Origin of the sequence: Chryseobacterium sp. RR2-3-20 (genome assembly GCF_017808115.1) — a bacterium.
Taxonomy (GTDB): domain Bacteria; phylum Bacteroidota; class Bacteroidia; order Flavobacteriales; family Weeksellaceae; genus Chryseobacterium; species Chryseobacterium oryzae.
In genome coordinates this window covers 1-57671 of the sequence record NZ_JADQBD010000011.1, presented here as the reverse complement: position 1 = coordinate 57671, position 57671 = coordinate 1, and the positions used below count along the sequence as shown (strand labels likewise).

The window sequence follows — 57671 nt, the reverse complement described above, 5'->3', positions numbered from 1 at the left end:
TGGTAAAAGAATATCTTGCAGAAAGAAAATATTTTTTCAGAATTCCAAGCTTCATGTAAAGTCGGTCGTTCGGGTTCGGGTTTAAGTTGATATTACCTCTGTAAAAAATTCCGTCATTATTGGGAATAAGAAAAGGATTAAACTCAGAATACCAAGGTCTCCATAGAGATCGGTTGTACGTTAGGCTAAGATCATAATCTTTGGAGAAAGAATATTTCAGCAATAAGTTGGGAAGAAGCTTTCCGTAAGATTCTTTTCTTTTGCTTCCTGCAACATCCTGTTCAGCAGTATAATTTATGTATTCGTAGCGCAAACCTATTCTGGTTTCTAATTTCTCGAAGAATGTCTTGCTGAAATTAGCATACAAGGAATTGATATTATCTTTATATCTGAAATTATCAAAAGTAGAAAGATTACTCAGATTATTCCCATACAGATTGTATGGTATTACATTGTTATTAATGTCTATTTTACCTCCCACTTCTATATTTCCGCCAGATTTTCCTATAGGTTGGGTATAATCTACTTTCAGATAATAATTTCGGGCTTCCTGGTCAGAAAGAATACCTGTAATATTCGTATTGCTAAGAGAAGATATGGTTTTTACGAACAAATTATCCTCATCGGAACTATCATAATTGGCTCCCAAATTAATATCTAAAATTTTATTTTTCTCTTTATCATAATATTTATAGAAAAGATTGGTTCCTAAGTTTCTGCTCAATACAGATGCGTTTTGGCTTTGGCTGAAAGAATTATTGAGTTCCCCATCTAAATATCTCGTACCATCTGACTGAGAATTGCTGAAGCGTTTCCCTTGATATGCCTCAAGAATTAATCCTATTGAATTTTTGCTGTTAATTTCGTATTCTGAAGTAGAAGACAGGGAAGGATTTTTGCCTTTATAAACATTTTCGGAGGTAATCTGCGTAACATCATTATTCTCGTATAGTGTATTTAAAATCGAGTTTTTCTGTACATAAGTATTGTCGCTGTAACTTCCTACTATTGTCTGGGTAAATTTATCTTTATGATAATTAAGATTAAAATTGGTGTACTGAGAATTTTTGGTATTCTGTCTGTTGTTAAAAGTTACACTTCCTTTAATTCCTTCATCATCGCGCTTTTTCAGAACAATATTAATGACAGAACCAGACGTTTCGTATCTCGAGGACGGACTGGTTATGACTTCAATTTTCAATAAATTATCCGCAGGAATAGTTTGCAAATAATCTTTAAGCTCTTTACCGGTAAATACAGACTTTCTGTCGTTAATGTAAACGGTAACCATTTCACCTTCGGCACGAAGCGCATCGTTATTGTCTATACTTACCAGAGGCGTCATTCTAAGAACATCCCAAGTTGTATTTCCTGCAAGAATGGAACTGTTGGCTACATTAAAAACGGTGCGGTCAACCTTAGATTCAACCGTAGGTTTTTTAGCTACAAATGTAACGGCTTCAATTTCCTTTTCGTTAGTCTTTATGGTATCGGTTTTTGTCTGTGCTATTGATAGCGTACTTGCTAATAATGCAATGGGCACTAATATGTTTCTCATGAAAACTTCATTTTAACATAAGACACTTTAAAGGGAATATTTGTTACACTCTGTAAATCATAAAATTTTGTTAAAATTATTTACTGCTAAGAAATAGAGGATATTTAAATTTAATAATTAATTCACATTATAAAGAACTATATTGAAAATATTGTTATAAAATAAATGTTTTAATGAAATTTAAATATAATAAAGAGTAAAAGTGAGAAGATTTAGCTTTAGGATTTAATATAATTTTTTAAATAGACTCTAAATTCTCTTTTGTAAATGTACTTTTTACATCGCCGGTATTGAGTGTTTCTTTGGGTTCAAAAAGCATTACCCAAACTTCTTCATCTGCAACGGGTTTGTGTTCTATACCTTTTGGAACAACAATAAATTCATTTTCGTGGATAGTTTCTGTTCTATCTCTATATTCTATTTTGAGCACTCCTTTTATTACCAAAAACATTTCATCTTCATGATCATGTTTGTGCCAGACAAATTCTCCTTTCAGTTTTACCAATTTTACATATTGACCGTTCAGTTCGCCAACTATTTTTGGAGACCAAAACTCTGAAAATAAGGAAAACTTTTCCTGAATATTAATAGTATTCATAAGATTTTTTTTAGAAAGCCTAAAATTAAAATTTTATTTGTGGAAATTAAGTTTTAATTGGATTAAAATATCATCAATAAAATTATTTTCGAAATAAATTTCACTGAATTTAATTTATATGAACCAAGAATAAAATAAACAATTACGATCGGTTTTTCTTGTCATATATTTTATATTATTTTTTTTAAAATATGAGTTCAAAATGAAAAACTATTAAATTAAATTGATATATTTGTCCAATTCAAAAATATGTATATATAGTAGATATTCTGAAAATGATATTTAATCTTTAGGTCGATTTTTGGAAATAAATTGAATAATTAAACATATTTCATAAACTATTGCAAACTATGAAGAAACTTTTTATGCTTTTTTGGGCTGCTTTTTTATTAATCGGATGTAGTTCAGACGACGAAACAATTTATGATTACATCGGAACATGGTCCGGAACTTATGTAGGAACCGATAAAGGCGTTTGGAACTTTGTAGTAGCCAGCGACGGAAAAGTTACAGGAACTATGCATTCTGAAACGAATAATGAGAATTATAATATATCTGGCTTCTTAAATAAATCTGGTCAGCTTACTGCAGATTTGGTTTTACCGGAAGATGGGCAATTTTCAGGAAATTTAACTCTTGATAAAAAAGCAAACGGAACTTGGAACAACGATTCTCCTACGCCAAAAAGATCCGGAACCTGGACTGGGTTGAAAGACAGCAAAAAATAATATAAATTATAAACTAAATATAAAGCCTGCAAATTTATTTGCGGGCTTTTTTATGCAAATCCCATTCTTATAACTTTACCTTCTTTTCTGAAACAGATAAAATAAATAAGCTCTTTTCCTTCAAACTGATTTTGAAAGTTAATTTCCAGCTGATGATCAAACTTTATTTTTTCTTCAAAATATTGTGATGAGTAGTTATCATAATCAATATCAATACTTACAATGTCAACTTGGTCGGCATCCGTTTCTTTTCCAAAAACCAAACTCTTATCCCACAATCCTAGAAAAATATGAGTGTTTTGCGTAAGAGAAGAAATACTTCCAAATTGAAACGCTCTTAAAATATTTTTTCCTTTAACAGTTTCTAAACCCGATTTTACAGTTCTTTTTCCTTTTTCGGAAGATGTGTCGCAATCTTTAATATTCGTCATCGCTTTGGCAAATTTCTGATAGAGTAGAGGATCGTTTGCATGTGCTATATAGTCTGTAATGCAGGATCTTATTAATTTTCCAATTTTCGAGCAGTGTCCGAATTCTGAACTGTTTTGCCTTACTTTTTCATAAGTGGGACTTTTCTTATATGCTGCTTTATTAAAACCACTTTTTTTCCGGACAATATTTTTCCCGTTGAGATTATAGAAGACCAAATCTCCTATCGTTCCGTTAAGTTTTATAAAGCTTTCGTAAGTCGCCATAAGATCATTAATTCTGCAAATATAGAAATTTATATCATTTAAAATAACTATTAAAGCATAATTAAAGTATAGTTGTAGTATAGTTATTGCATAATTTAAAAATAAAATTTATATTTGTTGAATGAAAATAATTTATTGATAATCAGTATATTCAAGATTTTGTAAATTTGAATCATTTCGATATTCTATAAGAATGAAATAAATTGTTTTTTGAATGATAATGAAACAGCCGACATGGAACATAGAACTTTTCATATTAAATCTTTAAAATACATAGTCTTAAGTATTGTATTTTCTTCGTTAATGAACTCGTGCGGAAGCAGTAAAAATGTATCTGCAGTAAAAACCGATAACAAGAATAATAATGTGAAGTTTGAAAGTTCTAGGCACTTAGTTTCAGAATTCGACGGAAAAATCTCAGGATCGCTGAAAAAGCTTTTAAAGGATGCAGAAAAGTATTTGGGTGCTCCCTATAAATTTGGCGGAAATACTTCAGAAGGTTTCGATTGCTCTGGGTTTGCTGCGAAAGTTTTTATTGAAAACAATTTTCAGCTTCCAAGAAGATCATCAGATCAGGCTTTGGCAGGAAAACCTATAGATATAGAAATCGTAAAACCAGGCGATTTACTTTTTTTCGCAACATCTGGCGGTTCTCGGGTTTCGCATGTAGGAATTGTTCATACCATAGAAAAAGATGGAGAAGTGAAGTTTATTCACGCATCAACTTCTAAAGGTGTTATTATATCTTCTTTAAATGAAAAGTATTGGAACAAAGCGTATCTTCATGCTCAGAGGGTTTTGTAATCTGTTTTCAAAATTCTTTTCACACTTTAAAAAATCATTTTTACAACCTTAAAAAAGCTCGTCTTATTTCTCTATAAAATTTCGACCAAAATCCTATCTTATACTAAAGTTTTGTATCTTTGACAGCATTTTTTAACACAATTTAAACATTATCATGTCACTACAACAAACGATTGAGAACATTTGGGAAAACAGAGAATTATTGCAGAATGAAGACAGCCAAAAAGCTATAAGAGAAGTTATTTCTTTGGTAGATAAAGGAGAACTTCGTACAGCAGAGCCTACCGAAAACGGATGGCAGGTAAATGAATGGGTGAAAAAAGCAGTGGTAATGTATTTTCCTATTCAAAAAATGGAAACCATTGAAGTAGGACCATTTGAGTTTCATGATAAAATGCCTTTAAAAAGAAACTATGCTGAAAAAGGCGTGAGAGTGGTTCCACACGCAATTGCAAGAGAAGGTGCTTATATTGCTCCGGGAGTAATTATGATGCCGTCTTACGTTAATATCGGTGCTTATGTAGATTCTGGAACAATGGTAGATACTTGGGCAACTGTTGGAAGTTGTGCCCAAATTGGTAAAAATGTTCACTTAAGTGGTGGTGTTGGTATCGGTGGTGTGCTAGAACCGCTTCAGGCTGCTCCGGTAATTATTGAAGACGACTGTTTCATCGGATCAAGATGTATCGTAGTGGAAGGAGTTCACGTAGAAAAAGAAGCCGTTTTAGGAGCTAATGTTGTATTAACAGCTTCAACAAAAATCATCGACGTTACAGGTCCGGAACCTATTGAAATCAAAGGAAGAGTTCCTGCACGTTCAGTAGTAATTCCCGGAAGTTATACAAAACAATATCCTGCGGGAGAATATCAGGTTCCTTGTGCTTTGATCATTGGACAGAGAAAAGAATCTACAGATAAAAAAACATCTCTTAACGATGCATTGAGAGATAACAATGTAGCAGTTTAAATTCACAGTAAAACTATGGCCATTCCTAAACAGATCTTTCAGACTTTTAAAACCGATAAGCTGCCTTGGCTTACGAGGTTTCATATTAAAAGAATGCTTAAGAAAAATCCTGAATATCAATATCATTTCTATGATGATAAACGGATAACCGAATTCTTTAAAGATGAATTTCCGCCTGAATATCTGAAAGCTTACAACAGGTTGACTATAGGAGCGGCTAAAGCAGATTTTTTCAGATATGCCATCCTGTACAAAAAAGGAGGAGTATATCTTGATATCGACAGCGGAATCAATATTCCATTACGAAAACTGATTCGCGAAGATGATACTGCATTAGTGACGGATGAAGATCCGCCAACATATTATGTACAATGGGGTCTGGTGTATGAAGCCGGACACCCATTTCTACAAAGAACATTGGAGAACATCATGGAAAACATTAAAAACAATCCATATCCTCACAATGTTCATAAAACCACAGGTCCAACAGTTTATACAGACTCAATTAAAGAATGTCTTAAAGAAAATCCAAATATTCCGCACCGGTTTTTGGGGCCTCACTATGACAACAAAATGCAGTTCAAGTATAAACTTGGTAAATTCTTCCTTTATAAAGACAAATCCGAACACTGGAAAAAGAAACAATTGACTCAAAACATCATAAGACCGGAGAATGAAGATAGCTTATGATGCAAAGCGTTTTTTCCATAACAAATCAGGATTAGGAAACTATTCCCGCGATCTGATCCGTATTTTATCAAAATATTTTCCGGAAAACGAATATATTTTATTGCATAAAAACAAATCAGATAGAGGCAAAGAAATTTTAGAAAATCCCAATGTTCATTTTGTTGAAACCTCCAAAGGAAATATGTCCCGACAGTTTAAAATGGGGAAGGATGCACAAAAACAAAATGCAGACATTTTCCATGGATTATCGGGTGAGTTACCCTTAAAATGGGATAAAAACCCGATCAAAAAAATCGTAACGATTCATGACTTGATTTTCGTTCGATATCCTCAATATTATTCTTTTTTTGATCGGAAAATTCATTTTTGGAAGTTTAAAAAAGCAGCGAATTCTGCCGATAAAATCATTGCAATCTCAGAACAGACCAAAAGAGATATTGTCCAGTTTTTGAAAGTTCCCGAAAGCAAAATTGAAGTGATTTATCAGGGATGTCACAAGGCTTTCAAAGAAGAACAATCCAAGGAATTTATTCAGGCTACCAAAGAAAAATTTAGCCTTCCTGAAAGATTTATTTTAAATGTCGGAACCATCGAAGATCGGAAGAATCTTTTAAACATTGTCAAAGGAATCAACGGAACCCATATTCCTTTGGTTGTAGTCGGAAAAAAAACAAAATACTTTCAGAAAATTGCTGGTTTTATTCAAAAGAACAAATTGGAAAAGCAGATTCATTTTTTAGAAGGCGTTTCTATGGATGAACTGGCCGTTATTTATAAATTAGCAGATATTTTCGTTTATCCAAGTTTTTTTGAAGGTTTCGGAATTCCTGTGATAGAAGCGCTTTTCTCAAAAACGGTTACCATTACAAGCAATACAAGCTGTCTTCCGGAAGCAGGTGGGCCAGATTCTTTATATATTGATCCTCAAAATGTTCAGGACATTCGTTCTAAAGTAAAATTTTTATGGGAAAATGAATCGGAGCGTAAAAGACGTGCAGATAAAGGCTTTGAATTTGTGCAAAAATTTAATGACGAGCCTATTGCCAACGTAATGATGAATCTTTACAAAGATGTTTTATCATAACAATTTCAAATTTTCCACAATCAAATTTTCATTATAAAAAAAACTTCAAAAAGATTTAATCTAATCAATTGAATTTTGCTTCAGAATTATTATCAATAAACCTTTCTGTAAGGAACTGAAAATTCTTCCTAATTCTTTATCTTTGGGAAAATTTTACAAAATGATCGACTGGAAAACCGTTAAGGAATACGAAGATATTACCTATAAAAAATGCAATGGTGTTGCAAGAATTGCCTTTAACAGACCGGAAGTAAGAAATGCTTTCCGACCAAAAACAACTTCAGAATTGTATGATGCTTTTTATGATGCTTCTGAAGACCCTTCTATTGGTGTTGTTTTGTTATCTGGTGAAGGGCCAAGTCCAAAAGATGGAGGTTGGGCATTTTGCAGCGGTGGCGACCAAAAAGCGAGAGGACAACAGGGATATGTGGGTGAAGATGGAAGACACCGTCTTAATATTTTGGAAGTTCAGCGACTAATCCGTTTTATGCCTAAAGCTGTCATTGCGGTTGTTCCGGGATGGGCGGTTGGTGGAGGTCATTCTCTGCATGTTGTTTGCGACTTAACTTTAGCAAGTAAAGAACACGCTATTTTTAAACAAACTGACGCAGATGTTACTAGTTTTGATGGTGGTTACGGTTCGGCTTATTTAGCAAAAATGGTTGGACAGAAAAAAGCGCGTGAGATTTTCTTTTTGGGAAGAAATTATTCAGCACAGGAAGCTTTCGAAATGGGAATGGTGAATGCTGTAATTCCTCATGATGAATTAGAAGATACTGCTTACGAATGGGCTCAGGAAATTTTAGCAAAATCTCCAACTTCCATCAGAATGCTGAAATTTGCAATGAATCTTACCGATGACGGAATGGTCGGTCAACAGGTTTTTGCAGGCGAAGCTACACGATTGGCTTATATGACCGAAGAAGCAAAAGAAGGAAGAAATGCTTTCCTTGAAAAAAGAAAGCCAGACTTCGGAAAAGATAAGTGGATTTCTTAATATAAATAATAAGTGATAGGTAATGAGTAATTTCATTGCCTATTATTTTGTAATTTTATGGAAGTTCTAAAAATTAAGTGAATATTCATTTTTAATTAAAGATGACATCAACGTGGCTTTGTCATTCCGAAGGAATCTAAACTTATTTTTTTCCGGCGTATTGAGATTCCTTCTGAATGACAAACAGAGCGTTAAAAATAATTTATTCTTCAAGATAATTTGTAGATATAATGAAAAAATCTGCGTCATCTGCAGAGCTCGTTAATATGAATCAAAACTTTCAAAATCCTCAGATTTTCGACCTTAAGATTCCCGATTTCAATGATTTGAAACTGACGGCTGTTTCACCAAAATATCTCAAGATTATTTTATTAAATCTTGCATTATTTTCTATTTTTTTAGTTGGAGCAGTTAGTGTTGCTTTTTATTTCTTTTATTTCAATTTAAGTCTGCTTCAGGTTTGGACAATTATTATCGGAATTTTTCTGATGATTGTCTTTCTTTTTCTAAATGCTATAATTGGTTTTAAATTCCGAAAATATGCAGTTCGTGAAAAAGATTTGCTGTATCAATACGGTTGGTTAAAAAGAAGCATTATTATCGTTCCTTTTAACAGAATTCAACATGTAAAAGTTGAGCAAGGTTGGTTTTCAAGAATATTAAACCTAAAATCAATTGCCGTTTTTACAGCTGGAGTAAGTGGTGGAGACATTACAATCAACGGCTTACCTGAAGAGATTGCAGAAGGAATTAATCATCACATTCGCGGAACTATTTCAGTAGAAAAAACAGAAGATGGAGGAGATGCGTAATTCTTTTTTTCAGCCTCAAAGACAGTCGAAAACGGGCATCGTTTTGCTTTTCTTGTACAATATTGGAATAGTGATTAAAAACTTATGGGTTTTAATTGTTCTTTTCTTCGTTAAAAAAGAAAAAGTAGAATCATGGATGATTATTGTTGCAATTATTGCAGCAATTTTAATTCTAATTGTTTCAGCAATTTTACAGTACTTTCATTTTAAATATTATATCGATGATGAGAATGAAGAATTCGTTATTCACGAAGGAATCATCAATACTTCGGTGACCAAGATCAAAAAGAAAAATATTCAGGAGGTTAATATCTCACAACCATTTATTCATCGGTTTTTTAACATCTATAAACTTGAAATTGACACTCCGGGAAGTTCTGAAATGGAAGTCAAGATTTCCGCATTAACGAAACAGAATGCAATCGACCTCAAGAAATATCTTTTAACGGAAATTGCTGTTGAACCTTTAGAAAAAGCAGATGATGTTTTAGTGAATGAAGAAATTAAACAACCTCGTTCTATTAAAATTTCAACGGCAAGTATTTTAAAATACGGAATAACGGCAAATTATGTACGCAGTTTTTTAGCAATGGTCAGTTTACTGATTTATGGGTTTTCTGAACTTAGTAATGTGCTAAAAAAGGTGGAATTTGAAAAACAGCTGGATTACGACACTGTTGAAGCTAAGTTTTTAGCGTTTTCTATTCCCGTTATTTTAGGAATTGTTTTGGTCGTTATTCTTGTTGGAATCATTGTAAATGCAGTTCGTACCATGATTAAATTTTTCAATTTTAAAATCACAGAAAACAATCAGAGCTTTTCTTTTGAATATGGTTTGTTTAATACAAGAAATTCAATTGTCAACAAATCGAAAGTTCAGGTCATTACCGAAACTCAGAATTGGATTCAGAAGAAAATGAAAATTTCTTACGTGAAATTCTTGCAAATCGGAAAAAATGAAGAGGAAGATGAGAAAAATGTCGCTGCTGTTCCCGGAATCAACAATCTCGAAAAAGAAAAACTGATTTCTACAATATGGAAAGAAAATCCTGTTTTTGAAAATGCACTAAAACCGAATTTTAGATTAATTATCGTCCATACTTTTCAGTGGATTGTTTTACCATTGATTTTAATTTTCACAATTGAGAAAGAATTATTTATAAAATACTGGTTTTTAGCGGTAACTTATATCGTTTTAACAGAATTATTTATTCTGATTTCTTTCAGAAACTTAAGATTATTTTACAACGAAAGATTTATCAGACTGAAATATGGAATCTGGGATGTTGATAACCGAACTTTTGAGGTCGAAAAACTTCAGACTGTGAAAATTTCTCAGTATTTTTGGCAAAGAAAAACAAACTTGGGAAGTATCACTTTTTATACCTCTGCAGGGCGCTTTAAAATGATCGCTTTAAATTTTGTGAAGCTTAAGAAGCTGCTCAATTACTGCATTTATAAAATTGAAACAAATTAATATCAGTAATGAGCAATAAGTAATCGTAATCTTCAGATTTTATATTACCTATTGCCCATTATTCATTACTCATAAATTATGACTGACTGGATAAAAGCCGCAAGGCTTAGAACGTTACCGTTATCGTTAAGCGGAATTATCATGGGATCTTTCATTGCAAAATGGAGACTCAAAGAAGATGGAGGAATCTGGGATTGGAAAATTTTTGCTTTGGCATTATTGGTTACGCTTCTTTATCAGATTTTATCCAATTATGCTAATGATTATGGTGATGGTGTAAAAGGAACAGATAAAGACAGAATAGGAGAAGCAGAAGCACGAGCTGTGGCTTCAGGTAGAATTACGGCTAAACAGATGAAAAATGCAGTTATTCTCTTTTCAGCTCTTTCTTTTGTGGCGACTATTGCGCTTTTGTATATTGCTTTCATTCCTGATTATTTAAATGAATTTTACATTTTTATAGGACTTGGAGTGGCAAGTATTTTGGCAGCAATAGGATATACTGTTGGAAAAAAACCTTATGGATACATGGGTTTAGGAGATTTATTTGTTTTTATTTTCTTCGGATTGGTTTCTGTTGGTGGAAGTTACTTCTTATTTACAAAATCTTTTTCATGGGATATTTTGCTTCCGGCAACTGCAGTGGGAATGATGAGTATGGCTGTTTTGAATCTTAATAATATGCGCGATATCGAAAGCGACAGATTATCAGGTAAAAAAAGTTTGGCTTTAAGGATAGGATTCAAAAATGCTATGATTTATGAAATTGTTCTTCTTCAGCTCCCTTTAATATTGATTTTGGTATTTTTAGGAAACAATGGTTTTATTGAATCTCAAAAATATTACGTATTCATAGTAATGATTTTATTTCTTCCTATGATGAAGGTTCGTCGCGAAATCATGAAGATTAAAGAACCCAAAAAACTAGATCCCTTTCTTAAGCAGGTTGGAATCATGACCTTAATGATGGCAATACTTACAGCTGTCGGTTTAAATTATTTCGGCTAAAATTTAAAATAATATTATGAAAATACAATTTTTAGGACAGAACTGTTTTTTGTTCAATTACAAAGACAAAACAATTCTTTCTGATCCTTTTTACAATTATAAAAAATCTGAATCTGGTTTCGATATTTCGGCTCAGAAAATAGATTATATCTTGTTAACCCATGCTCATGGAGATCATATTGCCGATGTCGGCGAAGTTTTACATCATTATCCGGAAGCAACCATCATTGGCCAACCGGAAATTTGTGCTTACTTTAAAAATGCAGAAAATAAAAATGATATTAACTTAGGAGGTTCTGCAAAAATAGATGATCTTAAAATTTCTATGGTTCCGGCTCATCATACGAGTTTTTTTCCAGACGGAACGTATGGTGGAGTGCCTGTAGGATATATTTTCAGACTTCCGGAAGGGAAGAATATTTATTTGGCAGGAGATACAGGAGTAATGGCAGACATGCAGATATTTCCCACTCTCTATGGCAACCTGGATCTTTCTATATTGCCGATTGGAGGTCATTATACCATGTGTGCCAGAAAAGCAGCATTTGCGGCCTCAGAATTATTAAAAACACCTAAAGTAATTGGATGTCATTTTGATACCTTTCCACCGATAGAAATTAATCATGAGAATGCAAAGAGGCATTTTGCAGATAAAAATGTAGAACTTATCTTACCAAAATTAGGAGAAACGTTCGAACTTTAATCAATATTGAAAGGTAATTTGAAAATTTGAAAGTAAATGTTGAAGTTTATAAAAACAAAAAAAGATAATTTTCAAATTACCTCTCTTCAATTAAAACCAAAAAAAATGGCAAGCTACCTAAATCACACCGCTACGACCAATTACCTTTGCTGCGTTCCCACCCTGGAGGATTCTCAGGAGCTGGTTGTTTAGGACTTGCCGTTGCAAAGATAGCAATTAATTATAAACTTAAAAATAATATTAAAGAAAAATCACTAGAAAATGCCTTTAAAACAGCTAAAATGCTGAATTTTAGAGTACTATTTTTTTAAAGTTTTTCTTAAAACTGAAATTATGACGAAGAGTCCGGTAACCTTAGGAATTTTACTTTATGCAGCTACAATGATTGTTTTTTTTGTAGTCTATTTTTTCTTTTCAGGAGTTAACTATTTTGATATATCATTGAAAGCCAATGCTTTTGTTCTTCCTGTTATTTATGCCGTAACTGCATTTTGGTCGGTAAAATCGCGTTGGAATACTCATAGAATGGGATTCCGAGAAGCCTTTAAACGAGCATTTATTCCTATGTTTTTAGGCGGATTGCTTTCTGTAGCAAGTATTTTTGTTTTTCTGAATTATGTAGATACCGATGCAAAACAATTGCTTAATTATCAATACGTAACCAGACAGAAAGCCGAGTTGGATAAAGAATACGATTCTGCGAAAAAAATCTTAAAACATCAAAAAGATATCGATGAATTAGAGGAAAAATACAAAGAAGGACTTCAAAGATTCGATCCGAAAATCATTAAAGGAAAAGATATGCTTACGGCAAGTCATTTCTCCGGATATTTTGCGGCAATTCTGATATTTTACGTAGTTTTGTCTTTGTTTTTCGGAGCTTTTTTCAGAACAAAAAAAACGTACACCGAAGAACCTAATCAAGAATAAATTTTTACCAAAATTAAATGAATTTATCTATCGTTATTCCGTTGCTGAACGAGGAAGCATCTCTTGAAGAGTTATTTTCAAGGATTGATAATACCTGCAAAACCAACCACTTATCTTACGAAGTATGGTTTGTGGACGACGGAAGTACAGATCTTTCGTGGAGCATCATAGAAAACATGAAAGTTCAATATCCTCAAATTCATGCCATAAAATTTTCCAGAAATTACGGGAAATCTCAGGCGTTGCATGCAGCTTTTGCAAGAACAAACGGCGATGTAATTATTACTATGGATGCGGATCTTCAGGATTTTCCGGAAGAAATTCCCGAATTATACAGAATGGTAATAGAAGATAATTACGATATTGTTTCCGGCTGGAAAAAGAAGCGTTTCGATAATGTAATGACTAAAAATATTCCTTCAAAACTATTCAATGCGGCGGCAAGAAAGGTTTCTGGGGTTTATTTACATGATTTTAACTGTGGTTTAAAAGCATATAAAAGACAAGTTGTAAAATCTATAGATGTGTATGGAGATATGCACAGATATATTCCTGTTTTGGCTGCCAATGCTGGTTTCAGAAGAATTACAGAAAAAGAAGTACCGCATCAGGCAAGACCTTACGGAACATCTAAATTTGGAACGGAGAGATTTATCCGTGGCTTTTTGGATCTTGTAACACTTTGGTTTGTAAGTCGTTTCGGAGGAAGACCAATGCATTTTTTTGGTGCGGTAGGAACATTTATGTTTATCGTAGGATTTTTATCTGCTTTTTGGCTTGGAATTTCCAAACTAATTGATGTTGCAAGAGGTATTTATGGTCATTTAATTACCAATAACCCTTGGTTTTATATTGCGTTAACGATGATGTTGATGGGAACTTTACTATTTATTGCAGGATTTTTAGGAGAAATGATTATTAGAACCAACCGAGAACATAAGAATTATAATATTGATGAAATTATTTAATAATGATTAAAAAAATAATTCTGATATTCATAAATATTCTGGTTATCTTCTTTTTTTTGATGATTATCTGGCAAAATTTTAAGATAATAGAATCTTTTACAAAAGTTGTAGAAAGAAAATTTTATTTGTTTCTTATTCCACTTTTACTCTTTGTTTTTAATTATTATTTTGATAAAAAAGTAATAAAAAATCAGAGATTGGTTTTAAGCAAGATTCTCTTAGCATCAGATTTAATTATTATTTTATTATTTATTGGATATCCTCTGTTTTCAGAAATTTCCAAATAAAAAAATCATATAATCTTTTTATTGATTAATAAATTACTTCGTTTACATGAAAAAAATACTTTTTACAATCCTATTAATTTCTGTAGTTTCTTGCGGTAAAATTTCTCCTAAAGGAAATTTAGATAAAAAGGATATTAATGTAGAAGAATTCGTCAATCTAAATCTGGATGGTAAGTTTCGTGTGTTTTACGCCAGAGGCCCCAAAAATTTTGTAGAAGTTGAAACTTATCCCAATATTGCAGACAATCTTGATATTAATGTTGAGGATAAAACACTTTTCATAAAAGAAAAAAGAAAAGTTGCTGGTGTAGATTTTTATAATGTTACTATTTATTCAAAATATAATCCGGAGATCGTTTCTCTTTCAGATTCGGTGGAGATGAATGTTTCCAGTGAAATTAAAAATGACAATTTTAAGCTTAATTTAAAAAATTACGCTACTTTTATGGGTTCTGTCAATACAAGAAAAGCAGAAGTAGAAATGCTTAACAGAAGCCGGGCGAATTTTTTGGGCGAAACAAAATATGCGGTTATTAAAATATCCGATACGGCAAGTCTTATTGCTCCTTACTGGAAAATAACCAACTTGAATCTGGATTCTAAAAACGGAAATTATGCTGAAGTTAATGTAAAAGATTCGTTGAAGGGAAATGTAAAAAATACAGCTAAATTTGTGTATTATAATGACCCTATTAGAGTGTTTAAGGCAGATAAAACAGCTAGAGTAGAAAATAAAAAACTGAATTAAAGAATTGTTTTGAATGCTTTAAATTGATTTTAGTATATAAAATATAACAAAGCTTTAAAATTAATACAAATATAAAACCGGAAGTAAAACCATTAGGTTCTAATTTCCCAATTCAAGCTAAAGAAAAAATATATCAATATGACAACATTAGAAAAGGCTAAGCTATGGCTTTCCGAAACTTTCGATAAAGAAACAAGAGATGCTGTTCAACTTTTAATAGAAAGCAATTCTCCAGATTTAGAAGATTCATTTTACAGAGAATTAGAATTCGGAACTGGTGGAATGAGAGGAATAATGGGTGTTGGAACTAATCGTTTAAATAAATACACCTTAGGGCAAGCAACACAGGGACTTGCGAATTATATATTAAAGCAATTTCCAGGTGAAGAAATTAAAGTTGCCATTGCTTATGATGTAAGAAATAACTCTAAAGAATTCGGAAAATTGGTTGCTGATGTTTTAACAGCAAACGGAATTAAAGTCTTGCTTTTTAAAGATCACAGACCAACTCCTGAATTGTCTTTTACCGTGAGAAATAAAAAATGTAATGCCGGTATTGTTTTAACAGCTTCTCATAATCCGCCAGAATATAATGGTTATAAAGTTTACTGGAATGACGGGGCACAGATTGTTCCTCCAAATGATGAAGCGATTATCAACGAAGTATATTCCGTGAAATTTGAGGAAATTAAGTTTAACGGAAATGATGATCTTATAGAATGGGTGGGAGAAGAGCAGGACGATGTTTATATTGATGCTTGTATTGAAAATTCAACCTACCAAAATGTAGGAAAAGGAAATCTGAATATTGTTTTTACTTCTATCCACGGAACCACTTACACCACAGTTCCAAAAGCCTTAGAAAAAGCAGGTTTCAAGAAAATTGATCTGGTAAAAGAACAAATGATTCCAAGTGGAAATTTCCCAACCGTAGATTCTCCAAATCCTGAAGAACCGGCTGCTTTAGAAATGGCTATGGATCTTGCAAAAATCACCAATGCGGATATTGTTATCGGGACCGATCCCGATGGAGATAGATTGGGAATTGCCGTGAGAAATTTGGATGGAGAAATTCAGTTATTAAATGGTAATCAGTGCAATACAATTTTAACGTATTATATTTTAGACCAATGGAAAAAACAGGGTAAAATTACCGGAAAAGAATTTATTGGTTCTACAATCGTAACTTCAGATATATTTTTCGATCTTGCCAATCAGTTTGGTGTAGACTGTAAAGTAGGTTTAACGGGATTTAAATGGATCGGGAAAATGATTCGCGATTTTGAAGGAAAAGAAAAATTTATCTGTGGTGGTGAAGAAAGTTTCGGATTTATGACGGGAGATTTCGTTCGGGATAAAGATTCTTGCGGAAGTATCCTTTTAGCGTGTGAAATTGCTGCATGGTGTAAAGCGAACGGTAAAACGATGTATCAATATCTCATAGAAATTTATCAGGAAGTAGGAATGTACTATGAAGGTTTGATTAACCTGGTGAGAAAAGGAAGAGATGGAGCTGAAGAAATTCAGAATATGATGAAAAACTTCCGAGAAAATCCGCCTAAAGAATTAGCAGGTTCTCCGGTAGAAGAAATAAAAGATTTCAAGGAACAGACAAGTTTTACCGTTTCTAAGAACGAAAAACAGGTAATGAACGACATTCCGAAATCGAATGTTCTTATTTTCTATACTCAAGACGGAACAAAGGTTTGTGTAAGACCTTCGGGAACAGAACCCAAAATTAAATTCTATCTGTCTGTAAAAGATTCTGTTACTTCTGAAGCAGATTTTATTGAAAAATTAAAGTCTTTGGAAGCGAAAATTGAAGAAGTAAGAAAAGATTTAAAATTAGATTAATTTTCCTAATTAAATTAATGATAAAGAAAAGTATTGTAGCTTTTATTTTACTGATTTCTGTTTTTTCCTGTAAAAAACAGAAATCGGTAATCTCAGACAATAAATCTGAAAAAGATACAATTTCCAAAATAAAAGAGAAAGAAAACTCTTTTATACCAATTGATACTGTATGTTCTTCTAAAAATAAAACTGAAGATTATATTGTTGCACTACAATGGTATCAACAGAAAACCGAGAAAGAAATTACTCAAAATTCACCCGAACAAAATGATAAATTATACGAAGATTATATCAAGATTCGTGAAAAATATACTGCTTGTTTAAGCGAAAGTCTGAGTAAGGTCTTGGAAGAGTATGTGAATTATTATGACTCCGAAAGTAATAGTTACAAGTTTCCTGAAAATATAAAGAAACTGAGTGCCGAACTGAAGAAAGGTGGTCTTGAATTTACAGAAGTAGGAGAAGGATATACCGAAATATGGTCTGTTCCTGATCATTATTTTTCCATATTCAAAAATAAAGTAACTCCGGATTATAATGCTTATATTGGTCAACTTGCCAAAGAAAGCGAAGGGCTTTATCAAGCAGATGCAGGTATTGTTATTCCTTGGAATGAATTAGGGGAAAGAACAATATTTTGGGAAAATTTCATTAAGAAATATCCTCAATCTTCTTTAATCCCGAAAGTAAAGGAAATCTACAATAATTACCTGTACGATTATCTTTTCGGAATGGATAATACTCCGACTTTTGAGCGGGCAGATGGAAAATTGTATGATGAAAACAGACAGGAATTCAACAGAATAATTAAAAAATATCCGAATTCTAATGTTGCCAGAAAATCCAGAGAAATTATAAATCTTTTCGATGCAAACCTTCCCGAAGCAGAGATTTATAAAAGAATAAATATCGAAAGAAAATAGTAAATAAATTTAAATAAAAGTAAAGTGAAAGTTTCAAAATTAGCGGCGAACCTCATTGGTTCAGAAATTGTAAAAATAGGAAATGAAGTAAACGATTTAAAGGCAAAAGGAGCGGAGATTGCTAATCTTACGATTGGTGATTTGAATTCTAATATTTATCCGATTCCTTTAAAGTTGAAAGAAGAAATTCAGAAAGCTTATCAGAACAACCTTACCAATTATCCGCCCGCAAACGGACTTTTATCTTTAAGAACAGAAGTTTCCAAAGATTTAAAGAAAAGATGGGATTTAGATTATTCTCCCAATGATATTTTAATTACAGCAGGCTCTAGACCATTAATTTATGCTGTGTACAAAACAATTGTAGACGAAGGTGACAAAGTAGTGTACCCAATTCCTTCCTGGAATAATAATCACTACGCTTATCTAACTTCGGCTGATGCTGTAGAAGTAAAAACGACTACCGAAAATAACTTTCTTCCCACTGCAGACGATTTAAGACCACATTTGAAAGGAGCTGTACTTTTATCGCTTTGCTCACCTCTTAATCCTACGGGAACAATGTTCACTAAAGAGCAGCTTTCTGAAATCTGCGAATTGATTTTAGAAGAAAATAAAAATAGAGGTGAAGATGAAAAACCTTTGTACTTAATGTACGATCAGATATATTCTAATCTTACTTTTGGGGCAGAACACGTTAATCCTGTTTCTCTTTTCCCTGAAATGAAAGAATATACAATCTATATTGATGGAATTTCCAAATGTCTTGCAGCTACGGGAGTACGAGTGGGTTGGGGATTTGGACCATCACATATTATTGATAAAATGAAAGCGCTTCTAACGCACGTTGGAGCTTGGGCACCAAAGCCAGAGCAGGAAGCTACAGCAAAATATTATCAAAATCCAGATGAAGTAAATGCTTTTGTAAATGAGTTTAAAGGTAGACTGGAAGCAAGTTTGAAGGTTCTTCATAAAGGAATTCAGGATTTGAAAGAAAAAGGACTTTCTGTTGACAGTATTCAACCTATGGGAGCTTTATATCTTACCATTAAATTAGATTATATTGGAAAGACAAAACCAGATGGAAGTACAATAGAAACTTCTTCTGATCTAGTTTTTTACTTAATTAATGATGCAGGTGTTGCGTTAGTTCCGTTTTCTGCATTTGGTGAGGCGAAATCTGAACCTTGGTTCAGAGCTTCAGTGGGTGGTTTAGATATTAAAGAAATTGAAGCCATGTTACCAAAACTGGAGAAAGCTTTAAATAATTTAAAATAAAGACCAAAGTTATTCAACAGTGTAACAGTTACATAATTGTTACACTGTTTGTACTTTAATATCTTACATTATAATCATGAAAATTATCGCTGTAATTCCCGCTCGTTACGAAGCAAGCCGTTTCCCGGCAAAGCTCATGCAGATTTTGGGTGAAAAAACAGTTATTACAACAACCTATCAAAACGTTTTGGAAACGGGTCTTTTTGATGAAGTTTTTGTAGCAACAGATTCTGAAATTATTTTTAATGAAATTGTAAATAACGGAGGAAAAGCAGTAATGACCGGTCAACATGAAACAGGAAGCGACCGTATTGCAGAAGCGGTACAGAATATCGACTGTGACATCGTTATCAATGTTCAGGGAGATGAACCGTTTTTAAAACTGGAACCACTTCAGCAACTTATTGAAGTTTTTAAAGCCGACGATAATCAGGAAATTTCTTTAGCTTCTTTAAAAATCAGGCTCCACGAAAAGGAAGAGATTGAAAATCCTAACAACGTAAAAGTGATTACCGATAATAATGGTTTTGCATTGTACTTTAGCCGTTCGGTTATCCCTTTTCACAGAGAAATTTCTTATGATGTTGCCTATTTTAAGCATATTGGTGTGTATGCGTTCAGAAAACATGCACTTCTACAGTTTTCTAAACTGGAAATGAAACCTTTGGAAATTTCAGAAAAAATAGAATGTATCCGTTATCTGGAGTATGGAATGAAAATTAAGCTTATTGAAACCAATTTTATTGGAGTGGGAATAGATACTCCCGAAGATTTGGAAAAAGCAAGAAAAATTATATCAGAATAATCTGTAAATTTTTAGATTGATACATGGGTAGATTATTTAAAGCCTTATATTTGAATTATAAATAAAATTAATGAAGAAATTACTTTTAGTTTTTGTCCTGATTATTTCACAATTAACTTTTGCACAGACTGCTAAAGATATTATAGATAAAAACATTGAATTATCGGGAGGGTTAACGAATTGGAAGTTATTAAATTCGGTATTATTACAGGGAAAAGTAGTTTTAGGAATTAAAGATGAATATCCAATAAAAATATTTCAGCAAAGACCAAATTTAACCAAAACCGTTATTACAATGGGCGGAAAAGATACGGCTATTGAAGGTTATGACGGAACAAAAGGGTATGCAATGAATTATGCGACCAATAAAGTTCAGGAATATAAACAATACGTTCCCGAAAGCTTCGATAACGATTTTATAGATTGGGAAAACAAAGGTTTTGAAGCCAAATATCTCGGAAAAGAAAAAGTAGGAGAGATTTACTGCCATAAAGTTGAGCTTACAAAAAACGTAAATAAAAATTATTATTATTTCGACACAAAATCTTTCATGCTTTTAAAGGAAATAAAAAAAGATGAAACTTTGTTGTATTCAGACTATAAAAAGGTAGGGAATTTGATGATGCCTTTCAGGATAGAATCTTCCAGTGCAAAAAAAGACGGCGATTATGTGATGCTACTCAATAAAGTAGAAATCAATAAAGTATTTCCTGCCAATAGCTTCAAATTTTAATAAAATAAATAATTTTCAATTATGAAAAAGCTTTTTATAGTAGTTATTTCACTTGCAGCATTTTTTAACAGCTGTGCTCAGAAAAAAAATGATGTTTCCAAAACAAAAACCCAAAAAGTGATGTCAAAATCAATATACGATTATACCGTAGATGCTCTTGAAGAAGGTAAAAAAATAAACTTTGCCGATTTTAAAGACAGAAAAATCTTAATTGTAAATACGGCTTCAAAGTGTGGTTTTACTCCTCAGTATGAAGATTTAGAAAAATTATCTAAAGAATTTGAAGGAAAACTGGTGGTTATAGGTTTTCCTGCCAATAATTTTGGCGGTCAGGAACCGGGAACGAATATAGAAATCGGAGCTTTTTGTCAGAAAAATTATGGTGTTACTTTTCCTTTGGCTTCTAAAGTTTCGGTAAAAGGTGAAGACATGGCTCCAATTTTTAAATTTCTTACCGAAAAAAGCCTTAATGGAGTAAAAGATACAAAAATAGAGTGGAACTTCACTAAATTTTTAATCGATGAGAATGGTAAACTTATCGACAGTTTCCCAAGTAAAGTGAAACCTACAGACGAAGAAATTTTGAAATATCTTAGATAAACAAAAAGTGGATTTTAAATAATCCGCTTTTTTTAATGTTTTACTAAAATTTTATCACTTGCTTTTTTGCTTAAAATTTCAGTTTTTCCTAATATTTCTATGGTGATAGATTGATCGAAATCTTCAATCTTTACAATTTTTATCTTGCTGTTCAAAAGTAGATTTCTTTCGGTAAGATAATTGAGAAAAGCATCGTCAGAAAGGGTGACGGAAGCGAAAATTACGGATTCTCCTACTTTGCAGTTGCTTAATTTTTGTAAATCCTGAGAAATAATATTTCCATCTTTGTCGGGAATAGGCTCTCCGTGAGGATCAAATTTCGGAAAATCTAAAATTTCATCCATTTTATCGAAGAAAATTTTAGAATGAACATGCTCTAATTGTTCGGCAATTTCATGTACATTTTCCCAACCAAAATTCATTTTTTTTACGAGAAACATTTCTGTTAAGCGGTGTTTTCTTACAACCAAAGCCGCTTCTCTTCTTCCTTTTTCTGTAACTTTAAGAGGTTTATAAGTTTCATAAATAACCCATTTTTTTTCTGCAAATTTTTTCATCATATTGTTCACGCTGGGCATTTTAACACTGAGAAATTTACTCAGTTCGTTAATGGTTACTTTTCCATCGCTGTCTACAACATGAAATAAGGCTTTAAGATAGTTTTCTTCTGTAAGTGTTGCTTTCAAAATGTTAGATACTTATAACTACAAATCTAACAAATTATTTTAAGATTTATGGAGAGTTGGTTGGTATTTCATAATTTTGCAATATGAAATTTTCTTTTAAAAACGATTATTCTGAGGGTTGTCATCCACAGATTTTAGAATCTCTTGTACAGAATAATTTGGATCAGCAGCCGGGTTACGGTGAAGATAAATACTCTCTGGAAGCTAAAAAAATGCTACGTGAAAAAATAGAAAATCCAGATTCTGAAATTTATTTTGTTTACGGCGGAACTCAAGCCAATTTAATTGTTATTTCCTCTATTTTAAGACCTTATCAATGTGTAATTTCTGCAAATGCTGGACATATTATGAATAATGAAACCGGTGCGATTGAATCAACTGGACATAAGATTTTAGGGATTGAAAATAATGAAGGAAAACTTTTCCCAAATGATATTATTCCAGTTTTAGAAAGTCATAAAAATATTCCGCATCAGGTGATGCCAAAATTGGTTTATATTTCTAATTCTACCGAGTTGGGAACCATTTACACGAAAGAAGAACTTACAAATCTTTCAAAATTTTGTAAAGAAAACAATCTTTATCTCTTTATGGACGGTGCGAGATTAGGTCGTATTCTAATTTCAGAATATCTAGATAATACTATGATTTTTGTGGAAGTTGAAGATACAGACAAATTTTGGAACGATTTAGTCTCCTTAAATTTAACAGAAAAGTATTCTGGTGTAAAATTAACTCCTGTTAGAATGATGGATTGGGGAAAAGAATGTTTTGTGCACGATCCTTCAGGTATTTTGTGGCATTTTGGTGAATTTTTTTCTTCTTAAATCATATTTTTATTCAGTGGAAAAAATAAAAGAGTCCGCTCTTTAGGAACGGGCTCAGTAGATAAAAACATCTCATTTTTTAGTTAGACAACAACAAAAAAGCACAGCCGAGGATGCTGTGCTTAAATTTTTATTTTAAACTTAATTGCAATTTCGTGTACGAAAAAAGCAAAAGTAAATTTCATTTGGATTTGTTTTGCAGAGTAAATGTAGACAATATTTTTTATACGGTTGATGAACTTAATGTTAAAATTCACAACTTATACACCATATTTTGTTGATAGAGCTACATGATATAAGCTTTACACATAATAATGACTATTTATAAGGTTTTTTACTTATAGTTTTTATTTATAAGTTATAATGATTATATTTGCAGAATGATTGCCGTTATTACCGGAGATATTATCAATTCACAGCATTCTGCTACAGAAGTATGGATTACCAGACTTAAAAATCTTCTTGAAAAATGGGGAAGTGCACCAAAAGTATGGGAAATTTACAGAGGAGACGAATTTCAGCTGAAATGCAAGATAGATGATGTTTTTTGGTGTTTTTTAGCCATAAAATCATTAATAAAAAGTCAGGAAAATTTAGACGTTAGAATTGCCATTGGTATCGGAGACGAAAATTTTTCTTCCGAAAAAATCACCGAATCTAACGGATCTGCTTATGTAAATTCAGGAAGATTACTCAATGACTTGAAAAGTGACGGACATACCGTTTCTATAAAAACATCCAACGATTCTGTAGACCGCGATCTGAATATCCTTCTGAAATGGGCCTCAAAAGACTTTGATAACTGGACAATGGCTACCTCAGAAATCATCCACGAAATGATTATGAATCCCAACAGTACACAGGAAGATTTGGCAAAAAAATTCAATATTTCGCAATCTTCTGTAAGCCAAAGGCTGAAACGTGCTAATTACGAACTTATCGTAGAAACCAATCAGTATTTTAAAAAGAAAATTTCAGAACTTTAAAAAATGATTTTCGCACAACTCATATCAGCACATTTAATTGGAGATTTTATTCTTCAGCCAAACGCTTGGGTTGCAGATAAAGAAAGTAAAATTCTGAAAAGCAAATATTTATACTTTCATGTACTCATTCACACTATTCTGAGTTTTATTTTCCTTTGGAATCTTGAACTTTGGTGGGTTGCTGTTGGAGTGGGAATTTCGCATTTCATTATAGATGTCTGTAAATTGAAATTTCAAACTGCTGAAACCAAAAAAAACTGGTTTTTTATCGATCAGGCATTACACCTTTTGGTGATTGCTTTGTTTTCTTTTTATTTTAAGGAATTTAATCTTGAAGTATTTAAAAATCAGAATTATTTAAAAATTTTGATGGCTGTTATATTTTTAACAACACCTGCATCAATTTTTATAAAGATATTATTATCATCCTGGACTCCCGTAACAGAAGAAGAGGGAAATAATCAGAATGAATCTCTCTCGAATGCAGGAAAATATATTGGAATCTTAGAGCGATTAATGGTTTTTACCTTCATAACTGTAAACCATTGGGAAGGAGTAGGTTTTATGATTGCTGCGAAATCTGTTTTCAGATTCAGCGACTTGGCACAGGCAAAACAGAGAAAACTTACAGAATATGTATTAATCGGGACTTTATTAAGTTTCGGAATGGCAATTTTAACTGGAATTTTAATTAAAATATAAATCTAACTAAAAAAGTAATTTTATAAAATGGAAAAGAAAGAAATGTTGTACGAAGGTAAAGCGAAACAAGTTTTTGCTACCGATAATCCTAATGAAGTTGTAGTACGTTTTAAAGATGATGCTACTGCATTTAATGCTCAGAAAAGAGGATCTGTAGATTTAAAAGGCGAAATGAACAACGCTATTACCACTCTTATTTTTGAATATTTGAATGAAAAAGGGATTAAGACTCATTTCATTAAACAATTGAACGAGAGAGAGCAATTGGTAAAGAAAGTTTCTATTATTCCTTTGGAAATGGTAGTAAGAAATTATTCTGCAGGAAGTATGGCACAGAGATTAGGAGTGGAAGAAGGAATTAAATCTCCTGTAACCATTTTCGATATCTGCTACAAAAAAGACGAATTGGGAGATCCGCTTATTAACGATCATCACGCAGTTTTTTTAGGAGCTGCAACGTATGAAGAACTCGATGAAATGTATGAATTAACTTCTGATATCAATGAAATCCTGATTGATCTTTTCGACAAAATGAACATCATCTTGGTTGACTTCAAAATTGAATTAGGAAAAACTGCTGACGGTGAAATTATCCTTGCAGACGAAATTTCTCCTGATACTTGCAGACTTTGGGATAAAGATACCATGAAGAAGCTGGATAAAGACAGATTCAGAAGAGATCTTGGCGAAGTTACTGAAGCTTATGTTGAGATATACAATAGATTGAAAGCTGTACTTAATAAGTAAGATTTCAAATGTCAGGCATCAGATGCTAGATTTTTAGCTCTGAAAATGATTTGTTATTTAACAAAATAAAACTGAAGTTAGTTTTTAGACTAAGATCTGATATCTGACTTCTAGCATCAATAGAAAAAATAGAAATGAAAAGTTTAGACATTCATAAAAGTGAATATTTAAAACAATTTGAAACCCAAACCTACGGAAGAAATCTTTTCAGAACGCAGGAGGAAGAAAGATTAGACGCACCTAACGAAGAATGCGGAATATTTGGTATGTATTCGGACGACGATTTGGATACGTTTTCTCTTTCTCAGTTCGGGCTTTTTGCATTGCAGCACAGAGGTCAAGAAGCATGTGGTATTTCCGTTCTTAAAAACGGTAAAATTACCAACATGAAAGATGAAGGTTTGGTTTTAGATGTTTACAAAGAGATCTCAGATCCGGAAACTTTTATGGGAAATTCTGCAATCGGACATACACGTTATACCACTGCAGGAGACAAAAAGAAGTATAATTTTCAGCCATTTTTCGCCAAAAATGAATACGACCAGATTATACTTTCCATTGCACATAATGGGAATCTTACCAATGCCAAAGAGCTGAAAAAAGAATTAGAAGCAGAAGGAGTGGTATTCCGGGCTACTTCCGATTCTGAAGTTATTTTAAGATTAATTCAAAAAAATCTTGATCTTGGCCTTCGTTCCGCAATTAAAGCAACAATGGAAAAAATTGAAGGTGCCTATTCTGTGGTAGGAATGACGAGAAACAAATTCTTCGCATTTCGGGATTTTAACGGAATCAGACCTTTGGTTTTAGGAGCAATTAATGAGAATTCTTATGTTGTTGCTTCAGAATCTGTGGCTTTAGATGCCGTGGGTGCACAATATGTTCGCGATATATTGCCGGGAGAAATTATTTACACCAATGAAAATGAACCGGGAAAACTTCATTCTTACATGGTAGATGAAGAAAAAGGTAAACAGAGAATATGCTCTTTTGAATATATTTATTTTGCAAGACCCGATTCTTCCTTAGAAAATATCAACGTGTATGAAATAAGAGAAAAATCTGGAGAGAAAATCTGGGAACAGGCTCCATTGGAAGCCGATGTGGTGATTGGTGTTCCCGATTCGGGAGTTCCGGCTGCTATTGGTTTTTCTAAAGCTTCGGGTATTCCGTTCCGTCCGGTTTTAATTAAGAACAGATACATAGGTAGAAGTTTTATTGTTCCAACCCAGGAAATGAGAGAAAGGGTAGTAAACCTGAAACTCAATCCAATTATTTCTGAAATTAAAGGTAAAAGAGTTGTTATTATTGATGATTCTATTGTGCGTGGTACAACTTCTAAACGATTGGTGAAAATTCTTAAAGATGCCGGCGTAAAAGAAATTCACTTCCGAAGTGTTTCTCCGCCAATTATTGCACCATGTTATTTAGGAATAGACACTCCTTCAAAAGATGATTTAATTTCTGCCAACATGTCTATTGAAGAGCTTAGAAATTATTTAGGAGTAGATTCTTTAGAATTTTTGAGCGTTGAAAGTCTAAAAGAAATTTTGGGTTCTTCTAACCACTGTTTTGGCTGTTTTACAGAAAAATATCCTGTAGAAAAAGGAGAAGAAGTAGAATTGTTTAATTAAATTCTCCCCATTTAAAATAAATGGTCAGGCTTCATTATAAAGCCTGACCTTTCTATTGAAATTAAGATTTGTTTAGAATTTATAGTTTAATCCTAACTGAAATACTCTGTTAGTATTGATGTTTTTCTGAGCATCGGTTACAGCATCAGAATTGTTGTAAATGTGCGTTAAGCTGTTTACATATCTTGCATTAATTCCTAAATTAGGAGTGAAATAATATCCAATACCTACTCCCAAACCTACATTAAATTTCTTGATATCATCTTTGTTGATGCTTTCTGAAGCAGATAAAGTTTGTGTAGTTGTTGTACCTGAAACGGTGGTTGATGTTGTAGTTTCACCTTTGTATTTTCCATCCAGAAAATAACTGAATTCTGGTCCAGCTTCAACATAAAAATTATGTGCTGGTTTCATCTGAAGCATTAAAGGTACAGAGATATAATTAAGAGTTGTTGTATAATCCCGTTTCGTTCTTACTGTAGTAGAGCCATTACTTACTTCATTATCTGAAACAACACTTTTAGCACCCATTTGGTTGTATAAAACCTCTGGTTGTAATGCAAATTTTTCTGATAATGGTACATTCACAAATATACCTGCATTAAAACCTATTTTCTGATTTTTGGCAGCTAATTTTTGTTCACTGAACTGTGAAGCGGTAGCCGCTCCTTTAATACCGAATCTTACCGGTTCTTTTACCTTCATTGGAGAAATAGGAGCTGGAGCTGGTTCTGGTTTTACTTCCTGTGCATATACCAACGATGTGGCAGCTAATGCCATTCCTAGAAATAACTTCTTCATAATTTTAAAATTAAATTTTACTTTTGTTTTAATACCTGATACTTCATACAGGTACTGTTATTTTGCAAAGTGCTTGCCAATAGGGGCATAACACGAATTATTTTAGATTAAAATCCGCTTTTTTATATGCTAAGCATGGGATTAAAAAAAGAAATAAAAGTAAAGGTCAGCTCCAGAAATAGAGCTGACCTTTTATTGAAATCAAAATTGTTTATTAGATTTTCAGTTTCTTAGAATTTGTATGCTAAACCAACTTGAAAGTTGTTGTTTCTAATAGCATCCGAACCGTTAGGTCTGTTTTTTGCCACATCTGTTACACCAGCAGTATATCTTGCAGTAATCCCAAGATTATCTGTGAAATAATAACCTGCACCAAGACCAATTCCGAAGTTGAAAGTACTTAAATTATCTTTGTTGATGTTTTCGGTATAACTTGCTGTACTTGTAGATACGTTCGTTCCGTTAGTAACAGTAGTTGTTCTGTCACCTTTGTTTTTTGCAGAAATCATGAATCCAAATTCCGGACCAGCTTCTACATAAAAATTAGGGACAAAATTATACTGGAACATTACTGGTACAGAGATATAATCAAATTTAGTTGAATAAGACTCAACATTTTTTGTTGTGATTCCTGCTAATGTATATTCATTTTTGCTATCCACTTTAGCACCTAACTGGTTATATAAAACTTCCGGTTGAATGCTGAAAGACTCAGCTACAGGAATTGTTGCAAAAACACCTGCATTAAATCCTATTTTAGATTTTTGATCTTCCAAACCAGCATCTTTAGATAAAGAAGAAACGTTCATACCAGCTTTTATACCAAATCTAACATCCGAAGATGACGATTTTGGAGTAGTTGTCTGAGCAAATGCCAAAGAAGTTGACAAAACTGCGATTCCTAAAATTAACTTTTTCATAACTTAAATTTTTAATATTTTACTAATTCTAATTTTAAATTTTACTACCCAACTTTTATTATTGGACGGGTGGTATCTTTCAAATTGTTTGCCAAAACGAAAAATTATTGGTTAAAATGAAAAATCATCAACTCTCAACGAATTGATGATTTTTTATTTATCTGAAAATCAAACTATTAATTTATTATGTATTAAATATTAATTTTAACAATTTTTATTTTTTTGAATTAATATTCACTCAATTTTCGGTAAAAATTAAGGGCTTTTGTAATATTTTCTGTACTGCATTGATAGTCGAATGCACAAGATCCAATATCAGTAATTAAAGAAAAGTTTATTTTTTCATCTACATTTTTTTTATCGTTCAGCAGCAAATCGAAAATTTTAGAATCTTCATAAGAACTCATATCTAAGAAGGAAAAATATCTCTGAATGTGATGAATTACTAATTCTGACGTTTTTTCATCAATAAGATTTTCCAGATAAGCAAGATGCGTTTCGCAAATCATTCCCAATGCTACTGCTTCACCATGGAGAATTGGCTTTCCGTCTTCAAGGCAAAGACTTTCTATTGCATGACCAATGGTATGTCCGAAGTTGAGCGTCTTTCTAATATTTTTTTCAAAACAATCGGCATTCACAATTTCCTGCTTTATATTCATAGAATTAGGAATAAATTTTTCAATTCCCAAAGCATCCAAGCTTTGAATTTGAATTAATTCTTCCCAATGCAATTTATCGGCAATTAAGCCATGCTTCAACATTTCTGCAAAACCACTTTTTAATTCTTTGACAGGAAGTGTTTCTAAAAATTTTGGATAGAAATAAATTTGCTCCGGAAAAGCAAAAGTTCCTACCATATTTTTATAATTCATGAGATCAATTCCTGTTTTACCGCCGATAGACGCATCGCACATCGACAAAAGAGTAGTGGGAATATTAATAAACTGAATTCCTCTTTTATAGGTAGACGCTACAAAACCTCCCATATCTGTAATAACTCCTCCTCCCAGATTAATGAGCAAAGCTTTTCTGTCTGCATGCATTTCGGTAAGAATTTCCCAAAGCTGGTTGGCTGTCTGGATATTTTTCATTTCTTCTCCCGGCTCAATTTCCAGGATCTCGAAACTGATTTCTGTTTCCAGATTTGCCAAAAATAGTGGAACGCAGTATTCATGGGTATTTTCGTCAACCAAAATAAAAATTTTACTGAAAGATTTTTCAGAAATAAACTGATTAAGCTGAGAAAAACTATGGTCTAATATGGTGATCATTATGATGATTATTTAGGTTTGTATTATAAAAGCAGTACAAAGTTATGATTCTAATTTTTAACTCGTTATTAAATATAGTATCTTTGCAGAAATATTTAGCATGAGCAGAGACAACAATTCAGGAAAACCCAAAAGACCAAGAAGTTCAACTAGAAATAATTCTGATGATTCTCGCGCTTCCAAATCCGGAAATTCCGGTTCAAAACCTTTCAAAAAACCTTTCCCGAAAGCAGGAGAACGTAATTCTGATTCTAGAAGAAGTGATACAAGCTATGAGGCGAGAATGGAAAAAAAATATTCGAAAATCGAAAAAGAGCCATATATTACCAATGCGGGAGAAGAAAAGAAATCTTTCAGCCCTAAAAGAGGTGGTGCCAAAAATTTCGATACAAGAAATAAATATGAAAGAGGTAGTCTGAAATATGGCAGAAGACCCAATGCAGCAGAAGAAAAAGATGGTGATAAAGCCAGATCATTTGTTCAGCAAAGAAGATTCAAAAAAGTTGAGAAAGATGTTCATAAAGATTCAATCCGTCTTAATAAGTATATTGCCAATTCAGGGATATGCAGCAGGAGAGAGGCAGATGAACTTATTACTCAGGGATTGGTAGAAGTTAACGGAAAAGTGGTAACAGAAATGGGTTATCAGGTTCAGAAAACTGATAAAGTGGTTTTCGACGGACAAAGCATTACGCCCGAAAAACCTGTTTATGTACTTCTTAACAAGCCTAAGGGTTATATTTCTACAACGAAAGATGACAAAGCAAGAAAAACGGTGATAGATCTTGTTGCCAATGCTTCACCTTACCGTCTTTTTCCCGTGGGAAGGCTAGATCGTTCTACAACTGGAGTTATCCTTTTAACGAATGACGGGCACATGACGAAAAAACTTACCCATCCGTCTTTTGATGCCAAGAAAATTTACCATGTAACTTTGGATAAAAAATTAACTCATGAAGATATGAAGTTAATTGCAGAAGGAATTCGTTTGGATGAAGGTGTTGCAGTGGTAGACCAGATTTCTTTCATTGAAGGAAAACCAAAAACTGAAATCGGTATTGAAATTCATATTGGTTGGAACCGTGTTATCCGAAGAATATTCCAAAGATTAGGCTATGAAGTTGAAGCATTAGACCGTGTAATGTTTGCTGGTCTTACCAAGAAAAATATTAAAAGAGGACATTGGAGAATTCTCACCGAACTTGAAGTAAATAATTTGAAAATGCTTTAATATTTTTAGATTTCAACAATTAAAAAAGCAGTTTTACCATTCGTAAAACTGCTTTTTTTGCTTTATATGAATCTTAATTTTATTTTAGCCCAAAACGGTTACACCTTTCTGAACCATTTCATAGATGGCGTCTTTACCATTATCAGGTTTTACGTTAACAGCTTTTGTTCCGTTAAAATGCACACAAGTAATATATCCGTTAGAAACAGCATCCAAAGCAGTAAATTTCACGCAATAATCTAAAGCTAGACCAACAATTTCCAACAGTTGAATTTCGTGGTATTTTAAGAAATCATCTAATCCTGTCTTCATAAAATGGTTATTGTCCTGAAAACCACTATAGCTGTCAATCTCCGTATTTTTACCTTTTTGAATGATGTGGGTAACTTTATCACGATTCAGATCCTTGTGGAATTCTGCACCAAAAGTACCTTCAACACAATGATCTGGCCACATAAACTGAGGAACACCATTCAGAATGATGCTTTCTCCTACTTTACGGTTATTATTGCTTGCAAAACTTTTATGATTTGCCGGATGCCAGTCTTGAGTAAGAACAATCTGGTCGTACTGGTTTTTCTGCATCAAAAGATTAATATATGGAATAATAGAATTGGCTTCAGGAACGGCTAATGCACCACCTTCACAGAAGTCATTCTGTACATCGACGATAATAAGGGCTTTTTTCATAGAGAAAAGATAGAATTATTAATTAAATTTACCAAAATTAACCTTCAAAAACTTGTCCATAAAATTAAATTCGGACAAATCGGCATTTATGAAAGATTTTATAATTATTAGAAGTCTGTTCGACCAACGAAAGCGATTGCTGAGTATTCATAAAGATAGCATCCGATTTGAAAATAAAGATAACATACAAGATCTTTATACAATTTTACCTCGCGAAAATATTTCAGGAATTCGTTATGGCATTCGTTTTATTAAAGGAATTAAATTTTACATTGGAAGAGAATATTTAATTTTCATAAAAGATTATTATGGAAGAGAGCTTAAAATAAATTTTAAAATTTTTTATGGCAGAAAACTGGAACAAAAAAACAAACTTTTTAATGAAATTGTTAACGAGCTTTGGGTAAATTTCTTTGATGAAAAAGTTAATTCTTATTATCTGAAACTAAAACAAAATGAAAGTTTTATTTTGGCAGATATTCACTTTAAGATTGATTGTATAGAGTTTTCAAAATATAAAATTTCTTATGATGATTTATCAGTAAAACTTATTATCATTACTTTGTTATTTTTTCATTAAACAATCAGAATATCAACAAACTACTATATTATTTAAATGATGATGACTCTGTTTTAGTCCTTGCATTAATTAATAAAATAAAGAAAAACATTCTGTTATAAATGCCATATAAAAGTTTGCATAACGAAGAAGATTTCGAAGAAATACAGCGTCGAATTCTGCAACTGTCTATTAAATCTCAAAATAAATGGGGAAAGATGAATGTTGCTCAGATGATGCTTCATTGTGATAAAATTTTACAGATTGCATTGGGCAGCTTAAAAATTCCGTCTGTATTTTGGCTTTTTCGTATTGTTGGAGTTGTAACGAAATACGAAATTTCTGCTTTCAATAATGGAATTCCGCGAAATATGCCTACATTTAAAAAAGTTATTGTTAATTTTGACTGTGACTTTGAGCAAACAAGAAATAATCTGCTCCTAAGACTGGATGAATACAAAAATGCATACCTAAATCATCAGTTACCGCTAAAACATGAACTTTTCGGTAGAATGCGGGAAAAAGACTGGGGATTTTTAGAGTATAAACATCTGGATCATCATCTAAAACAATTTAAAGTATGAGTTTTTTTGATAAAATATTTGGTGGAAAAAATGACGAACTGGAAGAAAAACGCCAATGGAATTCTATAGAATCTGAAGAAGATTTAATGAAAGCTATTGATAATTCTCAACGTCATAAAATAGGAATTTTTAAACATTCTACGAGTTGTTTTATCAGCAAAACGGTACTCCGTAATTTTGAAAAAGAAATAAAACAGTCTGAAAATAAAGAGGTTGTAGAATATCTGTATTATCTTGATTTATTGGCATATCGACCTATATCTAATAAAATAGCAGAGGATTTTGGCGTTCGTCACGAAAGTCCACAATTTTTGGTCATTGAAAATGGAGTAGTGGTAAACCATGCTTCACACAATAATATATCGCTAAGCCAAATTCTGTCATGAAAAATATTCAAAATTATTTATCCAATGTCTTTGAAGTTCCTGCTGAAAAACTCAATATGTGTTCTTTGCAATATTCTTCAAAGAAAATCTTAAAACACGAGTTTCTTTTACAGGCAGGAGAAGTCTGCAAGTACACTTTTTTTGTTGAAAAAGGTTTGTTAAGAATGTATTCTATTGATAAAAACGGTAAAGAGCACATCATACAGTTTGCACCAGAGAATTGGCTTATTGGCGACAGAACCAGTCTTTATTTCAGCGATAAATCTAATTATTACATTGAAGCTGTAGAAGATTCTGAGGTTTTGTTTTTAGAACACGATTTTTTCAAAAGACTGTTGGAAGAGTTTCCTAACAGTATAGAAAGAAATGATTTGCTTCTGCAAAAGCATGTTAAAAGCCTTCAGGACAGGATAAATTCTCTGTTAGGAGAAACTGCTGAAGAAAGATATCTTAAATTTATAAAAATGTACCCTGATATCATGTTGCGTGTTCCTCAGTGGATGATCGCTTCCTACTTGGGTATAACACCAGAAAGTCTTAGCAGAGTGAGAAAAGAACTTGCAAAGAAAAACTTTGTTGCAGATTAAATATTATCACTACACAAAATTTTATTCAAGATTAAGTGTAGTGATAATTTTATGAAGATATTCCTGATCTCTTATTACTTTTTCGAACGAACTTTTCGCATAAGAAGGGGAAACTTTGTAATTCTCCTTCTCCATATTGTAAAAATCATTTTCTACATAACCTGAGAAATTCGCAGTATATTCTGAAATAAAAGTATCTAAAATTTTCTTTTTCAGTTCACAGATACTGCTGTTTTTAATCCTTTGAAGAGAATTAAGTATAAAAGATTTTTCTCCGCTAAAACTTATAACCTGAGAGACTTTTCCAATATTTCCCGTATTGGAAGAATTGGTTTCGTGTGCAATAGGATTAGGCTCACTTTCAAATATCATGATTTTTGTTTTAGGGTTTAACAGAGAAAATTTTTAAGGAATCAGACTGTAGCTTTTCCTTCTACACCATCCGAATTATCGGTTTTAGTTCCGCTAATTGCAGCTGCAGCAAAGCTGAGAAGACTTACAAGTTTACCAGCTTTTGTATCCCAATAATACGTATCTTTTGGAGCTACTTTTATAATAGATATATTTGGATCTTCTTTACCATCGAACCACGCATTTGCCATTGGCGACCACTTATCTTCAATGGTAGCTCTATCTTTATAAATTGTTGCATTACCAAAAACCGAAAGATATTCTGAATCTGAATTATTCATGAAAAGCAACTGAACCCTATCGTCATCCTTTATGTGAAAATTTTTATTGCTGGTATCGCTACTAATGAACCAAAGGTTTCCCTCTTCATCAGTTTCTTGAAGTCCCATTGGTCTCGTATTAATGGGAACTGTATCTAATTCGGTACAAAACATGCAGAATTTTGCTTTCTCAGATAATTCTTTAATTTTTTTTACAGCTTCTATGCTGTTTAGATTTTCTGTTGACATATTAAAATAATTTGGTGTTGAAATAAAATATATTGTTTTTGACTCTTCAAAAATCTAACCAAAAATGTGTCATAGATAAAGATTAATGTTTTTGTTTGATAATTTTATCTAAATAAATGATTATCAGTGTAAAATAATAGGTAAAACCATTTGTGATTACAATCATAAAATATATAATGTGTTAACTGTATATTCGTTATTCAATGTTATGAACACTAAATTTTAAATCACCAAATAAATTATTATGAAACAGTTAATTCTAACAATCGGCATGTTATCATTTTTTTTGAGTTGTAAATCAACCGATAACGATAGAACCATCAAATCAGACAGTATAACAACAGCAGATACTTTACCTGTTAATAATTCTGTTGATCAATCTGATACTTTAACCACTATAAAAAGCGATTCATCCATGGTAAAACCGGAGACAGACAGTGCTAAAAGATAATTATTTTTATTATCAATGAGTTGTAGTTTTATAGAATTACCATAAATTTTACTGAAATTTGAATGATTTTTTTTGAATAATATTAATTGACAATAATTTATGGCGCAAAATGTGTGTTTATATTGAAATGTATCATTCTCAAATAAGGTCATCTTTTGGTGAATCGGTTTATGAGCAATGAAATAAGATAACTAAAACCAGATAATTATGAAAACAATAAGTTGCATGAAGATTGATGAAAAACTTTTGAAAGCTTACAGCGCAGAAGAAAAAATCTATCAGGAAAAAGAAACAATTTTTTCGGAGGGAGATGTTCCGGCATATTATTATCAAATTTTAGAAGGAGTCGTAAAGCTGAATAATTATAATGAAGAAGGAAAGGAATTTATACATAATATATTAGCTGAAGGTCAGAGTTTCGGGGAACCTCTGTTATTTATTGATAAAAAATATCCTCTAAATGCAATAGCACTAAAAAAAACGAAAGTAGTACGACTACAAAGAAAAAATTTCATCAATCTTATTAAAGAAAACCCCAAAATTTCTTTAGAGATTAATGAATGTCTTTCTTACAGATTATATTATAAGGTTTTAATGATGCAAAATATGGCATCACACAGCCCTTTAGCCCGAATTTCGGGACTTTTCGACTATCTTAAAAGTTATGCAGACTGTAAAGATCGTCATTCCTTCCACATTCAACTTACCCGACAGCAGATTGCGGATTTAACGGGTATGCGGGTTGAAACCATTATTAGAACCTTAAAGAAAATGGAAAGTAAAGGATTAATAAAAATTGAAGAAAGAAAAATTTATTTTTAGAAGCCCAATTTCATCACCAAAACCAAATCACACAATGGAATTTCAAGAAAAACTACTCAATTATATCAGTGAATCGCTGATTACCAGTAACGAAACGATTTCTGTTGCGGAAAGTGTTACCTCGGGTTTGCTGCAGTTAACGTTTTCTCAGATGCCTAACGCAGGAATGTTTTACAAAGGCGGAATCACTACTTACACGATTGATGAAAAAGTAAATTTGCTTCATGTAAACGAACAAGAAGCAAATGAATGCGACTGTGTTTCGGAAAATATAGCAGACCAAATGGCTCTTGGAGTCGCCAAATTGTTTAATACAGATTGGTCTATAGCGGTTACAGGTTATGCAAACCCTATTAGAAATTCAACTTTTAGAATTTTCTCACATTATTCAATTTCTTATAAAGGAGAAATTATCTTATCTAAAAAGCTGGAATTACACCCTAAAACTCATTCTCTTGAGGCTCAACAATATTACACAGAGTTTATTTTAGGCTGCTTCAAAGGTGAAATTAATAAATTACTGATTTTAAAGTAGTTAATATTAATTCATCTATTTAAGTGAAATAATTATTTGAAGAAAGCTTTCGAGAAAGCATTTTTCATACATTCTTTCTTAGAAAATAATTTTTTGCCTAATTCTCTAAAGAGATACCATTTAGGTACCACATCCGTTTTTATTTCACAATTAAATTGGTTAATTGCCATTTAAATAATTTAAAAGATGATTTCTCAATAGAAATACATCCCACATTGATTAGAATCATAAAATAATTATTCTTTAAGTAATAATTTTGAGGTATAACATCTACTAATTGAAATCCTTTTTTCGAAATTTTAAAGTATTGATTATTAATAAATTATTTAAAATTTCATGATTTTCATTTTAAATGTTTTAACCAATAAATAATCAATAGTAAGACCAACGAAATATACATAATATGCCAGAAGAAGAGATTTTAAGACTAGCAAAAGAAAACTCACCCAGACTTCTCAGTAAATTTAAATCTACATATCCTGAATTTTTTTTGAAACTCACTGAAATTAATGCAAATCTTCAAAATTCAGAAATTATTTTTTGTATTTATCTAAAGTTAAGATTAACGACAAAAGAAATCGCCATTTATACTTTTGTTACACCAAAAGCAATACAAAATCGAAAAAATAGAATCCGTAAAAAATTAGGTATTTCTTCAGATACTGATATTTACAAATGGTTCGACAACTTATAAATTTTTAAACTTCATAGATTTCAGAATCTGTAAACACAAAAAATTTTCCTTTCTTAGGGATGTTTTTTGTGTCCAGTCCTGTAAATTCGCTGAAAGCGGGAAGTAACAGCTGATTGTCTGTCACTACAAAACAAGGCAGTTTTATTCTTTTAACTACAGACTTAATGACAAATCCAGGATGGATATGTCCGGTAATTTGGAACTTTGATTTTTCTTTTTCAAAATCGTGAACGAAAGTAAAGTTATCAATCTCCAATGATGTTGATTTGGAATTAAGGCATAATTTTGATTCCAGTTTTTTTGAAATTCTGTCGTGATTGCCTTCAACTAAGATGAATTCCAGATCTTTATATTGGTTTTTCCATATGCAAAATTCGTCTACATCAGAGTTGTCACCCGCGTGAAGCAAATCTCCTACAACTATGAATTTGTCAGGCTGGAAATATTCAATCAAAATAGATAACCGCTCCAAATCATTTTTCATAATCTGATTGGCTAATGCAATGCCGTTTTTACGGAAATGAGCTGTTTTTCCGATGTGTAGGTCGGAGAGGATCAAAGCTTTTTCCTTCTTCCAAAACAATGCCCGTTGATTGGTCAAAGTGAAAACTTCGTTTTGAATCGTTATATTTTTTGTTACTATTTTCATTCTAGTTATCTCAATTTCTTTTCGCCTGCTGAATCAGTTTCTGGATTCTCGCATCCAAATCTTCACTCGTTAAAGTCTGTCTCAAACTGTCGACTTTTATAGGGAAACTTAATGGAGTAAAAGAATTAGCGAATTTCAAAACAATTTTCGATTTTTCAATTCTTTTAAACGCTTCTACCAATCTTTGTTCCTGCAACTGCATATTGAAAACCTCCGTATAAGCCTGTCTCACCAAAAAATGATTCGGATCGTGGTCTTCCAAAACTTTAAAGATCAAACCTGCCGAACTTTGAAGCGATTTGTTGGAACGTTGTTGTCCCGGAAAATTTTGAACCACCATTCCGGAAATCACCGCAATATCACGGAATTTCCTTCTTGCCATTTCTGCCGCATTGATACTGGAAATCACATCATTCATCAGATTTTCCTTACTTAGGATTTTATGCAAATTGTCTTCATTCAAAGGGATTTCTTTATCACTGAACAATTCAAAACCATAATCATTCATCGCCATTGAGAAAGAAATAGGAGCAAGTTTTGAAATCCGGTAGGCGATGAGCGCAGCCATCACTTCGTGCACCAAACGGCCTTCAAACGGATACATAAACAGATGATAACCTTCCCGGTTTTTGATGAGTTCTACCAAAAATTCGTCTTCTCTGGGAATATGGGAGCGCTCTTCCTGATTTACCAGAAGCGGATGCAGGAATTGCAGTTCTTTTTCGGAAGCTTTTGGGTTCAATGCTCCGGATAGTTTTTCTCTCAGGAAATGGCCTAGATTGGAGCTCAACGGCAATCTTCCTCCCAAATAACTCGGCGCAAATGCTTTACCTTTTGAGGCTCTCACATAGACGGTCATATCTTTTATCATGGCGACTTCCAGAACTCGTCCTGCCAGAATAAATTTTTCATCTTTCTTCAGCCGCGAAATAAAATACTCCTCAACCATACCAATGTATCCGCCGGAAATAAATTTTACTTTTAGCATCGCATCACTCACTATGACACCCATATTCATTCTGTGCAGCATTGCAATTTTTCGGGACGTAACCTTGTATAAACCATTATCTTCAATCACCACTTTATGATATTCTTCGTAGTTTTTCAGCGCTTTGCCGCCAATGGTTAAGAAATCAAGAATGCTCTGCCAATCGTCGGCCGTCATCTCCCTAAAAGCGAAAGTTTCTTTAACGCGAAGATAGAGGACTTCGGGAAAAAAACCATCACCAATAGCCAAAGTCATTACAAACTGAACCAAAACATCAAAACATAGAACCTGTGGTTCCCGCGGCTCAATCACATTCTCTTTAACAGCTTCTTTCAGGGCAGAAACTTCAATGAGTTCTAAAGAATGCGTGGGAACACAATAGATTTTCGACGTTTCAAAAGGGGAGTGGCCGCTTCGTCCTGCACGCTGCAAAAATCGCGCAACGCCTTTTGCCGAACCGATTTGAATAACGGTATCTACCGGTTTGAAATCAATTCCCAAATCCAGCGACGATGTTGATACCACAGCTTTCAGTTTTCCTAAACTCAGATTTTCTTCAATCCAGATTCGAAGATGAGCGTCTATCGAACTATGGTGGATGGCAATCTGACCCGCAAAATCCGGATAAGCATTCAACAATAATTGATACCACATTTCGCTCTGACTCCTTGTATTTGTAAAAACAATCGTCGAATTGGAATTGAGAATAATCGGGACAACTTTATCGGCTAGTTTATGGCCAAGATGCCCAGCCCAAGGCAACAGTTCCACCTCATCAGGAAAAACCGAGAGGATATCGATTTTCTTTTTTTCTTTGGCAGTAACCTTCGTTTTTTTGATATTGTACGGGATCAGAACTTCCATCGCTTCATCCAGATTACCAATCGTTGCCGTGATTCCCCAAATCTTCATTTTTGGGACATAGGTTCTGAGCCGGGAAATTCCCAATTCTATCATAACGCCACGTTTGGATCCCAGTAATTCGTGCCATTCATCAATCACTATACATTGGAGATTTTTAAAGAACCGCTGATGATTTTTTTGCCCGAGGAGCAAGTGCAGGCTTTCTGGAGTTGCTACTAAAATATCCGGCATATTTTTGACCTGCTGCTGACGTATTTTCGGGTCTGTGTCTCCATTTCGTACGCCGACAGTCCAATCCAACCCAATCTCGTCAATCGCCTCCTGCATTGCTTTGGCGATATCTTTGGAAAGCGAACGAAGTGGTGTGATCCAGATCATTTTTAGCCCTGTTTTGTATTTTTCGGGATGATTCAAAAAGTCTGAAATCAAAGCTAAAAAAACGGAATATGTTTTACCAAAACCCGTCGGGGCGACAACCATTCCGCTATAACCATTCCCGAATTTCTGCCAGGTGTCAATCTGAAATTTGAAAGGAGAAATTGATTTTTCCATCATCCAGTTTTGGATGATTTTAAATCCGTCGGTATTTTCGAAGTTACTCAAATTGTTTTTTTAACCACAAAAGGCATAAAAGTTTTTAGTTTACATTTAGCTATTTAAAAGTTCAAAAAAGTTTAGAATCTTGCTTTTTGAACTTCCATCAGAATCATTAAAACTCTAGCTTTATGACTTTTGCGGTTTATATTTTTTATTGTATCAATTTCTTAATCTCTTCCAAATCATCAATTTCATCCACCGTTTTATCTTTTCGCCATCTTAGGATCCTTGGGAAGCGCAATGCAACACCGCTTTTGTGTCGATTACTGAATCCGATTCCTTCAAATGCAATCTCAAAAACCAATTCGGGTTTTACAGTTCGAACCGGACCAAATTTTTCAATCGCATTTTTATTCACAAACTTGCTGACTTCCATTATTTCTTTGTCCGTCAATCCGGAATAGGCTTTGGCTATTGTGACCAGTTTGTCGCCGCTTTTTACGGCAAAACTGTAATCTGTGTAATAGGCACTTCGCCGTCCGCTGCCTTTCTGGGCGTAGATAAGGACGGCATCTATCGTTAACGGATTGATTTTCCATTTCCACCAATCGCCTTTTTTTCGTCCGGAATGGTAGTGTGAGTTTTTCTGTTTCAACATCAAACCTTCACTGTTGAGCGCTCTGGAATTTTCCCGGATTTGATCCAGGTCTTCCCAGTTTTCAAATTCAATAACTTCGGAAAGTCGGATCTTTTCAGGATTTTCATTACGTAATAATTCTTCCAGCATCGCACGTCTTGCCGAGATGGGCTTCTCACGCAAATCATTGCCTTCCAGCTCCAGCAAGTCATAGACAAAGACCTGAATCGGAATGTCAGCCAACATTTTTTTGGTTAAAGTTTTTCGGTTAAGACGCTTTTGTAATTCATTAGAATTCAAAACCTGCTGGTCCTTCACCGCGAGTATTTCGCCATCCAGAACGAAATTTCCTTTCATATTCTGCACCACCTCTTTGATTTCCGGAAACTGCTCCGTTACCAGCTCTTCGCCTCGGGACCAAATAAATACTTCATTGTTTCTGCGGATAATCTGGCCCCGGATGCCATCCCATTTGTATTCGATTTGCCATTCTTCAGGTTTCCCCAAATCATCCAAATCTTTTTCCAAGGGATAAGCCAGACAAAACGGATAGGGTTTAGAATTGTCCGGATTAATATGTTCTGCCGAAATTAACGATTGAAAAGAGGTGGTTTCTGGTTCCCATTTTCCCATCAAACTATGGGTTAAAGCACTGGATTCCTGATTGGAAAATTTGGTCAGGGCATTGATCAAGGTTTTGTCGGAAACCCCGATTCTAAAACTGCCACCCAGTAATTTATTAAAAATCAAACGTTCGGTATAGTCGAGCCCATTCCAGGAATTCAGGACAAAATCTTTCTTTTCCGCTTCTGTTTTGTTCTTCAGCCCAATAATTTCCTTCATCCAATCTGACAAAGATTTATCGATTTGTTCCTCAGGCGGCGGCAATATCAGCGAGAGGGTTTCACCCAAATCGCCTACCGAAGAATAGCTTTCCTGAAATAGCCAAAACGGCAATTGGGTAATTTCCAATGCCCAATCTTTCATAAAGTTGGTATTCACATTCCGCTTCGGTCTTTTTCCTGTAAATAGGGCGATAAACCACACTTTGTCTTCATCCGGCGCACGCTCCAGATAATCAACGATGGCATCGATTTTTGCATTCGTTTTATTCGTGCTTTCCAGCGCATTGATAAGTTCAGCGAAATGCTTCATTGTTTATTATAAATCTTAAAAATATTTTAAACGCAAAGATTTTCTAATTTATCGTATAATTTTAAGTTTGCAAAGGCAAATAAAATTTGCTGTCAAGCTTAAGCATAACCTTCATCAAATCAACTTGTTGATTTATTCTTTTCTTCTTAAAATTAAAGCATTAATAAATTAAATCTTTGCGTTTAATTATTACTCATTCTCGATAGCTGTTTTTTCCTTTTCATCCTCCTCATCTTCGCCGTAAAGTGTTTCCACAACATCCGATTTAATACCGATTTCGTTGAGGTATTTTGAAAAAACTTCAGTTTGTCCGTGCGTCACGTGAACGATTTCGGCTTCCGTAGCCTTGATGGCTTGGAGAAGACCTTTCCAATCGGCGTGGTCGCTCATTGGGAAACCTGCATCGGCACTGCGCCAGCGTCTTGCCCCCCGAACCTGCATCCAGCCGGAGCAAATAGCGGTTGCAGGATTGGGGATTTTTTTAATAACATTAGAATCCAGCAAAGCCGGCGGTACAATCACAATTTCGCCTGCCACCTGCTTCACACTTTCCCTGAAATCCGGAATTTCATACTCGGGAAGCACAATGCCAACCTCTTCAAAAGCCTGGTTGAGTTTCCCGATAGAGTAGTGCACATTAATGTTGCCTAAGCCTTCAACCGCTTTCATAATTCTTTGGGCTTTCCCTAAAGAATAACCTATAAAAACAGACGTTTTCTGGTTTTCTTTGTTTCGCAAAACCCAGTTTTGCATTTTTTTGTTTAGATCATCCACTTCCAGCCAATTGTAAATAGGAAGGCCAAAAGTACTTTCTGTTACAAACTTGTTGCATTTCACGACTTCAAAAGGTGTACTCAAACCATCATCCTGAACCTTATAATCGCCGGAAACCACGCTCACATAGCCTTTATACTCCAACCTAATCTGTGCAGAGCCAATAATATGCCCAGCCGGATGCAGGGATACTTTGACACCATTGATATTAACAATCTCACCATATTCCACACTTTGACATTCGATATCCTCGCTGATTCTTTTGTGTAAAATAGGTTTGGTAAAATGGTGACAAAGGTATTTCTTCATTCCCCAGCGGGCGTGGTCGGCGTGTCCGTGCGTGATGACCGCCAAGTCAACCGGACGCCAAGGATCAATATAAAATTTTCCTTGCGGACAATAGATACCTTTATTGGTGAAAGTAATGAGTTTCAAAAGCGTGATAATTAATAGTTCTGATTATTCAAAAAACTGACCAAAATATTGTAAACAGCGATAAGAATCAATAATTATTCAGAAATTTGAAAAAAATGAATTAATGAAAATAATCGATATAGAAAAATGGAACAGAAAGGAACATTTTGAATTTTTTTCTTCTATGAAAAGTCCATATTTTGGATTTACTACGGAAGTTGACTGTACGATTGCCTTTAATTTAGCCAAAGAAAATAACCTTTCCTTTTTCGCTGTTTATTTATATAAATCTATGGCTGCCATTAACACCATTGAAGAATTGAAATTAAGAATTGTGGATGATAAATTAATTGTATTTGATGAAGTTCATGTTGGAAGTACTATTGGGAGAGAAGATGGTACTTTTGGATTTTCATTTTTTGAATATTCTCCTGATTTTACAATTTTTAATGAGAATCTTCAGAATGAAATACAAAGAGTTCAGAATTCTTCAGGTTTAGGAATCAGTAATAATATTTTACCTCTTAATCATATTAGACACACTACAATTCCTTGGAACACATTCACAAATGTACTTCATCCAACCAATTTTAATCCTAAAGAGTGTATTCCCAAAATTACTTTTGGTAAATTCAGTATTAAAAATAACAGAAAGATGATGCCTGTTTCTATTGAAGCACATCATGGTCTTGCAGACGGAATTCATCTTGCTAAATATTTCGAAGAATTTCAGATACAGTTAAATGATTCCCAAATTTAAAATTTTGCTTTAAAACTGTTATCCATAATTGGAGTTACGCTAATAAAAACCTTATTTTTGCCTTTTATAACCATTATATGTCGATAAAAATAATTCTAAAATATTTCCCTGATCTTTCTGAAAAACAAATTGAACAGTTTACCAAATTGGAGGACTTGTATAAAGAGTGGAATGAAAAAATTAATGTAATCTCCCGTAAAGATACCGATTCATTATACGAAAAGCATGTTCTTCATTCTTTAGGAATTGCAAAAATAATGGAATTTGCACCCGGAACAAAAGTTTTGGATATTGGAACTGGTGGTGGATTTCCCGGGATTCCTTTGGCGATACTTTTTCCAGAAACAGAATTTACACTCATTGATTCTATCGGTAAGAAAATTACAGTAGTGAATGCAGTAAGCGAAGGAATAGGATTACAAAATCTAAAGGCTATACATGGAAGAGCAGAAAAAGTAAAAGATAAATTCCATTTTGTGGTGAGCAGAGCTGTAACCCAAATGCCGGAATTTTTGCGTTGGTTGAAAGGTAAATTCGAAAAAGAACAATTCAACCCAAAACACAACGGAGTTCTCTATCTGAAAGGTGGAGATTTGGCTGAAGAACTTGCAGGGCTGAAATGCGAAATTTTCAATTTAAAAAATTATTTTGAAGAAGATTTTTTTGATACAAAAAAAGTTGTTTATCTATCAAAAGGTAATTTTAATTCGTAATTTAGCAAATAATATATTTATTTTATATTTATAAATTAACAAAAACTTATTACCGACATGAAAACCGTATCTTCTATTTTGTTATTAATTTCGGCTTTTTGTTTATCTGTAATTTCCTGTAAAGATGACGAGAATTACGATACTATAGAATCTGTAGATAAAGTTAAAATTGATAGTGTAAAGGTTGTAAGTGATACGATGTCTGTTTTTTCAGTACAAAGTATCAGGACATATTCTACTTATTCTTCAAAATGTCAGGGTTTTTATGGGTATGATTATATTTACGCAAGTGATATTCAACGAGATGTTACTGCTTATCAATATTTCAGAACTGGAGATTGTGTAAAGAAACCTGTGGTAATTCCTAGTCAAATTAATTTCAGTCCACAAAAAAAAGGAGTGTATACTTTTAGATTTTGGAGCGGTAATAATACTTGGATTACTAAAAATATCGTTGTAAATTAATGAAGTATTTTTTGCTTTTCTGTATGTTGGGTTTCAATTTTTTACTTTCTCAAAAGATTGAATGGAAACCCGATAGAAAATTGATCTGGGAAAATTTTAAAAGCATAAAAAATAATTTGGGCAACCCAGATATTGTTGCTTATACCCATTGCGGTTGGGAATATTTGGTAATTACTTCCAGCAATCTCAAAGTTCCTGTAAAAGTTGATATTCAGACCATTTTTAATGAAGATAAATCTTGGAAAGATGATAAAAGAATCAACGATTATATACTGATCCACGAACAAAAACATTTCGATATCGCCGAAATTCATGCCAGAAAATTACGCAAAGAAGTAGCTGAAAAAATAAAGAATACACCAGATTTCAAAAAGTATTTCAACTCAATTTATTCTAAAATATCTTCTGAATATAAAAATTATCAGGCTGAATACGACCGGGAAACAAAACACGGTATGAATAAGGAAAAACAGTCTGAATACAACGTGAAAATTTCGGAAGATTTAGAGAAACTAAATAATTACCAAAAGCTGTGAAATTTTTAAATAAAATTATAGACGAATTACTCTTTCAAAATAAAGATTTATCGCAGTTTAACATCGTTCTTCCGGGAAAAAGACCTATTGTTTTTATCCGACAAATCTTGGAAGACAGACAATATTCGGGATTTCTTCCTGAGTTTTATACTATTGAGGAATTAATAACAAAAATTGTAGATCAACAGGCTATAGATGGTATTTCGCTTTGGCTTTTTGCATTTGAAGTGTATAAAAGTCTGAATCTTATCCCAAATGATGATTTTTCTGAATTTCTTAAATGGTTTCCTACCTTGCAGAAAGACTGGGACGATATTCTGAAGTTTTCTGAAAGTGATGAAGCTGTTTTGCAGTATATGTTCGATGAAGAACGCATTAAAGAATGGGCTCAGGATTTAGGAGAAGATGAAGTTCCCCGAAAAAAGTTTCTGAATTTCTGGCGAAACATGAATATTTTTCTCCCTGAATTAAAAAAGAAACTGCACGAGAAAAACTGGGCAAGTCCGGGAATGATTCATGAAACGGCAAAAAACAAAATAGAAAATTTTGCTAAAAACAATACCGATACTTTTATTTTCTGTGGTTTCAATGCATTTACACCGGTAGAAGAAAAACTGGTAAGAAATCTTTTGCAGTGGAATAAAGCACAGTGTTTTTTTCAGGCAGATCATTATTATTTTGATGATGAAAGACAGGAAGCCGGAAAATTCCTGAGAAATCACAAATTATGGAAAGAATTTAATGACAGCCGAAGTTTTCAGTGGATTGAAGATGATTTCAATCAACCTAAGAATATTAAAGTCTATGAAGTTTCAGGAAATGTAACGCAGACCAAAATTTTACCTGAAATTTTCAGTAACATCAACAATAATACATACACCAATACCGCGGTTGTGTTATTGGATGAAAATCTTCTTCCGGCAACTTTAGATGTAATGCAGAATGTGGAAAATCTTAATATCACAATGGGGTTTCCGCTTAAAAACCTGTCATTTTCTAATGCCGTTAAGCAGCTTTTTTACCTTCAGAAGCAACTGGAGAAAAATAAAACTTCTTATTATTACAGAGATCTTTTCCCGATACTCGAAGAACTTCCAAAATCTGAGCAGGACGATCTTATCATCACTTCTTTCAAATCTAAGATTGAGGAGAGAAATATTGTCTATATCTCACAGAAACTTTTAACGGAATTACTGGGAAATCTTTCATATTTCAATCTTTTACAGAAAGCAGAATCTGAATACCGGTTTTTGGATGAATTAATTAATTTCTGTCAGAAAATCAAATGGTTACCGCTTGATGATATTCAATATGAAAATGTTTCTCATTTCGAAAATGCTTTCCGCTTAATCAGAAATCAAATTTCGCCTTATGGATTCGAGATTAAAATGGAAACATTAGAAATACTTATCAATCAACATATTAATTCAGAAAGTATAGATTTTATTGGTGAACCTTTGAAAGGCTTACAGTTAATGGGACTTTTGGAAACCCGTTTGCTTAATTTCGAAAATGTGATTCTTTTATCTGTAAATGAAGGAAAATTGCCTTTAGGAAATTCTCAGAATACTTATATTCCTTTTGATATAAGAAAACATTTTGATCTGCATACTTTTTTAGAAAACGACAGTATTTATGCATACCATTTTTACCGACTGATACAAGATGCTAAAAATGTACATTTACTTTTTAATGCACTAAGTTCCGGCGTTAATACGGGTGAAAAGAGTAGGTTTATTACTCAGATGGAAATGGAGAGCAATCATCATATCGAACATATTATTGTTGAAAATTCTTCAGAACCAATCATCAATAATCCTGTTGAAATTAATAAAACAGAAATTGTACAACAACAGCTTTTGAAATGGAAAGAAAAAGTTTCTGCTTCGCATCTTACAAGCTATCTCTACAATCCAATAGATTTCTATCTCTCTAAAGTTCTTAATACATCTGAAACCGATGAAATTGAAGAAGAATTATCCATAAGAAATTATGGAAATCTGGTTCATTATAGCCTTCAAGAAATTTATGAAGTATTAAAAGGTAAAGTTTTAAAAATTAAAGATTTACAGGATTCAATTCAACAAATAGATGATTTCATAGATTTAGGGATTGAGAAACTAAAACATCAGCCGGAATTTTATGATAAAGGAATGAATTTCATTCACAAAGCAATTGCAAAAAAAGTAATTGCCAATATTCTGAATTATGATTTAGAACTCTTAAAATCGGGTAATACACTTGAAATTATTGATATTGAAAAACGTTTCGAAAATGTAAATTTTCATCTGAATGAAGACCAATCGGATAAAGTTTCTTTCTATGGTTTTATCGACAGAATAGACAAACTGAACGGTACCATAAGAATTATAGATTACAAAACTGCAAAAACAAAAAATCTTACGGTAAAAATAGACGAACTTAATCAGGAAGATTATTTTCAGAACAGCGATAGAAAACAGGCAATGCAGCTTTGTCTTTATCAGTTTGTGGTGCAGAGTTTACCAGAATTTTGGGGTTATCCCATAGAAACAGGAATATGGAGTTTTGCAGATGCTAAAAAAGGAGTTGTTTCGTTAGAATTTGCTCAGGGAAATCTAGACAATGCAATGGTTTCCATTAAAAATATTATTCTTGAGATTTTGAATCCTGATATTAATTTTGTTGAAAACATTAAAACTTACAGTTATAATTAAAAAATTAAAAATTCGATAATTTATTTACTGAATTTTTACAATAAACAAGTCCGTTTCTAAATATTTGAAACGGACTTTATTTTTATTTAGAAAGCATTAAAGCCTGTAATATCGAGACCAGTAATCAGAAGGTGTACATCATGAGTTCCTTCGTAAGTGATTACAGATTCTAAATTGGCAGCATGACGCATCATTGGAAATTCTCCCATAATACCCATTCCGCCTAAAATTTGTCGGGATTCTCTTGCAATATCGATTGCCATTTTCACATTATTCCTTTTCGCCATAGAAATCTGAGCAGGAGTAGCTTTATGATTGTTTTTTAACGTACCCAATTGTAAACAAAGTAATTGCGCTTTGGTGATTTCAGTTAAAAATTCGGCAAGTTTTTTCTGTTGTAGCTGAAAAGATCCGATGGGTTTTCCAAATTGCTTTCTTTCTTTAGAATATTGTACCGCAGTGCAATAACAGTCGATTGCTGCACCAATTACTCCCCAGGAAATGCCATATCTAGCAGAATTTAAACACGATAAAGGACCTTTTAATCCCGTAACTCCCGGAAGAAGATTTTCTTTAGGAACTTTAACGTCATTAAACACCAATTCACCGGTTTTGGAAGCTCTCAAACTCCATTTATTGTGTGTTTCGGGAGTCGTAAAACCCTCCATTCCTCTTTCCACAATAAGTCCCTGAACTTTTCCTTCTTCATTTTTAGCCCAAACTACAGCAATATTGCACAGCGGTGCATTGGTAATCCACATTTTAGCCCCATTCAGAAGATAGTGGTCTCCCATATCTTTAAAATAAGTTTCCATAGATCCGGGATCTGAACCGTGATTAGGTTCTGTAAGACCAAAAGAACCGATCATTTCTCCCGATGCGAGTTGGGGAAGGTATTTTCTTTTCTGTTCTTCAGAACCGAATTCATGAATAGGAAACATCACCAAAGAACTCTGTACAGAAGCAGCAGAACGTACGGCAGAATCTCCTCTTTCCAACTCCTGCATAATTAATCCGTAAGAAATTTGATCTAAACCTGCTCCTCCATATTCTTCCGGAATATAAGGGCCAAGAGCACCTATTTTCCCCAATTCTTTCATGAGATTTGGTAAATCTGTATGATTTTGAGCTGCTTCATCAATTTTTGGCATCACAAAACTTTCTACCCAGTCTCTTACAGACTGGCGGATAAGCTTGTGTTCTTCGGTTAGTAAAGCATCAATTCCGAAATAATCCGGAATGCTTGTGAGCGGATAGTAAGACATGAAATTTAATTTTTCTAAAAATAAGATTTTTTCACAATGCTGAAAAAAAAAGTTTACGAATCTCTCTTTTTTACGAAAATATCTTCATACCATTCGAGAATTTTTCTTAATTCTTCTCTTTACTTACTCTGAAATAAATTACAGAAAAAATCAAAATAATCAAGACAGCTAAAAGAACGTATAAAGAATAGAAATTTAAAATTTTATCTTCAAATAATATTGCGATAATCATTGAGCTGAAAGCACTTCCTAATGAAGAAAATATGACGATAAGAGAAGTAAAAGTATTTATTTTATCCTTATCTATTTTTGCCATCATTTTTGAATTGACAATAGGATACAGCGGTGCTAAAAACAATCCGATTAGCGGAAAAATATACACCAAAACTCCAGAATTTTCAGGAAAGTTGAATTGTATGTAAGAAATCGTTAACAGAACAGCGATAATACCTATAACACACGCCGTAAAATATTTTTCTAAAGGAAATCTATGAATAACTTTTGAAGTGATTATCCTACCGATGTAAGAAAAAACAGCCAGAAATGATGTAGACTGTAATGCAAAAAAAGAGTCCACTTTAAGATGGTCTTTATAAAAAGCAGGAAGCCAAGAATTGAAACTTCTTTCGGTAAAAACAATAAAGAAAATGACAGCAATAAAAAGAATAATTGTCATGTTTCCAAATCCTGAAAGATTGGGAATTAATTTGCTTTTTACCTTTAAAGGTTCTTTAATTTTAGCAATAGAAAACAAATATGCTGTAAAAAAAGAAAGAGCAGCAATAACTGAAAATCCAAATTTCCAAAAATCACCAAAACGACTGGAAATTAGCAAACCGAAACCCATGTTGACTGCGAAAATTCCTACCATGTAAGATGCTTCAACACTGTTCATTGTTTTAGCCATCTCTTTTTCTTCAAGAAAGTTATTCCGTATTATGCCATAAACACAAATTTTTCCAATGGCAAAGCAGATACCTATAATAGCAAACCATACTTTGTAAAACCAAAAAACTTCCACAAATGGCAAAATAACAGAACAAAATCCTACCAGAAGCATAGAGAAAATTAAAGATTTTTTGGTTCCGTAACGACTAATGAAACTTATCGCAAAAAGAGATATAAAAGCAATCGGGATATCTTTAAAAGATTCTAAAAAACTCAGTTTATTATAGTTTACTTTCTCGTCTGAAAGCTGTAAAATAATGATTCCCATACAGTTGAGCACCATAGAAAAAATAAGAAATGTAAGCTTTAAAGGAAGTGAAATAGAACTATGTCTGAAAATTGTTTTCATAATATCGTTTATTCTTCAAACTTATCATGTCTGAAAAAATCTTTTATATTGAATAATCTAAAAGCGACTAAAATACACGAAATAATAAAAATAAATTGCTGAAACTAAAGTTAAAGTATAGTTCTAATGTTAAATTTTTCATTTTTTAGATAAAATAAAATACTGAATATCAAATAAATAACATCCAATGTTAACCAAATGTTAACTGAATATAAATTTAATATGAATTATTTTATATATCTTTGATTTATGGTTTTGGAAAATAATGTTTTGACAGTTTTAATTACAAACCTGTACATTATTAAAAACCATTACCTAAAAGTGATATATAATTAACAATAAACATAAGCTTTATGAAAAATAAAATTCAAATCATAGTATCATCTATCATTATTTGCGGATTTGCCGGAATAATGAATAGCGTAAAAGCTCAATCTACCAACAATAACACCATTGAAGAGGTTTTAATCAATAAAAATGATGCTTTCGCAGAAATAAGAAATCTTCTCGTTCAGAATTTCGATTTTACCAATTCAGATTACAAAGAAGGAATTGTAAATAGCGAAGTAAAATTCGATATTGCTGAAAATGGAAAAATTGTAAATGTTAGATCTAAAGGAGAATGCAAAAATGTGAGTAAAGAAATCGAAAATGTATTGTCTCACCTTCAATACAGAATAGATCCTGATAAACTCAGCCAGAACATGATTGCTTCTTCGTATGTAATGCCAGTGAAATTAGACATCAATAACAGATAGTTTAATTCCTTTTTTAAATATTTGCCAAACTGCTTGAAAAAGCAGTTTTTTTGTTGATATATTATTTACATTTGAATTTAAAATAATTATATTGGAGTCTATACTGAATATCGTATTCCGTTCACTTTGCGTGTATCTTTTCATGATATTTGCGATACGTCTTTTTGGTAAAAACCAGCTTTCGCAACTTAATGCGGGAGATGTGGTGTTACTTCTTCTTATTTCTAATGCGGTACAAAATGCAATGGTGGGAGAAAATACTTCGCTGGAAGGTGGGATTGTAGCAGCTCTGGTCTTATTTATCGCCAATTTCATTCTTAAAAGATTAATGTTTTCTAACAGATCTGTTGCAAAATTTTTAGAAGAAGATCCTGTAATCCTTGTGAAAGATGGAGTTGCTGATGCTACTGCATTAAGAAAAGTAAAAATTACCATTGATGAGTTAAATGAATCCATTCGCGAACATGGTATAGAATCTCTAAAAAACGTTAAATTGGCAATTCTTGAAGTAGATGGAAATGTAAGTATTGTTTCTGAAGATGAACACGATAAACAAACTCATTATTCCAGAATTAAAAGAAAATACAAAAGAAAATATCAGTAAAATGAATTACGAAATAAGAGAAATGTTGCCAGATGATGAAAAAAGAGTTTTAGAAATTTTTCAACAGGGAATAGATTCCGGTATCGCTACTTTCGATACAGAATTACCAAGTTCCGAAGCATGGAACAGTAGTTTTTTTAATGAATGCAGATGGGTTTTAGAGAATGAAAACAATTTTGTAATTGGATGGTGTGCTTTAAAACCCGTTAGCAAAAGAGCTTGTTTTCGTGGAGTAGCTGAAGTGAGTATTTATTTCGATCAAAACTATTTGGGTAAAGGTTTAGGAACAATCCTTCTTAAAAAACTCATTATTGACAGTGAAAATCATGGGTTTTGGACACTTCAGTCTAATATTTTCCCTGAGAATGAAGCTTCCATAAGATTTCATCAAAAAAATGGTTTCCGAACCGTAGGAACCAGAAAAAAAGTTGGAATTTTAAATAACGAGTGGAAAGATTTAGTGATGCTTGAAAAAAGAAGTGAAACGGTAGGCATTTAGATAACACACATTAAATTTTCTATTTTTTAAATTTGAATAACATTCATCTAAAGTTGATATTTTGGCATTTATATTGATTTATTGCTGGAAATCAAACATACAAAATATGAAAAATTCAATCAAATTTTTAGTTGTTTTCTGTATAACATTTGCATTAGCAGCCTGTCACCCACCACCAAGACCGCCAGAACCTCCAAAACCTCCAAAACCTCATCATCCGCGACACGGAAGTTTAGAAAACAAAACCGAAAAAACACTTGATCTTTTGAACAAAAAAGTGATAATTAGTTCCTCAAAAGATCAAGCTTAAAACAATGAAAGCCCTTTGTTGAAAGGGCTTTCATTGTTATATTCTTTTTGTAATAGAATTCAAAGAAGTATTGAATATCATAATTTGGTCTGCAAATTTATTTTCTATTATTTCTATAATATTTAATAACTCGCTTTTATTAAACTCTTCCCGTTTTTCGTCATCTGAAAAAAGCAGGAGAAGATTGTAGTTTTTTCCTTCATCAATATAATCGCTTTGTACTTCAGAAAGGATATACTGGTCTACATCCATGAGATTTTCGGTCATCAAAATCAAACTTTCATTTACAAATTCTTCCCATGCTGCAATATTGGTTTTTATACAATGAAAAGTTATACTCAGTACACTCATATTTTAATATTTTTAAGATATTTTGACTAAAATTATCAGACAAAAATCGTTAAAATTTTTGTAACTTAGCACGTTATTAAAATTTGAAAATTAATTGTTTTCAGACATTTTTTTAAAAGTCTGATTATCATTGTAATAAAACTTATATATGCAAAAAGAAGGAGAAAGATTAATTCCTATCAACATTGTTGATGAAATGAAATCATCTTACATCGATTATTCGATGTCGGTTATTGTTTCGAGAGCATTACCTGATGTAAGAGACGGGTTGAAGCCTGTACACAGAAGAGTACTTTACGGTATGTATGGTTTGGGAGTTTTTTCAAACAGAAAATACTTAAAGTCTGCCAGAATTGTAGGAGATGTTTTGGGTAAATATCACCCTCATGGCGACTCTTCGGTTTATGATGCAATGGTGAGAATGGCTCAGCCGTGGAGTTTGCGTTATCCTCAGGTTGATGGGCAGGGTAACTTCGGGTCTATGGATGGAGATCCGCCTGCAGCAATGCGTTACACAGAAGCAAGACTTAAAAAAATCTCTGATGAAATTTTATCAGATTTAGATAAAGAAACAGTTGATTTCCAGAACAACTTCGACGACAGTTTGCAGGAACCAACCGTAATGCCTACAAAAATTCCAAATTTATTGGTAAACGGTACTTCGGGTATCGCAGTAGGTATGGCAACCAATATGGCTCCACATAATCTTTCTGAATCTATAAATGCTATCTGTGCATATATTGATAATAGAGAAATTACTATTGATGAGTTGATGCAGCACATTATTGCTCCAGATTTTCCTACGGGAGGTATTATTTACGGTTACGATGGTGTAAGAGATGCATTCCATACAGGAAGAGGCAGAATTGTGCTCAGAGCAAAAGTAGGCTTTGAAGAAATAGGAAACAGAAATGCAATTATCGTATCAGAAGTTCCTTATCAGGTAAACAAAGCTGAAATGATTGCAAGAACTGCAGAACTCGTTAAAGAAGAAAAAATCCCGGGTATTTTCGAAATTAGGGACGAATCTGACAGAAATGGTTTGCGTATCGTTTATGAATTGAAGAATGACGCTATTCCTAATGTTGTTTTAAATTTACTTTATAAATATACTTCTTTACAAACTTCTTTCAGTGTGAACAATATCGCTTTGGTACATGGCAGACCAGAGCAGCTTAATTTAAAAGATATCATTCATCATTTCGTAGAGCACAGACACGAAATAATTGTAAGAAGAACTGAATTTGAGCTTAGAAAAGCAAAAGAAAGAGCGCATATTCTTGAAGGTTTCATGAAGGTAATCGGATCTCAGGATTCTTTAGACAAAGCGATTTCTATTATCCGTCATTCTGCCAATCCGCAAGCTGCAAAAGAAGGTTTAATTGAAGCTTTCGATTTATCCGAAATTCAAGCTCAGGCAATTCTAGATTTACGTCTTGCCCGTCTTACAGGAATGGAGCTTGATAAAATTCGAGATGAATATGAAGCAATTATGAAGGAGATTAAAGATTTAGAAGATATTTTGGCAAACGAACCAAGAAGATTCCAAATCATTAAAGATGAATTGTTAGAAATCAAGGAAAAATATGGTGACGAAAGAAGAACAGAAATAGATTATTCTGGTGGAGAAATGTCTATTGAGGATATTATACCAAATGAAGCGGTTGTTCTTACCATTTCTCATGCAGGATATATTAAGCGAACATTGCTTTCAGAATACAAAATTCAAAGTAGAGGAGGTGTTGGTAATAAAGCTGCGACTACAAGAGATTCCGACTTCCTAGAATATATAGTATCTGCAACCAATCATCAATACATGCTTTTCTTTACCGAAAAAGGAAAATGTTATTGGTTGAGAGTTTTTGAAATTCCTGAAGGATCTAAAACAGCAAAAGGAAGAGCAGTTCAGAATTTAATTAATATTGAACCGGACGATAAAATTAAAGCGTACATCAGAACCAATGATCTGAAAGATTCAGAATACGTTAATCAGATGAGTGTGGTGATGATTACCAAAAACGGAACCATCAAAAAAACTTCATTAGAAGCTTATTCCAGACCGAGAGTTAATGGTATTAATGCCATTGAAATTAGAGAAAACGACCAATTGTTGAGTGCATATCTTACCAATGGAGAATCTCAGATTATGATTGCAACCAAGAATGGTAAATGTATCAGATTCCCAGAAGAAAAGGTAAGAGAAGTAGGTAGAGGAAGTATCGGAGTTCGTGGGATTTCTATGGAGGACGACGATGAAGTAATTGGAATGATTGTTGTAAATGATGTAGAGCACGAAACCGTTCTTGTGGTATCTGAAAAAGGTTACGGTAAGAGAACAGCAGTAGAAGATTATAGAATTACCAACAGAGGTGGTAAAGGAGTTATTACCCTTAATATTACCGAAAAAACAGGTAATCTAATTGCGATTCAAAATGTGACCGATGAAGACGGATTGATGATTATCAACAAATCCGGAGTTGCCATCAGAATGGGAATGGATGAAATGCGTGTAATGGGTAGAAATACTCAGGGTGTTAGAATGATTAATCTTAAAAAGAATGATGAAATCGCTGCTATCGCCAAAGTTGAAATGGATAAAGAAGTCGCTGAAGATGAAATAAATGAAGAAACAGATTCAGAAGCTGAATTATCCAATATAAATATTTCAAATCAAGAAAATTTAGATCAAGAAGCTTCAGATAATGATGATCATTCAGGTTCTGAAGAATAATTAATACAATTAAAAAGTTACCTATGAAAAAGTTAATTTTAAGTGTGGCAATTACGCTTTCGGCTCTTGCTTTCGCACAAAAACAAGATCCTAAAGAGCTTAACGCAAAAATAGAACAGTCTAGCAAAATTGCTTATGACGCATATAATTCAAAAAATTATTCGGCTGCTGCACCCAAGTTTATTGAGCTTTACAAATTATTAAAGGAAAATGGTAATGATGATAAAATATACATGTATTACGCCGGCGTAAGTTATGCAATGGCAAATAATGTAAATGAAGCTATTACTATTTATACTGAATTATTAAATTCTGGGTTTACAGGTGTTCAGACACAATATACAGCAAAAGAAGCCAAGACAGGACAAGTAGTTTCTTTGAATAAAGATATATGGGAAACTCTAAAAAAAACCTCATCTAAGGATTATACAGATTACAAAGTAGAGCAAACCAAAAGTGTTGAGCCAGATTTATATGAAACATTGTCTACTTTATTGTTGAATGCTAAGAAAAATGATGAAGCATTGGCATTAATAGAAAAAGGTTTATCAAAATATCCTAATAATGCAAAACTGAAAGAATATCAAGGAAGTGCATTGTATGCAACCGGAAAAACAGATCAGTTTTTAGCTAATTTGAAGGAACAGCTTACAAAAAATCCTAATGATGCCACAAACTGGTATAATTTGGGAGTTTTACAATCTAAAAATGAAGCTACTCAAGCAGATGCTATTGCTTCATTTTCAAAAGCATTAGAGTTAAAGCCTAATTTAACTGCTGCTCACCAAAATCTTGTATATACAGTAATTGGTGATGATACGAAGGCTGTTAATGATATTAATGCGGTAAGAAAAACAGATTCTGACAAAGCAACTCAGCTTATAGAAGCAAGAAAAGAGAGATTCGCTAAGGCTCTTCCGTATGCAGAAAAATGGTATCAAGTTGAACCTACCAATATAGATGCAGTTACAGTACTTAAAGAAATCTATGCGATGATGAAGAACCAACCGAAAGTTGCTGAAATGAAAGCTAAAGAGGCTGCATTACAGTCATCTGCAAAGTAAATTATTTTGGGTAATGTGGTCAAAAATAGTTGGTGTTTTTGTCAAAAATAATTCGTAATATTTTGCGGTTGATTGGAAGAGGAAGTGAGCAATGCTGAGGAGCAACTTACCAGCAATACAATCAACGCTGTAAACAATAGTTTAGAGGATGGTTTTTGCCATCCTTTTTTTTTACAAATTATTGGAACAGCTCTATGGCTGAAAAAACCTTTACGACTTTAGATTTTTATAAAAAAGATACCATTGGATAAACCTTTTTCTCCGACTTTTTGTAAGTCCCCGATGAATATTGAGATTACCTTTCAGATGACCGAAAAAAGA

The 57671-nt window shown here is 33.0% G+C and carries 61 protein-coding genes and 1 other RNA gene (1 of these 62 running past the window's edge); 44 read left to right on the top strand and 18 right to left on the bottom strand.

The annotated features are described in order from the left end of the window. Together IV513_RS04770 and IV513_RS04765 are read right to left on the bottom strand one after the other, a co-directional pair. Window positions 1-1558, bottom strand: partial view of an outer membrane beta-barrel family protein gene (locus IV513_RS04770; protein WP_209389369.1) — the 5' portion only. The gene continues 605 nt to the left of window position 1, outside the view; 1558 of the gene's 2163 nt are visible here — the first part of the coding sequence; it begins with the start codon at window positions 1556-1558; its stop codon lies off the left edge, out of view. A gap of 238 nt (window positions 1559-1796) precedes the next feature. Then, complete coding sequence (locus tag IV513_RS04765) at window positions 1797-2156, bottom strand: cupin domain-containing protein (protein ID WP_209389368.1); 360 nt, start codon at window positions 2154-2156, stop codon at window positions 1797-1799. A 350-nt stretch (window positions 2157-2506) separates the two neighbouring features. On the opposite strand from IV513_RS04765, the gene IV513_RS04760 reads away from it, so the two are divergent. Beyond that, the gene (locus IV513_RS04760) at window positions 2507-2884 is read left to right on the top strand and encodes a hypothetical protein (RefSeq protein WP_209389367.1); all 378 of its coding nucleotides are present in this window, start codon (window positions 2507-2509) and stop codon (window positions 2882-2884) included. A gap of 50 nt (window positions 2885-2934) precedes the next feature. Here the strand turns inward: IV513_RS04760 and IV513_RS04755 are convergent, their stop codons facing one another. After that, window positions 2935-3579, bottom strand: a complete 645-nt coding sequence (locus IV513_RS04755) for a hypothetical protein (RefSeq protein ID WP_209389366.1) — start codon at window positions 3577-3579, stop codon at window positions 2935-2937. A 234-nt stretch (window positions 3580-3813) separates the two neighbouring features. Between IV513_RS04755 and IV513_RS04750 the strand changes: the two genes are divergently transcribed. From IV513_RS04750 to IV513_RS04710, 9 genes are all read left to right on the top strand, one after another. Further along, complete coding sequence (locus tag IV513_RS04750; RefSeq protein WP_209389365.1) at window positions 3814-4383, top strand: C40 family peptidase; 570 nt, start codon at window positions 3814-3816, stop codon at window positions 4381-4383. A gap of 154 nt (window positions 4384-4537) precedes the next feature. Beyond that, window positions 4538-5350 carry a 2,3,4,5-tetrahydropyridine-2,6-dicarboxylate N-succinyltransferase gene (locus tag IV513_RS04745; RefSeq protein ID WP_209389364.1) on the top strand — a complete coding sequence of 271 codons (813 nt, stop codon included), beginning with the start codon at window positions 4538-4540 and terminating at the stop codon, window positions 5348-5350. A 15-nt stretch (window positions 5351-5365) separates the two neighbouring features. Next, window positions 5366-6040: a glycosyltransferase family 32 protein gene (locus IV513_RS04740; protein WP_100375617.1), complete on the top strand. Its 675-nt coding sequence runs from the start codon at window positions 5366-5368 to the stop codon at window positions 6038-6040. Beyond that, the gene (locus IV513_RS04735) at window positions 6024-7124 is read left to right on the top strand and encodes a glycosyltransferase family 1 protein (protein ID WP_209389363.1); all 1101 of its coding nucleotides are present in this window, start codon (window positions 6024-6026) and stop codon (window positions 7122-7124) included. The genes IV513_RS04740 and IV513_RS04735 overlap by 17 nt, the downstream gene beginning before the upstream one ends. A 160-nt stretch (window positions 7125-7284) precedes the next feature. Continuing rightward, entirely contained in the window at window positions 7285-8121 is an 837-nt protein-coding gene (locus IV513_RS04730) for a 1,4-dihydroxy-2-naphthoyl-CoA synthase (protein WP_209389362.1), read from the top strand. Window positions 8122-8351: 230 nt separating this feature from the next. After that, window positions 8352-8933, top strand: coding sequence for a PH domain-containing protein (locus IV513_RS04725; RefSeq protein WP_209389361.1), 582 nt, complete (start codon window positions 8352-8354; stop codon window positions 8931-8933). After that, complete coding sequence (locus tag IV513_RS04720; protein WP_209389360.1) at window positions 8926-10410, top strand: PH domain-containing protein; 1485 nt, start codon at window positions 8926-8928, stop codon at window positions 10408-10410. Before IV513_RS04725 ends, IV513_RS04720 begins: the two co-directional genes overlap by 8 nt. 78 nt (window positions 10411-10488) lie before the next feature. Further along, window positions 10489-11418, top strand: a complete 930-nt coding sequence (gene menA / locus IV513_RS04715; RefSeq protein ID WP_209389359.1) for a 1,4-dihydroxy-2-naphthoate octaprenyltransferase — start codon at window positions 10489-10491, stop codon at window positions 11416-11418. A gap of 16 nt (window positions 11419-11434) precedes the next feature. Beyond that, window positions 11435-12121 carry a metal-dependent hydrolase gene (locus tag IV513_RS04710; RefSeq protein WP_209389358.1) on the top strand — a complete coding sequence of 229 codons (687 nt, stop codon included), beginning with the start codon at window positions 11435-11437 and terminating at the stop codon, window positions 12119-12121. A 103-nt stretch (window positions 12122-12224) separates the two neighbouring features. Here the strand turns inward: IV513_RS04710 and ffs are convergent. Then, window positions 12225-12322, bottom strand: an RNA gene (gene ffs / locus IV513_RS04705) — signal recognition particle sRNA small type. Between the two features lie 132 nt (window positions 12323-12454). On the opposite strand from ffs, the gene IV513_RS04700 reads away from it, so the two are divergent. From IV513_RS04700 to IV513_RS04660, 9 genes are all read left to right on the top strand, one after another. Beyond that, a complete protein-coding gene (locus IV513_RS04700; RefSeq protein WP_209389357.1) occupies window positions 12455-13051 on the top strand; it encodes a DUF4199 domain-containing protein in 597 nt (198 codons plus the stop codon). A gap of 17 nt (window positions 13052-13068) precedes the next feature. After that, a complete protein-coding gene (locus IV513_RS04695; RefSeq protein WP_209389356.1) occupies window positions 13069-14019 on the top strand; it encodes a glycosyltransferase family 2 protein in 951 nt (316 codons plus the stop codon). A 333-nt stretch (window positions 14020-14352) separates the two neighbouring features. Then, window positions 14353-15054: a DUF2807 domain-containing protein gene (locus IV513_RS04690; RefSeq protein ID WP_209389355.1), complete on the top strand. Its 702-nt coding sequence runs from the start codon at window positions 14353-14355 to the stop codon at window positions 15052-15054. A 138-nt stretch (window positions 15055-15192) separates the two neighbouring features. Beyond that, window positions 15193-16908, top strand: a complete 1716-nt coding sequence (locus IV513_RS04685) for a phospho-sugar mutase (RefSeq protein ID WP_209389354.1) — start codon at window positions 15193-15195, stop codon at window positions 16906-16908. 17 nt (window positions 16909-16925) lie between these two features. Continuing rightward, complete coding sequence (locus IV513_RS04680) at window positions 16926-17831, top strand: hypothetical protein (protein ID WP_209389353.1); 906 nt, start codon at window positions 16926-16928, stop codon at window positions 17829-17831. A 24-nt stretch (window positions 17832-17855) separates the two neighbouring features. Beyond that, window positions 17856-19109 carry an aminotransferase class I/II-fold pyridoxal phosphate-dependent enzyme gene (locus tag IV513_RS04675; RefSeq protein WP_209389352.1) on the top strand — a complete coding sequence of 418 codons (1254 nt, stop codon included), beginning with the start codon at window positions 17856-17858 and terminating at the stop codon, window positions 19107-19109. 76 nt (window positions 19110-19185) lie between these two features. Continuing rightward, on the top strand, window positions 19186-19914 hold the full coding sequence (gene kdsB / locus IV513_RS04670) for a 3-deoxy-manno-octulosonate cytidylyltransferase (RefSeq protein WP_209389351.1): 729 nt from the start codon (window positions 19186-19188) through the stop codon (window positions 19912-19914). 70 nt (window positions 19915-19984) lie between these two features. Further along, complete coding sequence (locus tag IV513_RS04665) at window positions 19985-20647, top strand: histidine kinase (protein WP_209389350.1); 663 nt, start codon at window positions 19985-19987, stop codon at window positions 20645-20647. A 21-nt stretch (window positions 20648-20668) separates the two neighbouring features. Beyond that, window positions 20669-21247 (top strand): glutathione peroxidase, encoded by a 579-nt coding sequence (locus IV513_RS04660; protein WP_209389349.1) that lies wholly within the window; start codon window positions 20669-20671, stop codon window positions 21245-21247. Window positions 21248-21279: 32 nt separating this feature from the next. Here the strand turns inward: IV513_RS04660 and IV513_RS04655 are convergent, their stop codons facing one another. Then, entirely contained in the window at window positions 21280-21933 is a 654-nt protein-coding gene (locus IV513_RS04655; protein WP_209389348.1) for a metal-dependent transcriptional regulator, read from the bottom strand. 83 nt (window positions 21934-22016) lie between these two features. On the opposite strand from IV513_RS04655, the gene IV513_RS04650 reads away from it, so the two are divergent. The 5 genes from IV513_RS04650 (at window position 22017) to purF (ending at window position 26829) form a co-directional block, all read left to right on the top strand. After that, window positions 22017-22760, top strand: coding sequence for an aminotransferase class V-fold PLP-dependent enzyme (locus IV513_RS04650; RefSeq protein WP_209389347.1), 744 nt, complete (start codon window positions 22017-22019; stop codon window positions 22758-22760). Window positions 22761-23140: 380 nt separating this feature from the next. Beyond that, window positions 23141-23746, top strand: a complete 606-nt coding sequence (locus IV513_RS04645; protein WP_209389346.1) for a SatD family protein — start codon at window positions 23141-23143, stop codon at window positions 23744-23746. Between the two features lie 3 nt (window positions 23747-23749). Next, window positions 23750-24448 carry a DUF3307 domain-containing protein gene (locus tag IV513_RS04640; RefSeq protein WP_209389345.1) on the top strand — a complete coding sequence of 233 codons (699 nt, stop codon included), beginning with the start codon at window positions 23750-23752 and terminating at the stop codon, window positions 24446-24448. A gap of 27 nt (window positions 24449-24475) precedes the next feature. Further along, entirely contained in the window at window positions 24476-25195 is a 720-nt protein-coding gene (gene purC, locus IV513_RS04635) for a phosphoribosylaminoimidazolesuccinocarboxamide synthase (protein ID WP_209389344.1), read from the top strand. Between the two features lie 134 nt (window positions 25196-25329). After that, a complete protein-coding gene (gene purF / locus IV513_RS04630) occupies window positions 25330-26829 on the top strand; it encodes an amidophosphoribosyltransferase (RefSeq protein WP_209389343.1) in 1500 nt (499 codons plus the stop codon). Between the two features lie 72 nt (window positions 26830-26901). Here the strand turns inward: purF and IV513_RS04625 are convergent, their stop codons facing one another. From IV513_RS04625 to aroB, 3 genes are all read right to left on the bottom strand, one after another. Then, entirely contained in the window at window positions 26902-27630 is a 729-nt protein-coding gene (locus IV513_RS04625) for a porin family protein (RefSeq protein WP_209389342.1), read from the bottom strand. A 230-nt stretch (window positions 27631-27860) separates the two neighbouring features. Then, window positions 27861-28550 carry a porin family protein gene (locus IV513_RS04620; protein WP_209389341.1) on the bottom strand — a complete coding sequence of 230 codons (690 nt, stop codon included), beginning with the start codon at window positions 28548-28550 and terminating at the stop codon, window positions 27861-27863. 227 nt (window positions 28551-28777) lie between these two features. Beyond that, window positions 28778-29824 carry a 3-dehydroquinate synthase gene (gene aroB / locus IV513_RS04615; RefSeq protein WP_209389340.1) on the bottom strand — a complete coding sequence of 349 codons (1047 nt, stop codon included), beginning with the start codon at window positions 29822-29824 and terminating at the stop codon, window positions 28778-28780. Between the two features lie 100 nt (window positions 29825-29924). Between aroB and IV513_RS04610 the strand changes: the two genes are divergently transcribed. Next, entirely contained in the window at window positions 29925-31055 is a 1131-nt protein-coding gene (locus IV513_RS04610) for a pseudouridine synthase (protein WP_245168859.1), read from the top strand. 84 nt (window positions 31056-31139) lie between these two features. On the opposite strand, the gene pncA is transcribed toward IV513_RS04610, so the two are convergent. Beyond that, window positions 31140-31745, bottom strand: coding sequence for a bifunctional nicotinamidase/pyrazinamidase (pncA, locus tag IV513_RS04605; protein ID WP_209389339.1), 606 nt, complete (start codon window positions 31743-31745; stop codon window positions 31140-31142). A gap of 88 nt (window positions 31746-31833) precedes the next feature. Here pncA and IV513_RS04600 point away from each other — a divergent pair, with 88 nt between their 5' ends. The 4 genes from IV513_RS04600 to IV513_RS04585 all read left to right on the top strand — a co-directional run bounded on the left by IV513_RS04600 (window position 31834) and on the right by IV513_RS04585 (window position 33861). Then, the gene (locus IV513_RS04600) at window positions 31834-32325 is read left to right on the top strand and encodes a hypothetical protein (protein ID WP_209389338.1); all 492 of its coding nucleotides are present in this window, start codon (window positions 31834-31836) and stop codon (window positions 32323-32325) included. 101 nt (window positions 32326-32426) lie between these two features. Beyond that, entirely contained in the window at window positions 32427-32888 is a 462-nt protein-coding gene (locus IV513_RS04595; RefSeq protein ID WP_209389337.1) for a DUF1569 domain-containing protein, read from the top strand. After that, a complete protein-coding gene (gene ytxJ / locus IV513_RS04590) occupies window positions 32885-33274 on the top strand; it encodes a bacillithiol system redox-active protein YtxJ (RefSeq protein WP_209389336.1) in 390 nt (129 codons plus the stop codon). The genes IV513_RS04595 and ytxJ overlap by 4 nt, the downstream gene beginning before the upstream one ends. After that, entirely contained in the window at window positions 33271-33861 is a 591-nt protein-coding gene (locus tag IV513_RS04585; RefSeq protein ID WP_209389335.1) for a Crp/Fnr family transcriptional regulator, read from the top strand. Before ytxJ ends, IV513_RS04585 begins: the two co-directional genes overlap by 4 nt. A gap of 21 nt (window positions 33862-33882) precedes the next feature. Here the strand turns inward: IV513_RS04585 and IV513_RS04580 are convergent, their stop codons facing one another. Both IV513_RS04580 and IV513_RS04575 read right to left on the bottom strand, forming a co-directional pair. Next, window positions 33883-34233 (bottom strand): hypothetical protein, encoded by a 351-nt coding sequence (locus IV513_RS04580; RefSeq protein WP_209389334.1) that lies wholly within the window; start codon window positions 34231-34233, stop codon window positions 33883-33885. A 41-nt stretch (window positions 34234-34274) separates the two neighbouring features. Further along, the gene (locus IV513_RS04575; RefSeq protein ID WP_209389333.1) at window positions 34275-34781 is read right to left on the bottom strand and encodes a pyridoxamine 5'-phosphate oxidase family protein; all 507 of its coding nucleotides are present in this window, start codon (window positions 34779-34781) and stop codon (window positions 34275-34277) included. A 244-nt stretch (window positions 34782-35025) separates the two neighbouring features. On the opposite strand from IV513_RS04575, the gene IV513_RS04570 reads away from it, so the two are divergent. The 4 genes from IV513_RS04570 (at window position 35026) to IV513_RS04555 (ending at window position 37283) form a co-directional block, all read left to right on the top strand. Next, complete coding sequence (locus IV513_RS04570; RefSeq protein ID WP_209389332.1) at window positions 35026-35232, top strand: hypothetical protein; 207 nt, start codon at window positions 35026-35028, stop codon at window positions 35230-35232. Between the two features lie 207 nt (window positions 35233-35439). Continuing rightward, window positions 35440-36054 carry a Crp/Fnr family transcriptional regulator gene (locus IV513_RS04565; protein WP_245168858.1) on the top strand — a complete coding sequence of 205 codons (615 nt, stop codon included), beginning with the start codon at window positions 35440-35442 and terminating at the stop codon, window positions 36052-36054. 34 nt (window positions 36055-36088) lie between these two features. Then, window positions 36089-36589 (top strand): CinA family protein, encoded by a 501-nt coding sequence (locus tag IV513_RS04560; protein WP_209389331.1) that lies wholly within the window; start codon window positions 36089-36091, stop codon window positions 36587-36589. Between the two features lie 403 nt (window positions 36590-36992). Then, a complete protein-coding gene (locus tag IV513_RS04555) occupies window positions 36993-37283 on the top strand; it encodes a hypothetical protein (RefSeq protein WP_209389330.1) in 291 nt (96 codons plus the stop codon). A 4-nt stretch (window positions 37284-37287) separates the two neighbouring features. Here the strand turns inward: IV513_RS04555 and pdeM are convergent, their stop codons facing one another. The 4 genes from pdeM to IV513_RS04535 form a co-directional block, all read right to left on the bottom strand. Beyond that, window positions 37288-37932 (bottom strand): ligase-associated DNA damage response endonuclease PdeM, encoded by a 645-nt coding sequence (gene pdeM / locus IV513_RS04550; RefSeq protein ID WP_209389329.1) that lies wholly within the window; start codon window positions 37930-37932, stop codon window positions 37288-37290. 10 nt (window positions 37933-37942) lie between these two features. Next, complete coding sequence (locus IV513_RS04545) at window positions 37943-40387, bottom strand: ligase-associated DNA damage response DEXH box helicase (protein ID WP_245168857.1); 2445 nt, start codon at window positions 40385-40387, stop codon at window positions 37943-37945. A 145-nt stretch (window positions 40388-40532) separates the two neighbouring features. Next, the gene (locus IV513_RS04540) at window positions 40533-42113 is read right to left on the bottom strand and encodes an ATP-dependent DNA ligase (protein WP_209389328.1); all 1581 of its coding nucleotides are present in this window, start codon (window positions 42111-42113) and stop codon (window positions 40533-40535) included. Between the two features lie 189 nt (window positions 42114-42302). Then, a complete protein-coding gene (locus tag IV513_RS04535; protein WP_209389327.1) occupies window positions 42303-43322 on the bottom strand; it encodes a ligase-associated DNA damage response exonuclease in 1020 nt (339 codons plus the stop codon). Between the two features lie 103 nt (window positions 43323-43425). Here IV513_RS04535 and IV513_RS04530 point away from each other — a divergent pair, with 103 nt between their 5' ends. The 5 genes from IV513_RS04530 (at window position 43426) to IV513_RS04510 (ending at window position 48471) form a co-directional block, all read left to right on the top strand. Then, window positions 43426-44061: a chloramphenicol acetyltransferase gene (locus tag IV513_RS04530; RefSeq protein WP_209389326.1), complete on the top strand. Its 636-nt coding sequence runs from the start codon at window positions 43426-43428 to the stop codon at window positions 44059-44061. Window positions 44062-44138: 77 nt separating this feature from the next. After that, window positions 44139-44774, top strand: a complete 636-nt coding sequence (rsmG, locus tag IV513_RS04525; RefSeq protein ID WP_209389325.1) for a 16S rRNA (guanine(527)-N(7))-methyltransferase RsmG — start codon at window positions 44139-44141, stop codon at window positions 44772-44774. A gap of 57 nt (window positions 44775-44831) precedes the next feature. Further along, window positions 44832-45239, top strand: coding sequence for a hypothetical protein (locus tag IV513_RS04520; protein ID WP_209389324.1), 408 nt, complete (start codon window positions 44832-44834; stop codon window positions 45237-45239). Further along, the gene (locus IV513_RS04515; RefSeq protein ID WP_209389323.1) at window positions 45239-45775 is read left to right on the top strand and encodes a DUF922 domain-containing protein; all 537 of its coding nucleotides are present in this window, start codon (window positions 45239-45241) and stop codon (window positions 45773-45775) included. The genes IV513_RS04520 and IV513_RS04515 overlap by 1 nt, the downstream gene beginning before the upstream one ends. Next, on the top strand, window positions 45772-48471 hold the full coding sequence (locus IV513_RS04510) for a PD-(D/E)XK nuclease family protein (protein WP_209389322.1): 2700 nt from the start codon (window positions 45772-45774) through the stop codon (window positions 48469-48471). The genes IV513_RS04515 and IV513_RS04510 overlap by 4 nt, the downstream gene beginning before the upstream one ends. An 86-nt stretch (window positions 48472-48557) precedes the next feature. Here IV513_RS04510 and IV513_RS04505 read toward each other — a convergent pair whose 3' ends face one another. Next, window positions 48558-49736 (bottom strand): acyl-CoA dehydrogenase family protein, encoded by a 1179-nt coding sequence (locus IV513_RS04505; RefSeq protein WP_209389321.1) that lies wholly within the window; start codon window positions 49734-49736, stop codon window positions 48558-48560. A 106-nt stretch (window positions 49737-49842) separates the two neighbouring features. Further along, window positions 49843-51033: a sugar MFS transporter gene (locus IV513_RS04500; RefSeq protein ID WP_245168856.1), complete on the bottom strand. Its 1191-nt coding sequence runs from the start codon at window positions 51031-51033 to the stop codon at window positions 49843-49845. Between the two features lie 353 nt (window positions 51034-51386). Here IV513_RS04500 and IV513_RS04495 point away from each other — a divergent pair, with 353 nt between their 5' ends. From IV513_RS04495 to IV513_RS04480, 4 genes are all read left to right on the top strand, one after another. After that, window positions 51387-51791, top strand: a complete 405-nt coding sequence (locus IV513_RS04495; RefSeq protein ID WP_209389320.1) for a hypothetical protein — start codon at window positions 51387-51389, stop codon at window positions 51789-51791. Window positions 51792-51882: 91 nt separating this feature from the next. Beyond that, window positions 51883-52395: a DUF421 domain-containing protein gene (locus IV513_RS04490; RefSeq protein ID WP_209389319.1), complete on the top strand. Its 513-nt coding sequence runs from the start codon at window positions 51883-51885 to the stop codon at window positions 52393-52395. Window position 52396: 1 nt separating this feature from the next. Continuing rightward, entirely contained in the window at window positions 52397-52894 is a 498-nt protein-coding gene (locus IV513_RS04485) for a GNAT family N-acetyltransferase (RefSeq protein WP_209389318.1), read from the top strand. A gap of 106 nt (window positions 52895-53000) precedes the next feature. Next, window positions 53001-53204, top strand: coding sequence for a hypothetical protein (locus IV513_RS04480; protein ID WP_209389317.1), 204 nt, complete (start codon window positions 53001-53003; stop codon window positions 53202-53204). Window positions 53205-53240: 36 nt separating this feature from the next. On the opposite strand, the gene IV513_RS04475 is transcribed toward IV513_RS04480, so the two are convergent. After that, complete coding sequence (locus tag IV513_RS04475; RefSeq protein ID WP_209389316.1) at window positions 53241-53555, bottom strand: DUF4286 family protein; 315 nt, start codon at window positions 53553-53555, stop codon at window positions 53241-53243. Between the two features lie 148 nt (window positions 53556-53703). Between IV513_RS04475 and gyrA the strand changes: the two genes are divergently transcribed. Both gyrA and IV513_RS04465 read left to right on the top strand, forming a co-directional pair. Next, the gene (gene gyrA / locus IV513_RS04470) at window positions 53704-56286 is read left to right on the top strand and encodes a DNA gyrase subunit A (protein WP_209389315.1); all 2583 of its coding nucleotides are present in this window, start codon (window positions 53704-53706) and stop codon (window positions 56284-56286) included. A gap of 23 nt (window positions 56287-56309) precedes the next feature. Beyond that, entirely contained in the window at window positions 56310-57350 is a 1041-nt protein-coding gene (locus tag IV513_RS04465; protein WP_209389314.1) for a tetratricopeptide repeat protein, read from the top strand. Window positions 57351-57671 lie beyond the last annotated feature (321 nt).

Bases quoted from the DNA above. Each gene is read 5' to 3' on its own strand.
- IV513_RS04765 (WP_209389368.1), bottom strand. From the start codon at position 2,156: ATGAATACTATTAATATTCAGGAAAAGTTTTCCTTATTTTCAGAGTTT.
- IV513_RS04760 (WP_209389367.1), top strand. From the start codon at position 2,507: ATGAAGAAACTTTTTATGCTTTTTTGGGCTGCTTTTTTATTAATCGGA.
- IV513_RS04755 (WP_209389366.1), bottom strand. From the start codon at position 3,579: ATGGCGACTTACGAAAGCTTTATAAAACTTAACGGAACGATAGGAGAT.
- IV513_RS04750 (WP_209389365.1), top strand. From the start codon at position 3,814: ATGGAACATAGAACTTTTCATATTAAATCTTTAAAATACATAGTCTTA.
- IV513_RS04745 (WP_209389364.1), top strand. From the start codon at position 4,538: ATGTCACTACAACAAACGATTGAGAACATTTGGGAAAACAGAGAATTA.
- IV513_RS04740 (WP_100375617.1), top strand. From the start codon at position 5,366: ATGGCCATTCCTAAACAGATCTTTCAGACTTTTAAAACCGATAAGCTG.
- IV513_RS04735 (WP_209389363.1), top strand. From the start codon at position 6,024: ATGAAGATAGCTTATGATGCAAAGCGTTTTTTCCATAACAAATCAGGA.
- IV513_RS04730 (WP_209389362.1), top strand. From the start codon at position 7,285: ATGATCGACTGGAAAACCGTTAAGGAATACGAAGATATTACCTATAAA.
- IV513_RS04725 (WP_209389361.1), top strand. From the start codon at position 8,352: ATGAAAAAATCTGCGTCATCTGCAGAGCTCGTTAATATGAATCAAAAC.
- IV513_RS04720 (WP_209389360.1), top strand. From the start codon at position 8,926: ATGCGTAATTCTTTTTTTCAGCCTCAAAGACAGTCGAAAACGGGCATC.
- menA (WP_209389359.1), top strand. From the start codon at position 10,489: ATGACTGACTGGATAAAAGCCGCAAGGCTTAGAACGTTACCGTTATCG.
- IV513_RS04710 (WP_209389358.1), top strand. From the start codon at position 11,435: ATGAAAATACAATTTTTAGGACAGAACTGTTTTTTGTTCAATTACAAA.
- IV513_RS04700 (WP_209389357.1), top strand. From the start codon at position 12,455: ATGACGAAGAGTCCGGTAACCTTAGGAATTTTACTTTATGCAGCTACA.
- IV513_RS04695 (WP_209389356.1), top strand. From the start codon at position 13,069: ATGAATTTATCTATCGTTATTCCGTTGCTGAACGAGGAAGCATCTCTT.
- IV513_RS04690 (WP_209389355.1), top strand. From the start codon at position 14,353: ATGAAAAAAATACTTTTTACAATCCTATTAATTTCTGTAGTTTCTTGC.
- IV513_RS04685 (WP_209389354.1), top strand. From the start codon at position 15,193: ATGACAACATTAGAAAAGGCTAAGCTATGGCTTTCCGAAACTTTCGAT.
- IV513_RS04680 (WP_209389353.1), top strand. From the start codon at position 16,926: ATGATAAAGAAAAGTATTGTAGCTTTTATTTTACTGATTTCTGTTTTT.
- kdsB (WP_209389351.1), top strand. From the start codon at position 19,186: ATGAAAATTATCGCTGTAATTCCCGCTCGTTACGAAGCAAGCCGTTTC.
- IV513_RS04665 (WP_209389350.1), top strand. From the start codon at position 19,985: ATGAAGAAATTACTTTTAGTTTTTGTCCTGATTATTTCACAATTAACT.
- IV513_RS04660 (WP_209389349.1), top strand. From the start codon at position 20,669: ATGAAAAAGCTTTTTATAGTAGTTATTTCACTTGCAGCATTTTTTAAC.
- IV513_RS04650 (WP_209389347.1), top strand. From the start codon at position 22,017: ATGAAATTTTCTTTTAAAAACGATTATTCTGAGGGTTGTCATCCACAG.
- IV513_RS04645 (WP_209389346.1), top strand. From the start codon at position 23,141: ATGATTGCCGTTATTACCGGAGATATTATCAATTCACAGCATTCTGCT.
- IV513_RS04640 (WP_209389345.1), top strand. From the start codon at position 23,750: ATGATTTTCGCACAACTCATATCAGCACATTTAATTGGAGATTTTATT.
- purC (WP_209389344.1), top strand. From the start codon at position 24,476: ATGGAAAAGAAAGAAATGTTGTACGAAGGTAAAGCGAAACAAGTTTTT.
- purF (WP_209389343.1), top strand. From the start codon at position 25,330: ATGAAAAGTTTAGACATTCATAAAAGTGAATATTTAAAACAATTTGAA.
- IV513_RS04625 (WP_209389342.1), bottom strand. From the start codon at position 27,630: ATGAAGAAGTTATTTCTAGGAATGGCATTAGCTGCCACATCGTTGGTA.
- IV513_RS04620 (WP_209389341.1), bottom strand. From the start codon at position 28,550: ATGAAAAAGTTAATTTTAGGAATCGCAGTTTTGTCAACTTCTTTGGCA.
- aroB (WP_209389340.1), bottom strand. From the start codon at position 29,824: ATGATCACCATATTAGACCATAGTTTTTCTCAGCTTAATCAGTTTATT.
- IV513_RS04610 (WP_245168859.1), top strand. From the start codon at position 29,925: ATGAGCAGAGACAACAATTCAGGAAAACCCAAAAGACCAAGAAGTTCA.
- pncA (WP_209389339.1), bottom strand. From the start codon at position 31,745: ATGAAAAAAGCCCTTATTATCGTCGATGTACAGAATGACTTCTGTGAA.
- IV513_RS04600 (WP_209389338.1), top strand. From the start codon at position 31,834: ATGAAAGATTTTATAATTATTAGAAGTCTGTTCGACCAACGAAAGCGA.
- IV513_RS04595 (WP_209389337.1), top strand. From the start codon at position 32,427: ATGCCATATAAAAGTTTGCATAACGAAGAAGATTTCGAAGAAATACAG.
- ytxJ (WP_209389336.1), top strand. From the start codon at position 32,885: ATGAGTTTTTTTGATAAAATATTTGGTGGAAAAAATGACGAACTGGAA.
- IV513_RS04585 (WP_209389335.1), top strand. From the start codon at position 33,271: ATGAAAAATATTCAAAATTATTTATCCAATGTCTTTGAAGTTCCTGCT.
- IV513_RS04580 (WP_209389334.1), bottom strand. From the start codon at position 34,233: ATGATATTTGAAAGTGAGCCTAATCCTATTGCACACGAAACCAATTCT.
- IV513_RS04575 (WP_209389333.1), bottom strand. From the start codon at position 34,781: ATGTCAACAGAAAATCTAAACAGCATAGAAGCTGTAAAAAAAATTAAA.
- IV513_RS04570 (WP_209389332.1), top strand. From the start codon at position 35,026: ATGAAACAGTTAATTCTAACAATCGGCATGTTATCATTTTTTTTGAGT.
- IV513_RS04565 (WP_245168858.1), top strand. From the start codon at position 35,440: ATGAAAACAATAAGTTGCATGAAGATTGATGAAAAACTTTTGAAAGCT.
- IV513_RS04560 (WP_209389331.1), top strand. From the start codon at position 36,089: ATGGAATTTCAAGAAAAACTACTCAATTATATCAGTGAATCGCTGATT.
- IV513_RS04555 (WP_209389330.1), top strand. From the start codon at position 36,993: ATGCCAGAAGAAGAGATTTTAAGACTAGCAAAAGAAAACTCACCCAGA.
- pdeM (WP_209389329.1), bottom strand. From the start codon at position 37,932: ATGAAAATAGTAACAAAAAATATAACGATTCAAAACGAAGTTTTCACT.
- IV513_RS04540 (WP_209389328.1), bottom strand. From the start codon at position 42,113: ATGAAGCATTTCGCTGAACTTATCAATGCGCTGGAAAGCACGAATAAA.
- IV513_RS04530 (WP_209389326.1), top strand. From the start codon at position 43,426: ATGAAAATAATCGATATAGAAAAATGGAACAGAAAGGAACATTTTGAA.
- rsmG (WP_209389325.1), top strand. From the start codon at position 44,139: ATGTCGATAAAAATAATTCTAAAATATTTCCCTGATCTTTCTGAAAAA.
- IV513_RS04520 (WP_209389324.1), top strand. From the start codon at position 44,832: ATGAAAACCGTATCTTCTATTTTGTTATTAATTTCGGCTTTTTGTTTA.
- IV513_RS04515 (WP_209389323.1), top strand. From the start codon at position 45,239: ATGAAGTATTTTTTGCTTTTCTGTATGTTGGGTTTCAATTTTTTACTT.
- IV513_RS04505 (WP_209389321.1), bottom strand. From the start codon at position 49,736: ATGTCTTACTATCCGCTCACAAGCATTCCGGATTATTTCGGAATTGAT.
- IV513_RS04500 (WP_245168856.1), bottom strand. From the start codon at position 51,033: ATGAAAACAATTTTCAGACATAGTTCTATTTCACTTCCTTTAAAGCTT.
- IV513_RS04495 (WP_209389320.1), top strand. From the start codon at position 51,387: ATGAAAAATAAAATTCAAATCATAGTATCATCTATCATTATTTGCGGA.
- IV513_RS04485 (WP_209389318.1), top strand. From the start codon at position 52,397: ATGAATTACGAAATAAGAGAAATGTTGCCAGATGATGAAAAAAGAGTT.
- IV513_RS04480 (WP_209389317.1), top strand. From the start codon at position 53,001: ATGAAAAATTCAATCAAATTTTTAGTTGTTTTCTGTATAACATTTGCA.
- IV513_RS04475 (WP_209389316.1), bottom strand. From the start codon at position 53,555: ATGAGTGTACTGAGTATAACTTTTCATTGTATAAAAACCAATATTGCA.
- gyrA (WP_209389315.1), top strand. From the start codon at position 53,704: ATGCAAAAAGAAGGAGAAAGATTAATTCCTATCAACATTGTTGATGAA.
- IV513_RS04465 (WP_209389314.1), top strand. From the start codon at position 56,310: ATGAAAAAGTTAATTTTAAGTGTGGCAATTACGCTTTCGGCTCTTGCT.